The sequence below is a fragment of the Thorsellia kenyensis genome (genome assembly GCF_042432445.1).
Taxonomy (GTDB): domain Bacteria; phylum Pseudomonadota; class Gammaproteobacteria; order Enterobacterales; family Thorselliaceae; genus Thorsellia; species Thorsellia kenyensis.
In genome coordinates this window covers 1-57,671 of record NZ_JBHLXE010000038.1, presented here as the reverse complement: position 1 = coordinate 57,671, position 57,671 = coordinate 1, and the positions used below count along the sequence as shown (strand labels likewise).

The following is a 57,671-nucleotide window of genomic DNA, read 5'->3' as shown; positions in this document are numbered from 1 at the left end:
ACAGCATTTAAAGCTTTTGCAATTCTAAGATAAGCAACCAGTTCTTCAAGGCCTGCTCGAATGGGGTTTTCAATAATTAATTGACCAATTGATGTAGGCCCTTTGTTTTTTAGGTTCGTCTTAATACGCTCAGCAATTTTTCTAATTTGTACTGTTTCTAAAGTCTCTAATACAAATTCACTTGGGGTTCTGCTATTAATATTCTCTTCAATACTATTTAATGCCAATTTATCATCAAGTGTTCTTAATCTAAAACTTTCTGGCGAATTGATTTCTAATGGGCCTACTGATAATGTTAAATTGAGTTCTGTCTTTAAATCTATACCTTGATCTCTTAATTTCAGTCCATTACGCTCAAGGGCATGAAGTAATCTGTCAACAGTTTTATTTTCAAGCGCAGCACCACTTTCGATATAAGATCGTAATCCTTCCTCGGTGCGACGTCTGACATTAAATACCCTGTCACTCTCACGGGTTAATTCACGCATAAGCTGCGCTAAAAATTGGGTATTACTAGGCGGAAGTGTTTTCGCAATCGGATGAGATAAGATCATTTTTAATTGCTCACGGAATTCAAGCTCTCTATTTTGATCGCATAACAATTGATAGAAACCTTCAAAAGCACTGCCCGCCTCACTATTGGCAAGAATTGCCTCCTTCTCCATCATATTAAGAATGACTTCTCCACGGGAAGAGTTACCTTCAACAATTTGCACACGAAGAGATTTATCTAATTGGCGTATTTCATCTTCAACTCGTCTAAAATCCCCAGTTAAAACAGAGGCTAATTGATAAATTTCACGAATGCTCTCTTTTTGTTCTCTATCAGTAAGGGGTATATAATTCCCAGATTTAATCTTATGGATTTCTTGTTCTATCGATTTCTTTTTACGTTCTAATAATTCAATCTTGTCATCGATATTCGGACTCATCGCTGCGGCAAGATCTCTTACCGCCTCTTGGACAATACGTAAATGTGAAGCTGACGTTCCTGTTCCTCTATCATCAAGATTTTTACAAAACCTTAGGGCAAGTTCACTCGAATCAGTTTTAGTCAGAGTATCATCCATTTCTCTAAGCCAGCCACTTCGAATCCATTGATTAAGGTAACTCCCAGCGCTTGTATCTGTGGTCCATATTCCTAATTCACGACTCTGCTTAAGCTCTTCTTCTAAAAGAATCTTAGCTTGCCCATAGGTCACTTCAGTATTTTCTTTAAAAAGAACAGAGATAAAAGCCAATACATATGGCGCATTGTCTGTCCTTAGCAAACGCCAAGCAGCATGCTCATGATGCAACCTTTTGTATTTAGCTTGAAATCCGTGAAAACTCACTTTTACCTCTCTTCAAGTATGTATTTGTGCTTAATTTTTGCATTTCAACTTGTTCTGCTAATGCCATTACCATGTATTACGATACATTATAGTAATTTATAGATTTTTCTGAACCATATCAATGGTAAAAAACAATAAACACTGTTCACCTGAGTTTATCCTATTATACACTTTTTCATTAACTTGATTTTATTAAAAGAGAATTTAACTAAAAATAAAAATGAATCTCCTTATAGCCATGAGGGAGAGGAAGTACCCAGTAAGCCCGTTGAAACTGATTGAAATAAGTCCATTTGTCAGTTTAAAAAAATCAACAGTATTTATTTTTTGTTTAAGTGATTTATTGCCTGGTTTAAATATTATAAATCATGCATTCAACAACGAAGGAATTTTGTACTTTTTCTAATTTTACAGAGAGTAAACCACAAAAAATCATTAGTAAAGTATTTTGATGCTCGCCTATTCGAATTAAAGCTATATCCTTGATCGACAAAGATGCTTGACAAGTTACGTGATAGCATTAACTCACTATCTACTCTTTTTTATTTATTTATTGAGTTTTTCTTAGCATAATCAGTGTAAATTGAAACTATTTTTTAAGAATAAAGATGGCAGCTGACCTTGTGACTTGAATTTATTTGAATTTGTTTGGGTTCTACAGATAAACATTTAGGCGTTGCGTGCGGACATCGACTTGCAAATAGGCATCCTTTTGAAACATTAGTTTTTGCATCCTGATTATTATTTGAAATATCAAGAGCTTTAGGCTCAGCTATCTTTATTCCTTCTTCAAATACTGGTGGATTTTTGATATCCTCGTTGAAATTGGGTACTTTAGGAGTAGAGTTTAATAGCATTTGAGTGTAGGGATGCAATGGACTAGTATATAATTCCTCGCACGTTCCCGTTTCCACTAGCGCGCCTAAAAACATTACGCCTATATGGTGTGAAATATGCCTGATCATATCAAGATCGTGTGCTATAAATAGATAAGTTATTCCAAACTCTTTTTGTAAATCTTGCAGCAGATTCACCACTTGCGCCTGAACTGAAACATCCAGAGCAGAAAGTGGTTCATCACAAACAATAAATTTAGGTTTTACCGCTAAAGCTCTAGCAATTGAAATTCGTTGTCTCTGTCCTCCACTAAATTCATGCGGGTATCGACTGAGGTGCATACTTTGTAGCCCCACTTTTTCTAGCAAAGAGACTATATACTCTTTTCGTTCTATTTTACTATTAATCCCTTGATACATATCATGAATTTGTAATGATTCTCCAACTAACTGCTCTACAGTCATATTAGGATTAAGGGATGAAAGAGGATCTTGAAATATACTCTGCATCTCTTTTCTAAAAGGCTTTAACTCTTTTTCACTCAACTTTGCAATATCTTTTCCTTGAAACAGAATTTGGCCACTAGTAGGCTTATAAAGTCTAAGTAAAGTTCTTCCTAAAGTAGACTTTCCACACCCAGATTCACCAACTAAGCCAAATGTTTCCCCTTCATTGATTGAGAATTGCATATTTTTCACGGCATGGAGCACAGTTTTACCTTTAAAGAAGCCGGTTGAGTTTACGAAATGTGTATTTAACTGTTTGATTTCTACAAGAGGCTTAGCTCTATTTTGCATCGACTTTTTCCCTATTTTTTTATCAATTTTTGCCTTTCATTAAAAAAACACCAATCTTAGCCGCAAAACTTAAACTAAAAATGCCAACAATGCACTTGGTGCGTTTCACTAAGTGTTGTCAACAATGGCATTTGCGTACAAACTGAAGTGGCTTTTGGGCATCTTGCCATAAACGGGCAACCTGGCGGAGGATTAATTAAACTAGGTGGCGTACCTTCTATGCTGAATAACCTTTTTTTCTCACTCTCTATCTTAGATGATTCAGATGAAGAAATATTACTTATAGTTGGCATAGATTGCAATAAACCTAGTGTGTATGGGTGTTTAGCATTTGTGAAAATTTCCTTTGCCGTACCTGTTTCCATCACTAATCCGCCATACATCACCATAATTCTATCGCAAAGTGAAGAAACAAGAGCCAAATCGTGGGTGATGAATAAAATTGCCGTTCCCGTTTCTGAACGTAATTGTCTAAGTAAATCCACTATTTGGGCCTGAATGGTGACGTCAAGAGCAGTAGTCGGTTCATCTGCAATCAATAAAGCAGGTTCACAACTTAATGCCATGGCAATCATTACTCTTTGTCTCATCCCACCACTCAGTTGATGAGGATAATAATTAATTTTTTCTTCCGCCCCTCTTATTCCGACTTTCTCGAGAAGGCTTATAGCCTTTTCCCTTGCCTCATGCTTTGATAATTTTTGATGTCTCTTAATAATTTCAACCATCTGCTGACCAATTTTATACACTGGATTTAAAGAACTCATAGGATCTTGAAAAATCATCGCAATTTGATTTCCTCGAATTTTCCTAAGTGCGTATTCATCTAAATCCATTAAATTAAAGTCTTGAAAATGTATTTCACCTTTTTTAATCTTACCAGGGGAAGAAATCAATCTTAATAGGGATTTTGCTGTAACAGATTTACCTGAACCAGACTCGCCAACTATCCCTAATATTTCCCTAGAGTCTAGTGTAAAACTAATTCCTCTTAGCCCCTCTAGTTCACCGGCTTTAGTGTAAAAAGACGTAGTGAGTTCCTTAACAGATAAAAGAGGTTTTACTAGGGTATTTGACGCGTTTAAAGAAACATTTTCACCCTTCTCATTTCTAATCACTGTGGTATTTAAAGTCATTAAGTTGTCCATTTTCTTATATTGCTTAATTCGCTTACTCACTTAGATATATCAAGTGGGTAAGTTTACTTCAGGCACTCTGCTGTAGAGTATGTCTAAAACAAGATAATCAGGATCGCGTTTTAGGATCGAATGCTTGGCGTAAAAGATCACCAAGCATATTAAAAGACAAAACAGTCAATAAAATTAACATGCCGGGGAAAAGTCCAAGATAAGGCGCACGATTTATATCGCTTCTCGCATCATTTAACATGCTCCCCCAAGAAGCATTAGGCGCTTGGACGCCAAGACCTAAAAAACTTAACGCAGACTCCATCATAATGGCACCGGCAATTGAAATCGTAGCAGCTACTATCATCGTTGGAAAAACATTAGGTATAATATGTTTGAGGATAATCATCATTGCACTTTGCCCTGAGGCTTTAGCATATAAAACATACTCCCGCTCTTTCAAAGTGAGCGTTTCAGCTCTTATTAAACGTGCAATATTCATCCAACTTAATGCACCTATAATGATAATAACTGTCATGATGCTGGGTTTAAGATAAGCATTTAAAAGCAACATCAAGAAAAAAGAGGGAATCGAAAGTAAAGCATCCACTAAACGCATTAGTATACTGTCTATTATTCCAGAAAAGTAGCCGGCTAATGTACCTATCAAGGTCCCTAAAGAAACCGAAATGAGCATAGACAAGAATCCAACTAACAAAGAAATCCTGCCACCATAAAGCGCTCTTGTGAAATAGTCTCGTCCATATTTATCTGTACCAAACCAATGAGTGGTATTTGGTGAAATATAACGTTCTTTTACAATTCCTAGATTAGGATCAAATGGACTTAAAAAAGCCAATGCGCAAGCTATAAAAAATACAATCAATACTATAAGAGACCATTTTGCGGCACTTTGCAGCTTTAAGTGTTCTATAATATTTTTAAAGGCTATACTTCCCATGATTTATCCTTAACTTGACTTTCATCTGACATAACCAAATACATAAGGTTCACTTTAATTTAATACGTGGATCTACATAGGCATAAAGAATATCTGCCAATAAATTTCCTAAAATAAGTGCCATCGAAGAAAATAATGTAATGGCCATTATTAATGGAAAATCTAAAGAAAACACTGCCTCTATCCCTAAACTTCCCATACCAGGCCAAGAAAAGATTGTCTCCGTAATAAACGCACCTGCTATCAGTTCTGGTAATGACATACCTGCCAAAGTAATAAGAGGTAACAGCGTGTTTTTTAGTACATGCCGCCAAAGAATACTTCTAGGAGAAGCACCATAGGCTAATTGAACTTGAACATATTCCGAATTTAATTGAGATAATGCATGAGATCGAATATAACGACTAAAAACAGAAACATGCAAGAAAACTAATCCGATGCAAGGCAAAATCATATGCTTAATCACATCCCAGGTTGAATCGACTCCCATACTGCGCATGCCTAAACTCGGTAACCAATTAAGATAGGAGGAAAAGAAATAACTAAGCATAATCGCAAACCAAAAAAGGGGGATTGATAACCCCACATATGAAAAAAGACTTAAACTTCTATCTAGCCAACTGTTTGGATTAGCAGCACTTATCAATGCCAAAGGTATCGCTATTAGAATAGAAATAACAAAGGAGGTTCCCATGAGCAATAATGTAGCAGGCAAGCGTTCTGTAATGAGTGTCAACACAGGTCTATGCTTAGTCAATGAGTATCCCCATTCACCTTGTAACATATTGGTCAACCAGCGCCAATACTGTATATGCAGTGGTTGATCTAATCCTAAGTCAATACGAATTCTCTCTAGTGTTTGTGCATCCATACCCGGTAAGGCATAGGCTAAGATAGGATCACCTGGCGCGAGTTTAATCATAAAAAAAGAGACGAAACTTATAAAAAATAGTAAAGGTATCGCCTGATAAATTCTATTTAATAAAAAAACAATCAATTTTTCTCCCTAATCATTCCTCAATGAACAAATATCTATTCAAAATTCATTATAATTTTATTACGTTAACTGTTATTTATTAAAAATGCCAGTATGTGTCTTTTATGCACTTTTATGCTGTATAAAATTGTTTTAATTGTGCTTATTAAAACAAAATACTAAAGTAAAAATTCAAGAATAAATATTCAATGTACAAAATTTGATGCGAAATAATCTCTATTAATCATTTCAATCGTGATGCTTTATATTCGCCTAAAAAAAAGCAAAAGAAGACTTACTAACCCACAAATAAATTAAGATATGAGTAAAACAGGGAAAAGAGTCAACCCTCTATTTTACTCATCGACTCTTTTAAATAGTCGCTCCATAAACCTTTTTAGCGCTAATTATCTGTATTTAAAAATTAATGGCTATGGAATAGTGACCGTAATTAACTACGACTTACTATCTTTAATAAGATAAATTTTACTCAAATCTCTAAATAAGAATACAGGTTTAGGCATTGCTTCTTCAAGCCCACCAAACTTTTTATCAACCGCAATAATTGCTTTATCATATGTAATAGGATAAACAGTCATTTCTTCCATGATGTGCGCTTGAATTTTTTGATAAATTTCTTGTCTTTTAGCAGGTTCTAATGTCGATGCCCCTGCTTTCCATAACTCATCTAATTCTTTACTTTTATAATGTGAATAGTTATAAGGTGCATCACTTAGATAAAGAGTTTTATATGCATCGGGCTCTTGTCCCATGATATATCCACCAAAACTTATATCATAGGCTGTGTTATTAGGATCTAAGGACATTTGTCCATATGCAGCTAAATCCAGCGGCTGTAACTTGATATCAATTCCAATATTCTTTAATTGCTGCTGTAAATAAATAGCTTGTGATTCTTGATAGGGAATGGTGTTGACATAAGCCATCTTAAATGAAGGAGCATTAATACCTGAGTTTTGTACTAACTCTTTTGCTTTATCAATATTAAAGTCATATTGGTCTGTGGGAATAGACTTATATAGTGTATCAGGCGTAAAAATTGAGGTACCAGGCAGTGCAAAATCCAAAGAATCATATGCGACGGTTAACATATCTTCTTTATTAATCGCATAAGCGATTGCTTGACGAATGGCTTTATTTTGTAAATCTGGAGTATTTAAATTAAAAACCATATAATTTAAACGCCCTTCTGGATAAATAACCATATTAAATTGATTCAGTTCATTCAATTTACTGTATTCAACAGCATCAATTTTACGCATATTTAGCTCACCATTTTGAAGCGCTATATTGGCATTATTTGGATCTTTCGCGATACGATAAATAACTGAATCTAGATATGCAGGCCCAAGGAGATAATCGTCAAAACGAACCAATTTTACATACTCACCAGGCTTATAAGAATCAAACTTAAAAGGACCTGATCCAATGGGCTTTTGATTGTGTTCACTCAATTGAATATCAACTTCGTTTTGATAAACATGTGATGGGATAGGAAAAGCTAAAGAAAGCATTGCTTCAAATGCTGCAGATGTTTCAGGCAGAGTGTATTGAACGGTTAAATTATCAATTTTCTTAACTGTCAATGGTTTATCATTAAAGACAAAATAAAATCTTTTAGAACTTTTTTGCTTTTCATCTAATATTGCGTTCATGGTAAAAACAAGATCATCAGCAACAATCGGTTTACCATCATGCCATTTAAGGCCCTCTTTTAAACGTACAGTATACGTTAAATTATCGTCTGAATGTTCTATACTTTCAGCAAGTACGTATGTTTTACTTCCATCAGGCTCTATATAAAATAATGGTGAATTAAGTGATTGATTTATTGTTAAAGTCACCCTGTCATTTGCATATAATGCATTCATAACCCGAGGATCATCTTGCACCGCTATGATAAGATTACCTCCAGGAGTTGGATTAGCATCCCCAGCCACATTTTTTGCAGCCTGCTCTTCGGTAGGTGCCGCGGGCTTTGAATTTTCATTTTGTGCAGCACTAGATTGACCATCACACCCAACCATAAAAAATGGCACCAAAAGCCAAAGACTCAAATTAGACCATTTACTCTTAAATTGTTGCTTCATTCTCCGCCCCTAATCTCTTTAATTTTAAATAAATAGTTTTATTACATACTCACTACAATCAGCCAAACTCTAAGAGTAAAAAATAAAAAAAACTTTTACCAATAACTAAAATGAATGACCTATAGCAATAGGTTATATATTTGAAAAAATATGCTATTCCTAGAAAAAGGGATGACATCACAAAGCCCATTCATTATATTTTAACTCCATTTTTTCATTAAAAAACTGAATGTTACATCTAACTAATAAAAATTTGGAATGATAAAACCTCGACTAAAGAAAACCATACATAGACACAGGAGAGGTATCTTATAAAAAAATCTATTTTCGCGCTCACTCAATTATTTTTAATCTGTTTCAAATGAATTTCATAGTCGAATTTAGAGGATAAAGCCTCTCTAATGCACATAATATGCCTATTTAATTCATTCCAATAAGTAAGATCATTATTTGCACCTATAATATGCTTAAGCCACATAAGTAAGGACTTCTAAATTAATGCTACCATTACTCAATAATCTAACAGATTATTGAATTGGATGTTTGCTATCGAGACCTTTTGCTTGTGCAAGTCCTTTTCCAATTAAGTGAACAGCAAGATAACCATTTTTAATCACTTCTGTTACTGCATTTGATAATGATGAAATTCGTTTAGCATGTAAATCACTAGAAAATATTTCTGCAGTAAAATTGAAAATGGTTTCATTATTCATATTAGCCTCTAAAAAATGTTTTTAATATGCCATAACGAACCGTAATATATTGACTTCGAAAGAATTAAATGAGAGAGTTTTTGAAGGGTAGAATAGTACACTAGCGTCTTGTGATAACTATCCTAATCTATAGGGCTAACATCTAACGATTTAAATCGCCTTTTAACCCTAGTATTACCAAAACATTACTTAAATATTACTGCTAGGGCTGATTTAATAGCTGCTCTTCTCTACCTATACTTTGGGGACTTCCACAATCTTAAGTACAGCATGCCAACCTCCTCATAATTGACTTCAAAACATTCCACCATGTATTTACATCCCCTCAAATGTATTTCTCTTTGTATGACTCATCTGCATAAAAAAATACAATCACTGGTCAAGGCGTGTACTCCAAGGCATTAAAATAACTTTTAAATGTTGTTTTATTGTTCTTCTCACTAAAAAAAAATTTATCTGATGTTGAAGCGGATCCTATCATGATAGTGAGCTCATGAGCATTTTTCCATATATAACTAAGTGAGTATTCATTCAGTTCATCCTTAATATTAAAAATTTTATTTTCATTTAGCTTAATGTCTTCAGGAAACTTGATAAGTTGTTTTTCGGCTGCAAAATCTCTGTATGACTCCAATAAAGGCTTATCAATTTTACAACTAGATGCAAATGATAAATCCATCTTTAAATCATTTATGTAATAACGACAAAATCTTTTCTGAACATCATCAAATTCAAATTTGACCCCATAAAGATTTTCAGATAACTTAGGGTCGTTCCAAGGCCATTGTTTAGATATCGAAGTACCATCCTGATAAATGGTCACATTATCAATTATCCATGTGTCTAATAATTGTTCACCATGACTCAAACTTACGATTAAATTCGCTCCATCTAAAGTAAAGTCAATGTTATTCTCACCAGGTATAAATTGCATAACTGGTTTAGGAGATTCATACTGTGTGGTAGCAAATACAACATAAATTGAATCTTGCGCCTCTTTTTCAATTAATAAGACTGTATATTCTGTTTTTTTCTCAGGGTGATAAAAAGTCTGATAAAGTTTGTGCGAGGGATAGCGTTCATAGCATTCGTCCGTCTCTATTTCATAGTAATGACATAAATATGGGTAGCTACTAGGTAAAATATTGATTTTCTGTGATATTGCGGGTAAATTCAATAAAGGCGCCAACTTATATTTAACAGTCAACAAACCATAATTAAATAGTAAGTTTTCATTATATATGTATATATTCCCTGCCGTAAACGGGGTAATCTGACATTCTGTAGCATCTTTTAGGAAAAGATACTCTATTGGGCTATCATTATTAACATCAACAGAAGCTGATTTAAAAAAATCTTTCCTTTCTGCTATGCTTTTTTCATCTATTAATTGAATTTGACCATTAATTAATTCTTGATCTAATCTATTAGACATTAATTTATATTGCTTCTTACACTTATCGCTGAGTAACGCATTTTTTTCTGTTAACGTAATCGGTCGTTGGGCAAAATAATTAGACACTCCTTCAATATCAACGCCACCCCAGGCAGATAAAAGTTCTTTATCTTCTGGTTTTACCCTTATGCTATCAAATACCCAATAACGGTCATCAGCCACAACTACAGATGGGATCGCATATAAAAATAACAACAGTAGCATACTGATTTTAATATTATTCATAAAAACTCCAATGATTTTAAGAAATACCATGTAGAAACATGTTATTTTTTTCTTTACGGCGATTAACTAAACCACTTGTATTGCCATTTATTATATCTAAAAACTCATAAGCAGCAGCTTCATAGTTGCTATTTTTTAGATTTTTAAGCAGCTTAGGAGCCTTATTGTTACTTAAAAAATAAAGCTCAGTGTTAAATAATAAGCTAGCTAATGGATAAAATTCATGTTGGAATAACTTAACATCTAATGCTCTAACAGCCTTTAAGGTTGTAAGGATATCGTCATCAAAAAAGAATAAGCCTGTAAGGTGGTTATTTGTCCATCATTATTTAATGATACTTATTCTATCACCTCTTAATGAGTGTCCAAAATAAGTATACCAGTACAGCTCTCTGGCCGCATGAGCTCTAGCCGCTTCATTTCTCCTGTTTCCAAATGCGAGATAATGCCCCTGTATATTATTAGTACCTGGCTAGTGATATTCAGGCAATTCTAATGACCAATAAAATTTATGATTATAATCATCATACTGGAGTTTAATATTTAAAGAAAATATAATATCGGATAACCTATCAGATGTTTAAAATTGCTCTAAAAATTGAATTGGATATAAATACCATAAATCCTTCAGTGTGTTTAATGCTGGGGCTTGCTTTATCCAAATCAATTGTTTGATTAACGATCCCTTACCCTCAGCAAAAGATTTATCTGTTTGTTTAATCCATTTATCTGTTTTTTCCCAAATAGGTTCATTATACTGATAATACTATTCGCTGGGAAGCTATCAAGCATTAGTCAAGATGTCCAATATTAGTTAAAAAAATATACCGACCAGCTTGATGTTTTTGGTTTTTTTATACTAAACACTGATGGATTTCAATCAATATTTATTTGTAGAATAACGTGATCTTAAACACAGCTAAGAGTGACAATCCAACGCATAAAAAAACACATGTATAAGATAAAAAGGGAAAGTCGCTTGTCATTGCCAGCCATCGGTCAGTTCGTAATCAAAACAATTTATTTTTCATGCACATAATATTTTTTAAGAAGACTTCAATAGTATCCATATTTTAAGAATATCGTTGAGAATAGATAGCTAACAATTAACAATTAACAATTAACAATTAACAATTGTTGTTTTCCCTATTATCTTTAACTTTTGTTTTATCTATTCTTTATTCTGTCTCAATGTGACTGATCAAATTATTTAAAGAGATAAAAGTAATTTCAATTTATCCTTCCTAGCTTATATATGGTATTATAGCTTATTGTTTATAATTAATTTGAATACAGGCTAATGTCATTTAGTAATACCTTTATTCGTTGTTCATACATCAAATCTGATAAATCATGCAATGCTATTAAATAAAAAAAATCTTCGTCGTTATTATGCGGCTATCTTCATTGGATTTAACTTGTTACCCAATACTGGCATGTCTTATGAAAAAGATAAAACATATAATATAACCATACTTCATACCAATGACCATCACGGTGCATTTTGGGAAGATTATAATGAGGGAACAGGAATCTCAGCAAGGATGACATTGATTGAGTCAATTAGAAAAGAGGTGCTGAATAATGGTGGAGAAGTACTATTATTAGATGCAGGTGACATTAATACAGGTGATGCTCGTTCTGAAGTTTTATTTGCTGAACCTGATATCAAAGGCATGAATCTAATTGGATATGACGCTATGGTCATTGGTGATCATGAATTTGATAACCCTCTGCCTATATTAAAACAGCAAGCAAGTTGGGCTAAATTTCCATTTATCTCTGCAAATATTTATGAAAAAAATACTGATAATCGCCTTTTTAAACCTTTCACATTACTAAAAAAATCCGATTTAAACATAGCCGTTATTGGATTAAGTACAGAGAACATTACCCGATTTAACCATATAGAACATATTGACAATATAGATGTCAGACCACCTGAAAAGGAAACATTGAAAGTCATCAATCAACTAGAGCAATTGCAAATACCTGACATTACAATAGGGCTTAGTCATTTAGGATATGACCAATCAGTAAAAAGCACCTCAAAAGCTTCAGATGATGTCTCGTTAGCAAATAAATTACCAAAGGGTACTTTTGATTTAATCATTGGAGGACATTCACATCATACTATTTGTATACCCTCAATTTATCAATATAGAAAAATCAATAAAAACACTCTAGCAAATTGCCTTCCCCATTATCAAAATGGCACATGGATTATGCAAGCTGGAGACTCAGGTAAGTATGTTGGTCGAGCAGATTTTGAATATTTAAACGGAGAAATCAAATTGGTTCACTATGAATTAATCCCTGTTAATATTAGATATCAATACAGAGGACCAACTGATGAGGTCTATATAGAAAACATAGGTGCACAGATTTCCCCTTCTAAAACCATGCTAGAATTGTTAAAACCCTATAATGAAATTGCTAATAATAAAATTGTAAATGATAGGGTCGGTTTTGTTGATAAAAGGCTATCAACCACTGTTGTAAATTATGATGAAAATTATGAAAGTAAAAAAACACGTCTATATGAATTATTAATGGCGGCTATAATTGAAAAAACAGCAGCTGATTTGGCAATTATAGGCCCAGAAAGCACATCAGAGTCTATTCCTTCAGGTAAAATTACATATTTACAAATTCTAAAATCATTAAGATATTATCCTTTCATAGAGTATGATCTGAGCAATAAAGACGCAAATAAAGTTGTTTTTATTGATTTAAAGGGATATGAATTAAAAAAATATATTCAAAAAATGTATAACAAATCATTCCAGACCAACGTAACATTTGATATCAATAATGATTCAAGTCTTAGCAATATAAAAATTAAAAATATTCCTTTAGATGAAAACAAAACTTATCGTTTAGCCACATTAAAGCTATATTCGCTAGGTTTGTTCGGTTACCCTAGAATATACGATCATGAAAATTTCATGGAAACTCAATTTTTAAGTAGCTTCGTCTTTAATGAGTATATAAAAAAGCATACACCAATTAAAGCAGATGATTATCGACCTTCAATTAATACTAATTTAAATAATAAAAAGAGTTAGTTATTATCCAAGCAAATTGGGAATTTTTTAACTCCTTAAAGTGGATTATAGAAAATCTTATCTTCAATTTGCCTATTGGAAACATATTCAAGTGCCTTTGTTCATTATCTTAGTGCTAGTAATAATTTGTTCAAAATCGATACCCAAACTCTTAATGCAGGTCAGCTGAATTACAGGACTGAAGATTCAATCCCACATTAATGAAACAGGCTATCTTCATAACTGTTGGGTAAAAACAAGCACATATGTAATTTAATGTTTTCTATATTATGGACACCGAAAAACAATCCTTCCGAAATGAATGCTTTGATAGACGCAGGAAGGCTGACAGAATTGGTCGCCTATGAAGCCGTTTGTTTTATTGCGATTTCAGTTTACAACATCAAACCCAAATATGGCTGCTTTCAAGAGCTATTTAATTGCGTTGTACAGTTCTACTTCCCTGTTGGGATAAAAGACTTCGTAGCCCATAGTCTAGGCACGATTGAGTTCCTGATTCTCATCATAAAAGAACTCCCTGACCTGCTCCCAAAGCTTCCATAAAACTGAAACGTTCAATACCATCATCAAGTAAAAATCAATGACTCTAATACTAGTAAATTAAATCAAAGTAAATTGTATTAATCATAGTAAAGTACTACAAAACAAGAAGATACAGCCCATAAGGAAAATGATATATTAATAAAATGTAACTAGTGCTTGACTCGTAGCCAATTTTTAGTTGCTGCGATTAATAAGAATTAAATCATGAAAAATGCCCTTACCGAATTTAAGTATTTAGCAGGGCAAATACTTAAATCTCTGAATAATCCGATGCCTATTCATCATCAAAATATTTAACGATTAATCAAATGACTTGAACGAAGCTTGGATAACTAAGTATGCATAATAATTACTTAAATTAGTTCTGCGAAAAAAATAAAGTGATCAGACTAATTAGGTAGACTTTAAGCTGTTTTATCAACTAACATATAAATAAAAAAAACCACAATGGTGGATGTGTTTTAAGGCAGTATTTCCTATCTAAATGCTGCCTTACTTTTATCTAAGAAACCTTATTTCAAATGCGCTTGTTGTTCTCTAACCGGCACTGATATATTGCATAAATCGATATGTCCTGCAGGTCTCGCATAAAAATCATCTACGCGATTTCTTTTCGCTTCGACAATCTCTTTGAAAATTTCACTGTTTGTATGTAATATTTCTACATTCACTTGTTGCTCGGCCTTAAGATCTGTTCCCAGTCTTATCCATTCTATAGGAGTATACTCCTCGGGTGTTTTATAAATACCAACCACCCCGGTACCTCGCTTTAATCCACTTAGGAATTCAGCACCTTGAATCACTCGACCTACAGAGGTGATATTTAAATCAATTTGGCGAGGAGACTGTCCTATCACCATATACAGCTCTGCGCCTGTGCTGCTGTCTTTCGCTGAAAATCTACCTGCTCCTAGCATCCCATAGCAATGCGTTAACCACATGGTATTATTTTTAGGATCTTTACCCACGGCAAACCCTTTAGAAAATCCAACTTGAGGTGCCCATCCATCTACGTCAGGCAGTTTCGAAAATTCAACATCTATTGATGAACGCTCAAATTCTGCAGGCAATTTTTCTCGTGCACTACCCAATGGTTTTACATTTGGTCCTTCTCTTGATTCCATAGCCATAGGATCACCAAATTGAGCAACAAAGTTATCATGTACTCGATAAACACTGAGTTTATCCCAATACTTTTCTTTGGCTAATAACTTAATATTACTTACATGCTCTGGTGCAAATTCTGGCGCTAATTCAAAAATAACCATCCCCTGGGGCAACTTCATATAAAGTAAATTATCCTGATCTGGAATTCGCCAATCCTTTGGAGTTGATTTTGCTAAAATTTCCTCTGCAGAGGGAGTTACTGCGTGCAATGCAAGACTTGTTAATAAATGACTTGCAGCAAAGGTAAGAAAAAAGATTTTTTTTAGTTTACTTGGCATAGGTTTATTCCTTATTAAATAGTCGCTTAAATAAAATGATTTTGTCATCTTGTTCATCATAAAAATCAGGGATCTGCCCAGTAATTTGGTAACCTAATTTTTGGTAGAAACTCCTCGCATGTTCAAATTCTGGCATACTCGATGTTTCTATAATGAGCAATCGTGCGTTATTCGCTTGAAGATATTGTTCAATAAATGTAATCAATTGACTGCCTATTGATTTATTTTGCCAAGATTTTAGTACCGCTATTAATAATAAATTCCAAGTTTGGTTTGTCATCATTTCTGGAATGGCATAGGCTACAGCGATAATTTCGTTGAATTCATTACAAACAACGAACCATTTGTCATTAGATGTCTTTTCAAAATAATTAGCAGTCATCTCAACTAAAGCTTCAGATGGAAACAATTGATTATCATCGACAATCAAAGCTACAGAGACTAAATCTTCTCTTTCTAGACTTCTTATTCTTACCTGCATTAAATTTCCTTTTTTTAAATTGAAGATATTAGTTAATGAAATTTGAAATAAAGTCCATCACTAATATTTAGAATGTACCATGCAAAATTTCTTGGTGATAGCATCTGCACAAACTCACATAAGAAAACAAACTACTATTCTATGATTGAGCTACAAAATGGTTATCCGCCATTTGTATTAATGGATAATATACTGGCTTATAATCAATAGGATAAAGTCTACTTGGGATATCTTCGGTCGATAAATTTCGCTCTATCCTTTTTCTAGGATCTGCAACAGGAACTGCCGACAATAATTTTTTAGTATAGGGATGAACTGGATTTTCAAAAATGGCTTGCCGCGTTCCTAATTCTACGATTTGACCTAGATATAACACTGCCACTCGATGGCTTATTTGCTCTACAACCGCCATGTCATGGCTAATAAACAAATAAGATATGCCTTCTTCGATTTGTAGTTTCATAAATAACTCAATAATTTGAGCTTGAATAGAAACATCTAATGCTGAAAGTGCTTCGTCCGCTATGATCACTTTGGGTTCTGATGCTAACGCCCTAGCAATGCAAATTCTTTGTCGTTGGCCCCCCGAAAATTGATGAGGATATCTTTTGGCTGTGTCTGGACTTAATCCGACTTTTTCCAGCAGTGTTGCAACTTTGTCATCTATGGCTTTTTTATTGGTTAATAGCTTGTGAGTTATTATGGGCTCTGCGATGCTAAACCCAATGGTTTTTCTTGGATCGAGTGACGAGAATGGGTCCTGGAAAATATATTGAACCCTCTGTCTTAATTGATGCTTTTGGGCTGGTGTCATCCCAGAAATTGGCTGGCCTTCGTAAAATATATCTCCTTTAGTCGGCATCAACAGTTGTTGAATGGTTCTGCCGATGCAGGTTTTTCCAGATCCTGATTCACCAACTAGCGATAGAGTCTCTCCTGGGTAAATATCAAAACTGACATTTTCCACAGCATGAACACGATGCGTCGTTTTTCCATACCAATTATGTTTGACATCAAAATGTGATACCAAGTTTTTTACTGAGATAAGTGGTTGTTGTGTATAATCGACTGCTGGACAGATCAAAAGAGAAGCGGGTGAACTTGAGCTAAGCCCAGAGACAACAGTGTCTACCTTTGCAATTGAATAATCATCTTGCGCTTTAGAAAGTCTTTGAGAAAGTTGCATCTCATCATAAAAAACCTGTTGAATAACTTTTTGTGGTAATTCTATACCTGTCATATTCCCAAGCTTAGGAACAGCACTCAGTAAATGCTGAGTATATTCAGCTTTAGGGGCATCAAACAAAGTCGCAACATCAGCTGTTTCAATATGTTTACCTTGACGCATAACGACTACATCATCTGCGATTTCAGCCACAACCCCCATATCGTGTGTGATAAAGATCATTCCCATACCTAACTCATTTTGTAGGTTTTTCATGATACTTAATATCTGCGCCTGTATGGTTACATCAAGTGCAGTGGTTGGTTCATCGGCTATCATCAATTTTGGACTGCACGCTAACGACATGGCTATCATAACTCTTTGGCGCATTCCACCTGATAATTGATGTGGATAACGTTTAATCAACTGTGCAACATCTGGTAAACGAACTAACGTCAACAACTCTATCGCACGCTTAAAAGCTTGGCTATAGGTCATATTCTCATGTAAAATAAGTGTTTCTGCTAACTGATCACCTATTGTGAAAACTGGATTCAACGACGTCATAGGCTCTTGGAAAATCATTGAGATCTCTTTACCTCGAATTTTACGCATTTGAGATTCTGTTGCTTGAATTAAATCAATCTCTCCTTGCGCACTATGATATATCATTTTACCTTGGGTAATTTTCCCATGCAGATGCCCTATAAGGCGCATGATACTCAATGAAGTCATCGATTTGCCTGAACCCGATTCCCCCACAATTGCCGTTGTTTTTCCTGAATTCACCACAAAACTTAACCCATCAACTACTGTATTTTGTCCAAAACTGACAGACAAATCACTGACTGATAAAACTGGCTGAATCAGAGAGTGGGACTTATCACTCTTGCTAGTTACTGATTGATATGAAGTTGTCATGTCTACGCCTTTTATATCTTCACGAATATATTATGGTCAAGTACAAGAAAATTTATCTTTACTTCAAAGCTTAGATTTTCTACTTGAAAATTGTTTGCCAATGCTTATATGCAGCTATCACTGTTTGCATTTGTGCTGTATGTCCAGCAATAAAGGCTTCATCATAAATGGTCTCATCTGGATATTCAGTGATAAGAGTTACTGGAATATCGTGACGTTGATCTTCAGAAATCAAACAACTAAATCCATTTATGATTCTAAAAGGTAGTTCCCCTGCGTACATTTCATATCTTGCAATTTGTCTTTGATTATATGCCTTTAGCTCAGAATTATTATTTAAATCAGCAGTAACAGCTTGGATTAATTCCTCAGCAAGTGATTTAAATTCCTTATGATGGCGAATAATCAAAAAAAATCCTTTAGGGATAGTCCATAATTCAAAGCCCTTAGGGATATAACCTGTTAATGGTCTTGTCCATTCATGTGAAGGATAACCATGTAAGTTGATATGTAATTTAAAAGGGTGGGATTGCTGTGTAGCTCCACTGGCTTTGAGTGCCTGATAGCGAATAGCCTTTTCGTAAAAGGGAGCGCTATCTCTATATTCCAAATCATCTCCTAACGCGGTATACCTCGCTGCATGATGTATGTGCCATGGAAAGTCTTGGATAAGTTCTTGATGCAAATTATAGCCATCCGGATTTTCAATAGGAGTAATCGCTAAATGACAAGTAGGTTCTAAAAGTAACTGCTCTACAGCACGAATCGCCCCCACTGGACCCGTTGTTTCATTAGCATGCTGAGCACCACTGATTAATACAGCAGAATCCTCACCTGAGACATAATAACCTTGAATCGTTCGACCTAGTACACTTTTGGCCACATAAGGAATTACTGCCTTTGATGTATTAAAGTGCAATATGGCAGCCAATAAACTATCAATTTTTGTTTGAGGCATAGGTCCAGATAACATGCTCAACTTCATTGCCGAGATATCTAATGAGTTATGCTCCTCAGCAGGGCTATTATTGAAAATATTCCGTTTGAAATTACTCTCAAGATCATTCTCAAGGATATGATTATCCACAGATTGACCGATTGATAAGTCTGATATCTTGATCTCGTTATCGACACAAGGAAGTGATTCAATACGTAAAGTGATAAATTCAGCACTTGCTTTAGCTTTTTTGATAAATGGTATAATTTGTCCAACTTGTAAAGTCCTATCAGCACTATCGCCAATATAAGGCTTCGCTTCATATTGTAATAATTCAAGAAGCGAAAAATAGACTTCTTCGTGAAGAGCCTCTTGCAAACTTATCACTTCTTCATCAACATTCAACTTAAGCTCCTGATAAGGTAACTCAATCGTAATGGCCAATTGTTGAAAAAAAAGCGGCCTTTTTGCTAATTGCCCTTTTTGCTGAAGACGTTGAAGAGTTTGTTTTGCCTCTGATCTTATGGTTTTTATAATCTCATCAAATACTAACTCAAACTCTGTATCTATTGGTGCATTTTTTTCTATCTTACCTGTTTTCTTATCGGTGATTTTTATCCAACCACATTGCGATAGACATAACTCACCCGTATGTTCTCTTTTAATGCGATTTGGTGCAAAAATAGACCATTGCTTATGGGTATTATCTAAAAAATGCGCCTCAATTAAATAGTTGAGTTCGTAAGTAGACAACTCGAATTCGGCCTTCTCGATATTTTCTTCTTGAGCCGCTACAATTTGATCTGATAGTACATTCTTTTGGGGGATAAAAGTAAATGTAATATCAGGATAACAACTTGCAATTGGGTAGCATTCCAATAAAAAGCGCTTTTCAGAAACCAACTCATGCCTAGGGTAATATATATTTATAGCACGAATAGCTTTATTCTCAGCTTGGCGCAGAACATTCATCAATTGATGAACCAAAGGTTTATAGGCACTCATAAAGCTGATATCTATACCGATATCGCGCCATTTTTTTTCCATTTCTCTTTGAGTATCAATATCATCAAAAACCCAAACTTCTATTTTCTTATTCTCGACCTCTTGGGTAGCAAGAGAAAAATGCTTAAGAAGCCTTGCATATTTTTTTTCCAATAAAATCGTTTTTAAAGGGGGGGACATCTGACTCATAATTACTGCCTCCCTGTAGGGTCGAATTTATCTCTTAACCAATCACCAATGAGATTTAAACCTAACACTGTAAATAAAATTGCAAGACCAGGAAACACACTCAACCACCATTCTTCTTGGATATAAGTTCTACCCTCAGAGAGCATCCCACCCCAACTAGGAACCAAAGGATCTCCGCCAACACCCACATAGGTTAAGCTACTTTCCAATAAAATATTATTAGCAATATTAAGTGTCATTAAAACAATCACTGGTGCCATAAGATTAGGGAGAATATGCCTAAAGATAATTTTAAAGTCATTCACACCAATTGCTTTAGCTGCTTGAATAAATTCTCTTTCTCTTAAAGAAAGAACAGAACTTCTGACTAACCTTGCGTACTGTACCCATTGAGATATGATCATAAGCAAGATCATATTTTGTAAACTGCTACCTAATATGGCAGCAAAAGTAATGGCCAGTAAGATAAAAGGTAATGCCAATTGAACATCCGCAAATCTCATCACAAACATATCAACAACACCACGGTAGTATCCTGCAATCAATCCCACTAAAATACCAATAACTGACGCTCCAATCACTGAGTAAAACCCAACCATAAGTGATTGTTTGCCTCCGATAATGACCCGAGCTAAAATGTCTTGCCCCAGTTGATCTGTTCCTAAAGGATGAGCCCATTCAACAAAAGGGGGTAAAAGCATGGCATTGAGATCCATATCATCCGCCCCAGCAGGAAATAAAAATCCGGAAAATAATGTACCTAAAACAATTAGGCTGACTAAGGAAATACCTAATGTTAATTCAAGATGCCTTAAGAGTATTTTAATTGATTTCATCATGTGCTTCTCTTCGAGTACTTTTCAATCACTATTTATTGCGTATTCTTGGATCAACCAAACCGTAAGCAATATCTACCAATAAGTTAACCGTTACAATCATTAAAGCCAAAACGACTATAACACCCTGCAAAACAGGATAATTTCGCTCAGAAATAGCATCCATGGCTAAACTGCCCAAACCTGGCCAATTAAACACTTTTTCAATAATCACTACACCACCGAGCAATCCGCCAAATTGAAGACCAAAAAAGGTAATGAGAGGAATGGAGCAATTACGCAATGTATGTTTATAAAGTACAACACGCTCAGATAAGCCTTTGGCTCTTGCAACCATCACGTACTGAGTGCGTAATGTCTCTAGCATCGAAGTTCTCACCAACCTGACATTGGTCGCAGTCAAAATAATTCCCATTGTGACTGAAGGTAAAATAATGCTGTTCAATCCTTCTTTTCCGCTCGCAGGTAACCACTGTAAATAACTTGAAAAAAATAACACAAGCACTATCGCCAGCCCAAAATTAGGAAAAGATAAACCAATCAGTGAAATAACTCTAATAAATTGATCAATAAATCTACCCTGATGAACAGCAGAGGTGATCCCAAGAGGGATAGAAATCAGAATTGAAACCAACATGGAACAAAATGCCAATATCAGTGTCGCAGGAAGCGTTTGTTGGATTAACTGGCTAACAGGTACTGAACCGATAAAACTTTTTCCAAAATCGCCTTGGCTGATTCCAATAATAAATTCGGCATATTGTGTTAAAAAGGGTTTATTTAAGCCAAGAGACTCTCTTATCATCTCTAAATCAGCTTCATTGACACTCCCAGCCCCTTGAGACAACATGACAGCAGGGTCACCAGTGAGTCGAATTGCATAAGAAACAATCAATGTCACAGCGATAATAACGAATAGAGACTGAATAAGTCTCTTGAATAAAAATACTAACACAATATTCTAACCTATCTTTTAACCAAGGATTGGATTCCTATCACACTCATCAAGACAATTTATTAAGAGTCTGATAGGAAATTCTAAATTTTACACACAAAAGGCTTTGTGAAATCAAAGAACTATTATTTAAATGTAACGTTATTTAATCGAATCCTTTGATCTGGGGCTGGTTCGAAATTTTGAACGCGTTTGTTTATTCCATAGAGCGTATTGATATTATAGAGGGGCATTTCTAAAGCTTCATTCGCTACATAAGCACTAATTTCTTTTAAAATTCTTTCTCGTTCTTTTTGATCGGTAATAGGTCTTTGTGATTCAAGTAATTTATCTAATTGAGGATCACTGTCATAAGGATTCCATTTCTCACCAGTGTGATACATCAGATAGGCCGTATTATCATAATCGAATGTCCATCCACCCCACCCTTGTGAAAACATTTCGCCGGTTTTACCCGCAGGAACAATATCATTTAAATAAACACTGCTTTCATACGGTTTTAAAGCCACGTTAATACCAACTCGTTTTAAATATCCCGCTAAAGCTTGAACTACTTGACCAAGTACCTGATCGTTAGCACGATAATCAATCTGGATTTTCTCACCAGGTTTTACACCCGCAGCAGCTAACATTTGCTTGGCTTTTTCAGGATCAAAAGGTAATCCTTCTAAAGTTTCATCATAACCGAATGAAAGTGCTGATTGAAAACCGACAATCGATTGAGCTTGCCCTGCTAAAATGGTATCAATTATTTTTTGACGATCGACAGCCATAATAAGTGCCTTTCTAACGTCTTTATTTTGCGTAATACCTGATTTAGTATTGAAGCGAAATGCCATGACTGTTGGTCCTGTCACGGATATTACATCCAGAAAATCTTTCGATTTAATTGTTTTAATTGTATTTAGTGGGATTTGGTCGACCACAATATCAATTGTTCCAGCCTGTAACTCAGCAACAGCTGTCGCGGGTTCAGCGATGAATTTAAATTGAATGTCTTGGATTTTTGCTTTTTCCCCCCAATAGTTATCATAAGCTTTGAGTTTTACATCCACTTTAGGCTCATAGTTCACAATTTGATAAGGACCTGTACCTATAGGATGACTTGCAAAATGGGCTTCACCTTTTTCGGTAATATATTTAGGGGGAACAATCATTGCGCCATAACCAGCTAATTTAGTCAATAGCACTGGATCGGGAGAATTTAGATGCATAGTTATAGAATAATCATCAATTACTTCGATTCTTTCAATTGCTGTATAATTAGAACGTTGTGGTCCCTTCGCTCCACTTGCGCCTAATAATCTTTCAAAAGTAAATTTTACTGCTTCTGCATTGAAAGGTTCCCCGTTTTGAAATGTAACTCCTTCACGTAATTTAAAACCAATCGATAATCCATCCTCAGCAACAATCCATTCAGTCGCAAGGCCTGGAACTAATTTTAAATCAGGACCACGGTAAGTAAGCCCTTCAAAAACATTTGTTGCAACAGTAGACCAAGGCACAGTAAAAGTAGCAATAGGATCCCAACTGCTCGGATCTAATTTAGTTGAGACGACCAGAGTATCACCAGCAGCTAGCGAAACATTGGTAAATGTACCGAGTAAAACTAACGAGGTCAGCGTTGCGATTTTGCCTAATTTCATGTGGAAGATCCTTAAAGTTTAGTTCAACAAATACATTCAGCAAGATAAATGATTAGTTAACACAATGCATTCAAATTTAAATAATTTTATATAACACAATCTTAACAATAGTTACAATAAAGCCACAAAAGGGCAATATTTCATTGTCGTTTTTATAGATAAATTTGTTTTTTTGCGAGTTAAATCACACTTTCGAATAACTTTAAGTAAGGTAAAATAATTACGTTGGTTTAAATTATGTCGGGCTGTTAACCCTATCAATTAGGATAGTTGTTAATAATTTGCTCCCAATCAATGAGTGCATTTATCGTATCAAACTCTTCAAAAGCTTTATGTTGTTTAATACTATTATTAGTGAATTGAAAGCTATGTTGAATATTTTTCCACATGATTTTTTTACCTTAAGCAATTGATTTTGTTTATCATATCAGCATTAGTATAAAAAAAATCAAAAATAGATTAAATATCACACAGAAATTCAAAGCTCTCTATTAGATGAAATTTTCTCATTTATTTCGAAAAATTGTAGGAGATCTAATACGAAGCGAGATAAAGAAACTGAGATGTTTACATCAGATCTGATCCCTTACTGCCAAATCAAATACTTAGAATCAGATCTACACAAAAAACGAGCTTAAGAACTATCGTATTTACTGTCTATAGCTCAGTAAATAACTGAGCGATTTACCTACTTAACAGATGACAAAGTTAACTAGGCAAACACTCAACACAATTTTGGTTTATTTTCTAATGAGTTATTCAGAACATTTTTGCAATGCAATATGCCAATCAGCCCCTGAAGCAATTTGATGTTTTTGTGCAAAACTGTCTACATTAAGCGCAATAGAAACTTGTAAAAGGCTATTTAAGTAAACCAGTGGTTCACCCTCCTTAACTTCACCAAAACTCGTCACATAAGGAGCCTTTCCATCATATTTCACGTTGCCATTTTGCTGGATAGTGAAACAGACATCATCTCCATAAGAAATGTTTAAATTCTCAAGAAAGGATTCATCGATATTAGTCCAAATATTACCATATTGTATATCTAAAATAGGTATGGTACCTTTGGCGATGTTACCTTCAATTGAAGGTTTTTGGTACTCAATTGAAACTATTTTGTTCTCCAGTAACGGTCCTACTTCTTCAAAAGAAATTTCACCAGAAGCTAAGCGTGCTCCTGTGTATGCATAAACATCTCTACCATGGAAAGTATAAGACTTCTCTGAACCAGAAAGCCTATTTTTAGTCTCATCAATTTTTCTAATCGCTTCAATACCAAATCTTTCAGCAATCAATGTAAATGTTCCATTGTCGGGCGAGACAATATAATGGCCAGATTTAGTCTTCAAGACAGCTGAAGTTCTATCAGTGCCAACACCCGGATCGACAACGCTCACGAAAACGGTGCCTTTAGGCCAATATTCAATAGTCTGATAAAGGCGATAAGCGCCTTCCCAAATATTATAAGCCGGTACTTCATGCGTTAAATCATAAATAGGTAAGGTAGGAGAAACACCAAACGCAACCCCTTTCATAGCGGATACCGCACCATCTTTTAAGCCAAAATCGGTTTGTAGGACTAATGCATTATTTGCAAAAGTAAAACTACTCGTTATTAATGTACTTAAAAGTATTGCCTTCCCAAACTTTTTAAAAATTTTGCTAGTCAACATATAGTCTCCTTCGTTGTAATTAGCCTCAAAATTAATATTCTCGGTTTAATAAAATATTGATAAGCTTAACATATAGATAATTTGATCATCATATATTATGTATAATCAGCCGTACTTTTGTACGCCATAATTGATTTTTTATTTTGTTTTCATGCTAGCTTTGGATCAGATGACACGCAATACTTCTCTCTTTTAATTCTAAAAGGGGGGGCGCTTCTACAAAACATTTATCAATAGCATGCATACAACGCGCGCTAAATGCACACCCTTTCGGTGGATTTAAAGGGCTTGGCAATTCCCCTTGTAAACGTATACGTTCTTGCTTGTTTTTTTCTCTTAAACTAGGTGTCGCAGATAATAGTGCTTGAGTATAAGGATGTTTAGGATTACTAAAAATTACCTCTGTACTTGCCTTTTCAACACAACGGCCCAGATACATGACCATTATTTCATCTGCAATATGCTTTACAACAGTTAAGTCATGAGAAATAAATACATACGCAAGATTTAGATTAGTTTGTAATTCCATCATCAAATTAAGCACTTGTGCCCTGACAGAAACGTCTAAAGCAGAAACAGGCTCATCTGCCACAACAACACTTGGCTTGAGCATTAATCCCCGAGCAATTGCAATGCGCTGTCTTTGTCCGCCAGAAAACATATGTGGGTATCGGTCATAGAACTCAGCTTTTAGTCCAACTTTTGCCATTACACCTAGAACTTCTTCTTTTATTTCTTTTGAGGTCAATTGCGTATTAACAATAAGAGGTTCAGAGAGAATATCCCCGATTTTTTTTCTTGGATTGAGAGAACTATAGGGATTTTGAAATATCATTTGAATCTTTCTAAGCTGTTCACCTGATTGAGTAAAAGCTAAGGGTGCTCCTTGATAAAAGAGATTACCTTCTGTTGGCGTTTCTATCATAGTAAGCAATTTGCCTAGCGTAGATTTTCCACACCCTGACTCACCAACCACCGCTAATGTCGATCCTATACGCAATTCAAAACTTACACCATCTAGTGCCTTGACTAATTTAGGTTTTTTGAATAAACCGGCTTTTACCTCATAATGTTTTTTTAGATTATCTGCTTTTAAAATAACAGTTTTATGGAGCCCACTATTATTTTTTAAACTTTCTGAAGCATTTTCATCATCTGTTTTATTTTTAGTCTGTTGTTCAATTTCATTTTTCATAGTAAGCCTAGTATTAATTAAAGCACTGTTATTTAAACTGATCCTATTATTTGAATAGCTCTGTATATTTCCTAAACGCAGTATGCATTTAATATATCAAAGCTTAAGTCAATATACTAAAAACAATCAACGTTCTATTAGTATTTTTATTCAAATGTAACGGTTAACGGAAAATGACATTTCACTAAATGTGAACCGACTTCTTGCAACTCTGGTTCTTCCTGTGTACATTTCTCTTTAGCGTGGGGGCATCTTGGATTAAGTAGACAACCCGTAGGTCTATCATATTTTCCAGGAACCACACCCGGTAAAGCCTCTAAGGTATCCTTACCCTCAGAAAATTCAGGCAAAGCTTTCAGTAAAGACTCTGTATAAGGATGCTTAGGATATTTAAACAAAGTGGTGGTATCAGCTACTTCAACAATTTGCCCTGCATACATGACAATAATTCTTTTAGCCGCCTCAGCCACTAACGCTAAATCATGAGTAATCAAAATGAGTGCCATGTTCTCTTTTTTTTGTAACTCTATTAAAAGCTCCATGATTTGTGCTTGAATGGTGACATCAAGAGCGGTTGTCGGTTCATCAGCAATTAACAACTTAGGTTTACAGGCAATTGCCATGGCTATCATCACTCGTTGGCTCATCCCACCTGATAGTTGATGTGGATAGGCTTTTAATCGAGAAATGGGGTCGGGTATACCCACTTGCTCAAGTAGTTCTATACAGCGTGTCATTCTCTCTGTTTTTGTACCACCTTGATGGACTTTTAAGGCTTCCATTATCTGAAACCCAACAGTATAGGCTGGATTTAAGCTAGTCATGGCATCTTGAAATATCATAGATATTTGTGCTCCGACTATTTTTTGCTTCTCTTTTTCACTCAATGCGAGTAAATCCATTCCATCAAACTCCATACGTTCAGCTTTGACAGTTCCTGGGTAATCTATCAATCCCATCAAGGCGAGAGAACTGACAGACTTTCCTGATCCTGACTCTCCAACAACGCCTAATACTTCCCCTTGAGCTATAGAGTAAGATATTTTATCAACGGCTTTAAAAGCCGGTTTATCACCAAAATGAACGCTTAAATTTTCTAACGTTAATAGACTCATACTTATTTCCTAAGTTCATTTATCATGCCATTGCTTTGACTTATTTTTATCTGCTTCAGGTAAACATATTTTTACCTAACTATTTTTATCTTAGCGTTTAAATCTTTATCAATTGAATTTTGAGTGTTATGAATATTAAATATTTTGAATATTGAATACATTCAATATGGTATCCATTAACTGTTGGTGCGCTTGAACTTGTAAGCTAGAAACCAAAGAGTAAATAGCTTTCTGGTAACTACACCAAAGCCTCAAATCCTTTTTTTCTGACGACCACTTGAGGCTAAGAATAATTTATTGCTTGAGTTTTGGATCAAACGCATCTCGCAAGCCATCACCAACGAGATTAAAAGCCAAAACGGTAAATAGTATGGTCATTCCAGGAAAAACAACAATCCACCAAGCACTTTGTAAAAATTTTAACCCATCAGAAAGTAGCGTGCCCCATTCTGGTGCAGGGGGTTGAATCCCCATACCTAAAAAACCCAACGCAGCCATGTCTAAAATTGCATTTGAAAAGCCTAATGAACCTTGGACAATGAGCGGTGCCAAACAGTTAGGTAAAATATTTTTAAACATTTGTCTAAAGTGGCCTGCACCAACGATTTTTGAGGCCACAACGTAATCTTTTTGTATCTCAGCAATCACTTGGGCGCGTGTTAAACGGATATAATGGGGTAATCCAACAAATGTTAAAGCCAAAGAAGCGGTATATAATGATTGACCTAAAATAGCAACAAGAACCAATGCAAGCAAAAGACTTGGCAATGCCATCATTATATCAGCTACTCGCATAATGCACTGATCAACATACCCCCCTACATAGCCTGCAATGATTCCTATAGCAACACCCAGTAGCAAAGAGAGCGTCACGACCACGAAAGCAATCAATAACGAAAGACGCGCACCATGAATGATGCGGGATAATAAATCTCTACCAATATCATCCGTGCCAAGTAAAAATTTTGCACTCCCGCCCTCAAGCCAAGCTGGAGGTAAAGGAAAACTCATGTTCTCCGGGGCTTTGAATAATTCAAAAGCGGAATGAGGGGCGATTAAAGGAGCAAATATGGCCACAAGAAGCATGACAACAACATAAATTAGGCCTATAACGGCACCTCTATTTTTAGAAAAATAAAACCAAAACTCCTGTAAAGGAGTCATTGGTTGAAAATTCTTTTTTTCATTATCTATACTGACTGAATTTGACATGAAAACCTCAAAATTAATGATTTCTCACTTTAGGATTAATATAACCATAAAGTATATCAACAACTAAATTAACTAAAATAATAAGTGTCGCCACGATAAGTACACCCCCTTGAATCACAGGGTAATCTCTTCTTTCTAATGAATCGATTAGCCACGTACCTACCCCAGGCCAAGAAAATACGTACTCGGTCAGTACTGCGCCTGAAAGTAATACACCGAGCTGCAAGCCTATAACGGTTATCACCGGCATTAACGCATTTCTAAGTGCATGGATAACAATTACTCGCCACTTAGACAGTCCTTTGGCCCTTGCTGTTCTGATGTAATCTTCATTGAGTACTTCTAACATGCTTGAACGAGTCATTCTGACAATGACTGCTAAGGGAATAGTTGATAATACAATCGTCGGTAAAATTAAATGCGACACTGCATTTTTAAAATAGCCCTCTTTGCCATAGAGCCATGTATCAATAAGCATAAATCCTGTGAGATCATTTCTTATGCTTCTTGGGAATCTGACAAGAGCAGGATCTATTCTGCCACTTACTGGAGTGAGATTTAGATGAATAGACATCACTAAAATAAGCATCATGCCCCACCAAAAGATTGGCATGGAATAACCTGTTAAAGAGAGTGTAATGGTGGCGTGATCTAAAAATGACCCTCTCTTCACCGCTGCAATCACACCTAGGGGTATACCGACAGCAATCGCGAGTAATAAGGCACATAAAGCCAATTCTAATGTGGCTTTAAACTTAGGAACAAATTCGTCCCACACAGGTTTTTTGGTTTTAATTGATTGACCTAGATCGCCTTGCAAAAGAGATTGAATATAAGAGATGTATTGCTGATGCAGTGGCTTATCTAGACCATATTCAGCAAGTAGTTGGGCATGTCGTTCTTCAGAGAGCCCTCTTTCACCTGACATTAGCAAAACAGGATCGCCGGGTATCAAATGAACAAGTAAAAATGTGATGAGTGTGATCCCTATAAAAGTGGGGAACAACGTGATTATTTTTTTGAAAATCAATTTCAGCATGAATTTCTCTCAGAAATATCTTCGATGACAATGAATTACTTTATAAAACAAAAAATCATCATATTCTTTGTTAGCAAAAAATATGATGATTGTCATTTGTATACGTTAACTACATAAAGTGTTTAAAACTATTTACTTTCTTTGATGTTAACTTGATCAAAAGCATTTTTACCTACTTTGCTTATCACAAAATTTTCCACACGCTTACTTACTGGTTGGAAAGTTGTTGAGTGTGCAATCATTACCGCAGGCATTTGCTCATGCATTATTTCTTGCGCTTTTTTATATAAAGCAACACGCTCTTCTTGGTTGCTACTTACTCTAGCGGGTTGAATGACGTCTTCAAAAGATTGATCACACCATCTTGCGTAGTTAGAACCATTATTCGCCGCATCACAGCTAAATAGTGTAGCAAAAAAGTTATCAGGATCACCATTGTCGCCATTCCAGCCCATTAAAGCAACATCATGTTCACCATCTCTAGCCCTTTTTAAATATTCACCCCATTCATAGGTAACAATATTGGCTTTAACCCCTATTTTAGCCCAATCCGCTTGAATAATTTCAGCCATTCGTTTCGCATTTGGATTATAAGGTCTTTGCACTGGCATCGCCCACAAGTCGATGGTTATTTCTCCTTCTATTCCCGCCTCTTTTAAAAGTGCTTTTGCTGCTTCTAAATCATATTTATAATCTTCGATACTGTCATTATAGCCCCACATGGTTGGTGGGATGAGGTTTTTAGCTACTTGGCCTGTACCTTGGAATACATTTTCAATGATACTAGGTTTATTGACAGCCATCGCGAGTGCTTGCCTTACTTTGACATTATCTAACGGCGGCTTAGTCACATTAAAGGCCATGTAGCCTATATTGAGCCCTGCATCTTCATATAAATTAATGGACTCATCTTGTTTCATTCTCGCTATATCAGAAGGATTAGGATAAGGCATTACTTGACACTCATCTTTTTGCATTTTTGCATAACGAATTGCTGCATCAGGTGTTATAGAAAAAATTAGTGTTTCAACATTACCTCTTTCTCCCCAGTAATCTTCAAACGCTGAGTAGATAATTGTTGAGTCTTGTTGGTAATCATCAATTTGAAATGGACCTGTACCTACTGGATATAAATCCACATTTTCGGGTGTTCCTGCTGCTAGCATGTTATCAGCATATTCAGCAGATAAAATTGAGGCAAAATCCATGGCTAAATTTGCCAAGAATGGCGCTTCTGCTCTAGTTAATTTAAAGACAACAGTATGATCATCGATTTTTTCAACCGATTGAATCATATCACGCATTCCCATCCCAGAATAATATTCATAGGTTCCCCCTGAAACATTATAATACGGATGTTTTTCATCGTGCTGCCTTAAAAAACTATAAACAACGTCGTCCGCATTAAAATTTCTTGTTGGGGTAAAATCATCCGTTGTATGGAACTTAACATCTTTTCTTAATTTGAATGTATACGTTTTACCATCTTCACTGATAGTCCAGCTTTCAGCGAGCGCAGGTTGCGTTTCCGTAGTCCCTCTTTTGAAATCAATAAGACGGTTATAAAGGGGCACCGAACTTGCATCATAGGTAGTGCCTGAAGTATAAAGTTGTGGATTGAATCCTTCAGGTGAAGCTTCAGAACAGTAAACTAGAGTATTAGCTTGAGCGAACCCGGATAAACCAAGCCCCATGAAGCCAATAATCGTTGCTAATTTTGAAATTTTTTTCTTCATATTTTCCTCATTAATAAGAACAGATCTTATGTTATAAAATTTAATTCATGAAAGCTTAACTCTTTAAAATGAATCCGAGATCTAATATTTCTTCAGATTAATCTCGCTGTGAGCATCATTAAAATTCACAACAAATAACATACTAACATTAAATTGTTTTTTGTTGAATTTAATTTTCATTCGGTAATCTATTGTAATTGATTATTATTTATATCAAGTCATAAATTTATAGGTAATGCACACTACATTTCTTGGACATTGACATTGTTATTTATATTCAGTGAAATTAACACTTTCTTGCCTAATTTAAATAATCCAGCCACCTTGCGTTTAAAATACTCGTATGCAAGTTTAAAAGCCTTGTAACAAAAAAACGATAACATTATTAATTTATCTTATTTCTATTTATACCTTATCAAAAGGTAAATTTCTCTATAAAATATGAGTAATGTGATTAAAGACACACTATTTCACATAGACAGTAAAACTTTTGTTTTATTGATGCAAATGCACGGTTAAAATGTATGCTTTTAAACAATACTCTTTGCATAAGCATATATCACTTATATTGGCTAACATTCTGAAACGATAAAATAAAAGAAAAAGAAATATAGTGATATACCGCAAAAGAAAATTAATTTGAGATATATGTTAAACATAATCAAACACATGACATTTTTAGTACGGATTCATTGAAATTTATTCGACAGTTTAATACATAAGTAAACGGCGTCTTCGCGGATTTTTATTTAAGCAATAGGAAACACAAAAAGCAGTAAATGCACCTAAAAGAGAGGGAGTTAATGCTAAAGCAATTCGAATAAGGTCTATAGATTCATTTGACATTGCATAGTTGTTATTTATATTAGAATTTAGCATGAGTAACATAAATATGCTTATTGGTGATGTAAACAAAAAACCAAATAGAGTACACCGGCAATTTTGTTTTTTGATCGACATTTCAACCGTATTAACATAAATAATTCCAACTAATGTCGCTGGAATAAAGCCTATCATAAAAGAACCCAGGCTGAAGCCCGCAATCACAGACAATGCATCAAAAATCAATGTCATAAAGTTTGAATTTTTAATGGTAAGAGCGCCATTTTCAACTAATAAAAAACATAAAATAATGAGTAATAGGAATAACCCTGTTAATATTGGGCTAAAAGTAAAAAACAATACAGCTTTAATTTTTTGTTTCATATACTCACTTTTTTTACTTCAACAGAAGCTTAGAACATCCGAATTGTTACTATTGCTCAATATAAATAGCAATGAGTCTCAATTGAACGCTTAAAATGCCTAATCTGATTGATGTCATGAAAGTCTGTTTTAAAGAGCCAGTGTATATTAATAATACTCCTGACTCTTAAATAAATCATGAAAACCATTGAGTTAAGGTACCGACTATTAACAGCAGTAATCCAATAATTGGTAATAACTTTTTAATGATGCTACCCTCAGCACCTACAATTCCCGCAGTAGTCACGCCAAGAAGTAAATTCGACGGCGATATCATAGTCCCTAAGGCACCACCACTGGTTTGGGCTGCAAGAAATATAGCCGGATTTTGTCCTGTAATATTTGCCATAGATGATTGAAACTGAGCTAGGAGTATGTTAGAGCTGACATTACTTGAAGACATAAAGGTGCCTATTGTACCGACTACTGGTGCAAAAAATGCATAATAAGCTCCAGTAACTGACGCAGTACCTGCCGCTAGTACTCCAATTTGATTACTACCTGTCATCAATTTACTCATTACCAATAACAACATAATAGACAAAGCAGGAGGTACTGATTTATCCAATGTGATCAAAAGCATACTAGGTATTTGACTAAGAGATAATACCCTTTTATGAGCATAGTAAAGTGTTGTCAATAACGCACTTAAGAGCAGAAAGAATCCTGAATGCGTAAGCCAACTTATCTGACCGTAATTTGCATTAGCCGTATTAATATGTCCATAAGCGGTTTGAGTCTCAGGAAAAGCAAAACTCATCTTATATTGAGTCAAAAAATCTTTAACGCTCGGAATAAGAAGTACGATGACTGAAATAATCACTAAAACTAGATAGGGAAGTAGTGCTTGGATAAAAGTTAATGGTAGAGTTTTATCCATGCCAACCTTTTTTTGTTCACTTAGTCTATTATCTGGCCTATTTTCTTTAGATGGCAAATTTGAAACTTCAGGCGCGATATTCGAGTCATTTTTCTCATTGGATGCATGTAGTTCTTTGCCACTTACACTCTCTAAATGGATAAACGAAGTTATCTGTTTTGTTTGATACCTAGGTAATTTAGCAATTAAAAACACAGCGCCTAATGCTAATGTCGTCGGCAGCACAGCACTTAATGCACTAAAATGTTGTGACGTCAAATATTGACCTATACTAATAATGGCACCTAAAAGTAAAATAGCAGGCAACCCATGATATATTGCTTTGAATCCTCCATAAAAATAGCTTATGACAAATCCTGCCAAAACTGCCATTAAACCTGTAAATACAGTTGTCCAGCTCGCCGCTTCTAAATAGGCATTAGCATCGTTAGCCAAAAATGTCTGTTGCACCAAAGCTTGCCACCCTAATGCCAAGGTACCGTATGTACCAGCCCAAGCATGCCCAACTAGGGGAATTAAGACGGCATAAAAAGGTTTAATACCAATACCAATCAAGATAGGTGCAGTCACAGCTATAGGTACCCCAAATCCAGAAGGACCTTGTAAAAAACTGGCAAAACACCATCCTATGGCCAACACTTGGATATACTTATCTGGAATTAACCGAGTTAAAGCCGCTTGAATACTGTCATAGGCACGTGTTCGCAAACTGAGTTCATATAAAAAAATGGCAGGTAAAATAACAGCAATTATCGATAAGCTATTCCATACCCCTTTAGTTATCTCGTAACTCATGGTAGTTAACGGAGCTTTAAAAATAAAAAAAGCGGTAATGGAAGTAATGCTTACCCCCAATATGGCGGCATCTACCACAGCCCATTTTTTTATAATGAGCAGATAGAGTAACACCATAATGGGAAGAGCCGCTGCCAACCAAGTGATTAGGTTAACAGGTGTTGTCATTTAAGTACCTTTGCTGCAAACGCTTTTAGCGCTTCAACCATCACATCCATTGGCGGAGTTACAATTCCTGCACCGACTTGCCCTACTCCAGCTTCTTTATGCGCAACGCCTGTATTGATGACGGGTAGTATGCCCGTTGAAACGACTTTGCGGATATCAATACCTAAAGAAACGCCTGCAAAGTCCATGGTAGGAATGGGTAAGTCATTATTCATACCTACCGTAATTTCACGCATTCTTTCTGTATATCTAAAAGCTTCATGCACACTCTCTGCACCAACAAAACGGACCACAGCAGGTGCCGCTCCCATCGCCATACCGCCAATGCCATAGCACTCAACAATCGCAGAGTCGCCCATGTCCGGATTGGCGTCCTCTTCACTATATCCTGGGAAGTATAATGCATTCGGTTTTAAGCAAGGCGCTTCAAACCAAGTATAACCTAAGCTACTTACATTTATACCAAAATTAACCCCATTACGACTCATGGCAGAAACTACTGTGCAATAAGGAATATCTCTGATGGTATCTGCAATAGACTTTGTGGCAGCCATAGCTAAATTTAAGAAAAATTGATCATTTTTCTTAGCAACAAACTCAACAATCGCTTGTGCATCTTTATTGCCTTGAGTTACAGAAGCTAGCGGACCACTGATTTGTCTATAAAAAAGCAGGCTTGCAGCAACGTTACGTTGATGCATTTCATCACCCATAGTTAAAGCCTGTGACATGATATTTTTTAAATTCACGCCACCCGCTTCAATGATTGCTTTATTTAATGCAGGGGCAAGTACTTTTTCAAGCCAATGCAAACGTTCAATCACATCTGGGCCATTTGCCCCAAATCGCATGACCTTACCGATGCCCTCATTGATAGTACAGTAAGCTTTATTACCAAACGTTTCATTTTCCACTTCAAATAAGGGCATTGAGTAAGAAATCATTCCTGTCATAGGCCCTACGCATTGATTATAATGATTAGGCCCATAAGTAATTTCACCACTTTGCATTAAGGCTCTGGCTTCGTCGTCTGTGGAAGCTAATCCTTCATATTTTAACGCACCAATGAATGCACCTTGCATTGGACCACACATGTCATTCCAATCAATCGGAGGTCCTGCATGGAAAATGGTTTTTTTAGTCATGTTTGGAATAATTTCATGCGCAAAACAGATGCGTTTTAAAACAGGTTGTCCTTGACGCATTTTATCAAACGCAGTTTGATTGGCCTTATCAATAAGTGAATCACCTTTTTCATCTACAAGCTCAGTAGCTAGTCTAAAAAGAATATCAATAAGTTCCGTGTTACCTTGAGCAGGTGGCTTCCAATCTAAATGCGTATGTGGAATGTCATTTTGTACAAACGCGGGTAAGAAACTATCAACTCCGAGATTAATTACATTGTGCTTACTCATGGTTATCTCCCTATTTATTTTTTGCTATTACTTGGCAAGCAAAGTTTGCTGCTAAAGCGTTACTTTCAAAAACATGTACGCCATTTGCTTCAAGCACTGCTTTAACTTCTTTACGTGCTGGTGTATCTTTTTCAGTACCACACACAGAGAGAACAACCAATTTCTCTAGACTTTTACCAGACGAAAGCGATTGAGCTTTTTTTAATGCGTTGACAAAGGTTTCAGCTTGTCCATCCGCAGCACCAAATCCAATAACCATATCAGCCAATACAACGCCTACTTCTTCATCTAATAGCGATTCAACTAAATGTTCCATTCTCAGTTCTGGTGCCATCATAGGATGGGGTCTACCCACAGTAAATTCATCTTCACCAAAATCCCAAAAACAGTTTCCTATACTTTTGGTTCCAGCTTTGATTGCAGTAAATCCATCTACTGAAAGATTAGAATATAACTCTTTACCAATCAATTTACCTGCAATTTCAGCTGACTCTTGGCATAATGTACCACCACTGAATAATCCTCTGATGTATTTTCCTTTTACATCAACAGGTTTAGTTTCAGTTTGAAACTCGCTAGGTGTTTGTAATTGCGTATTCGCTAACTTACCTAATAAGAGAGAGAACTCTGTTAAATTAGTTGCATAAGGGATGTTGGCTTTTTCTTCCAAATCATACTCTTTTGCTCCAAGAAAATGTACAGCGACTGGTTTTGATGAATCTTTAGCTAATGCAATTAATTTTGCTCTCGTTTTATCGCCTGGTGGTTTACCTAAAATACCAATAATTTTGGTTTCTTCATCTTTTAATAATCGTTCAAAAGCACTGATTGCTGTTATGCCGCCGATGTCATCTTTAAGATCTCGACCACCCGTACCAAAGGCTTGGCTTATACCCACACCTAAACGATCGAGCAAACAAGTAACCTCTTGTAAACCAGTACCAGAGGCTCCAATGACCCCAACACTTCCCTTTCCAACGGTATTTGCAAAAGCAAAAGGAATTGAATCGATGATAGCAGTACCACAGTCAGGCCCCATGACTAAAAGCCCTTTACTCCTAGCGAGCTCTTTTAAAGCACGTTCCTTTTCAAGTGATATATTATCACTATAAAGAACCACATCACAGCCTGCGCTAACTGCTTGAGCCGCTTCATAGGCTGCATAATCACCTGCGCAACTGATAAGTACAGTTGTTTTATCTAACCTGTCTTGCATAGCTTGCGCTATTGTTTTAGCTATAACAGCCCCTTCTTGCGCCTGTTTTTTCGGTGCGGCATTAAGGAGTTCTTTAACTTTAGCTAATGCCGATTCAATCAGCGCCTCTGGTGCTTTAACCGCGATAGCTAAATCATCAGGTTTTGCTTGACTGATTTCATCAGTTAACAATCCAGAATTTTGGTATAACTCTTTATTCCTTTGCGTTGCCATCATGGCAGAAATTTGTTCAGCGCCACTCTCTTCTTTGGCTTGTACTGACAATTTCATTAAAAAAACAGAGTCTCTGTAAGTATCGGGTAGGACAATCGATTTGACGACAGACATATAAATCCCTCTTAGTCTATAAACGAGAACATGGATCAGCAATTGCTGATACAAACCTTAATATTTTTAATTACAACATACTGTTTCATAACTTAGTACTATTTACTATTTAACCTTCGTTAAAATTCATTAATGAGGAGAACAAATAATTTTGACAAAAGACTGTCAAAACATACCTTTGCAAGTTACTATGGTCGTACTCGCATCATTAATTTAATTTTTACAGTCCCAACCAACAAGCGCGGTTGAAGACTTAGGCTACCGTATTGACAAGTTTAACTCTTTTAAAAAATATGAATAGGCCTATTTCTTTTCATAGATCTATGCAAATAACCTGTAGGCGTTTTTACTAAATGAGTTAAACGGTCATTAGTTTTTACATCTCATGTTTTAGAATAAAGCGTCCATTCGTACTTTCAATGACGCCTTGATCCATATCATAAATAAGTTCGCCTCTACGGAGTGTTTTAGTAATTTTTGCATTGATGGTACGCCCAACATAAGGACTGACTTTATGACGATATTCTAAGTCCTCATTTTTTAGTATGTAAGAAGTATTTGGCTTGATAATAGCAATATCTGCATCTTTCCCAATAGCGATGCGCCCTTTGTGTTTTAAGCCAAAGCGATCTGCTGCATTAGTCGCCATGATTTTCGCGAAATGCGCTAGAGACATTCCTCTTTTTTGAACCGCTTCATCAAACATCATATCAAGACAATTTTGTAGGCCCGCAATACCACCCCAAGCTTGCATGATATTCCCCTCTTTCATACTCGGGACACAAGGAGAGTGATCAGATCCTAAAAAATCGATCTCACCAGATAACAGTTTTTCCCATAGTCTCTCTTGATTATCTTTATCTCTTAAGGGAGGGGAGCATTTAGCCAATGTACCAATTTTGGCAAATTCATCAGTCGTGATGGTAAAATAGTGAGGGCAAGATTCGCATGTCGCATCTTGTCCTTCTTGCCTTGCACGAGTGACTTCTGCTACACCTTCGGGACTACTCACATGACAAATATGGATACTACAGTTAGCTTGTTTGGCTAGATATAAAACACGTCTAATCGCCTCAACTTCTGTAAAGACAGGTCTTGAGGCAACGTAATCGTGCGCAGTAACGCGCCCTTCTTTGATCGCTTCTTCTCCTAATCCATCACAAATTTGAGCATTTTCAGCATGTACTGCGATAAAACTGCCGAATTTAGCGATTTGAGATATACCTTTAAAAAACTCATAATCATTAACATCCCTAAAATCGTTACTAATTGATTTATCACCGCAAGTAGCCACAAAACATTTGTAGGCGACCACACCACCTTCCTCTAACTCATGTAATCTGTCAAGATTATAATTTACTAAGCCGCCAAAAAGTGCGATATCTACTGTAAGCTTATTTTTTGCTGCATCAAATTTTGCTGCCATTGACGCTTTATCGACAGTTGCAGGGAGCTGATTTAGGGGCATTTCAATTAATGTGGTCACACCACCTTTTGCCGCTGCACGACCAGAAGTTTTGTACCCTTCCCACTCAGTTCTGCCAGGCTCTGAGATATGCATATGTGGATCTATCATCCCTGGCATTACAATATGACCGGTGGCATCGATAATATCCTTTGCATTGCCAAGCGCTTTACCTAGCGCAACAATTTTCCCATCGCTTATAGCGACATCAAGCTCACAAGCTTCGTTTTCTAAAACTACGAGGCCATTTTTAATAAGAGTGTCATAAGTATTTTGCATTATTTTTAGTCCATTAAATCATTGATTCGTTCAAGTTGATTTATTGTGCTTATGTATATAGGTAGATTAAATCATTTTGCTTTTTGAATCATTTAGCTAAGAGAATCGGTTAGGTGATTTTTGATGAAAATTTTGCAAACATGCAAAAGTGAGTAAATAGCGGTTTACTACATGCTGATTTCATTTGATATCAACTTAATCATTCTTAGATTCAATCAGCTGCATAATTAAGTCATTTTGTTCAATTATGCAGCACACTTAATCAATACATAAGCGAGATAAGGAATTAACCCGCAAATGGGCTTTTGTTATCATAGCGATTAAAATGAATAGTATCTGAGATTAAATATTCATAGATATCATCAACAATTTCAATACCATCACGTTCATAAGCTGCCGCACGTTTAGCACTTGATTGGCCTGGAACCATGACTTGATCAAATCCATCAGCAGGTTTCATTTCATTGATTTCACGGATAGTATCTGCTATGCCTTGAGTAAAGTCCTCAAACGCACCAAACCTGGCTGGGTCAAAAACAATATGAAGCTGACCGAGTTCACGGCCCTTGGTTAAATCATGATACATAGAACTTACATGTTTTCCATGAGGGCGACCGACTAAGATCCCTGATAAGATATCAATGACCATACCTAAGCCATAACCTTTCGCTCCTGCAATAGCTAAAAGAGCGTTCACTTTATGTGGGTCGGTTGTTTCATTGCCATCAACATCCACAGCCCACCCCTCAGGAATTGGAGTATTTTTAGAACGCGCATGTAAAATTCGCCCCCAAACCCCTACTGTAGTCCCCATATCAAAAACAATATGATCACCATTTTTACCTGGAATACCAAAACCTATTGGGTTTGTACCATAGTAACGCTCACTACCACCATAAGGCACAACCATAGGATCGGATTGACACATACTTATCCCAATTAAACCCGCTTCAGCGGCTTTGCGGACATAATAAGAAAGATCTCCACTATGGCCAAGACGTTTAATTCCAATGATAGCTGCACCATTTTTCTTGGCCATTGTAATAGCTTCATCCATCGCCAATTTAGCAACAACATGCCCTGCAGCATTGTCGCCATCGAAAACTCCAGTACACGGACCTGTTTCTTCGAATTTAAAAGTAGGGTTGCAATTAGTACCACCTTTGTTTATTCGCTCAGCATAATATTCGACACGCATAGCGCCATGAGAATGTAGGCCTCTTGCATCAGAATAAGCAAGAACATCAGCAACCATATCGGCATGCTCTTGTGTAAGTCCGGCCTTGTGTAATTTTTTAGCCATCAATTGTTTAAGTTCAGTTTTTGATAAACGCATAGTATCTCCCTATATTTTAAACTTGTTAGATGCGACTTAATTAACTTATGAATTAGAAATCATTAATATCAATAAAATTGATATAAGATGGTATGTCTCGATTGACGTCTGTGAAAAAAGTGAATCGAGACTTTCCCTTAAAACCGATGAATGCAACAAGTACAGATCTAAGGGTACGGAAAATAACCGTAAATACAGTCCTTCTATTGGATAAAACGACTATTTTAATGCAATTGGACAAATTAACTTCATCATCAGTATGATTATAATCACCGAAAACTGAGTTTAGGATGTCTATTAACATCTTTATAGAGGAGATAGCGAAAATCTCCAGGTCCTCCGGCATAACATGCTTGAGGACAGAACGCACGAAGCCACATATAATCGCCGGCTTCAACTTCAATCCAATCTTTATTCAATAAGTAATTTCCTTTACCCTCAATTACATATAACCCATGCTCCATGACATGAGTCTCTGGAAAAGGAATAGTACAACCAGGTTTTAAAGTCACAATAGTGATATGCATATCATGGCTTAAGTCATTTGGATCCATAAAGCGCGTTGTCGCCCAGCGACCATCTGTTCCTGGCATCTGTGCAGGGATGACATCAGCATCATTTTTGATAAAAGGTGTAGGATACGGCAAACCTTCAACTGCTTCATAAGCTTTACGCCACCAATGAAAATTAGCAGTCGTATCACCCGCATTTTTTATCGTCCAAGGCATATTCGCGGGAATATAAACAAAATCCCCTTTTTTTGCGACATGATCCTTACCGTTAAAATGAAGGGTAATTTCTCCATCAATAACAAATAACGCCGCTTGTGCGCCTTTATCAGGTTCTGGAAATTGACTTCCTCCACCAGGTTGAACTTCCATAATATAGTGCGCAAAGGTTTCAGCGAACCCTGAAAGGGGTCTTGCTAAAATCCAACAGCGTGTTTTTTCAAAATGAGGTAAAAAGCTGGCCACTATGTCCATCATAGTACCCTTCGGTAACACCGCATAAGCCTCAGTAAAAACTGCTCTTGTCGTTGTTATCTGAGTTTCAGGAGGATGACCTCCCTTAAGTAAAAAATAGTTTTTTCCATTAGACATAAAATACTCCTTAGACATCAATTAATAGAAATTCATAACCCAATATCATAACCTAATAGATACTAAAGTAATAGATAGTGTAATTAAACTTAACGCAAAATATCAAAATGAGCAATCACTATTCAGCATAATTCTGTTTAAGGGGATGTTTACTGAACACTTTTCATGACAACCGTAAAAAATTGTCCCTGCATCTATAAAACTCTTTCAACCAATTTATACCAGACCACTTATACCAGACCACTCTGTGCAACAAACCATAGCTTGCTATTTTTGTTATTAAAAATAATATGCACGTATTCATTAAAAAGAGTAATCAAATTTGCTAATAAACAGCTGTTGATCCCCATTTCAAATAGTTGATGAATAAAAATGTGAACTATAACTATTACAATTACAGGTATATAAATACCAGCGCACTGATATTTAAAAACACTTAAAATGAAACTCATCGACTGAAAATATACCCAAGTACAAACCATGTATGATCCTTACAGTAAATGTAAGAATTACTTGGTAATGCATCGTTAGTCTGAATCAATCCTGCTTATCCTGCTTATCCTGCTTATCCTGTTATTAAAATCAACCTTTTGGGATTATATGCAATTAACGAAAACTAATTGTTAAAATTAATTGTTTTAGTTATCTAGTAACTTATGTCAGACTATACAAGAAACAGAGCGAAATTTTAAATAGAAAATGAATTCAACGTTAAAAAAATGGTTTATTGATAACTACATCATATTTTTAATAAAATAATTTGCAATTTAGTCTAATTTTCTTTAGCTTAAGTAGGTGCTTCGCCTAACTAAAGGAAGTAAACATAAAGCAAATTTCTTTTTACAATTAACCAAGGTGTTACTTTTAGAACCGACACTGTGTTTATTTGAAGCCGTTGTAGACTAACTACTTATTTAATACTTAGATTTTAAGTTATTGATGAGAAAACTCGAATATTCATGCTATTCGATTAAGGATAAAGATAATGAAAAATAACCAATCAACAGAAAATAATGCCTCTTTGTCAACAGATGTTGATCAATCACTACTCCCCAAAACTGACAGAACAGTTTCAGGCATGGATTACATCTGTATGTGGTTAGGAGATGGAGTTAATCTAGGAAATATGACCTTAGGTGCTGGTCTAGTCGTGGCTGGTGTTGCTGTCATGAATGCATATCAAACCTTTGTCGCAGCGCTTGTTGCTATCGGTATTATATCGACGCTTTTTGCATTAAACGATAGATTTGGTTACAAAACTGGTGTGCCTTATGTTATTCAATTAAGGCTCTCTTTCGGGATAAAAGGTGCTGTAGTATCCTCACTCCTAAGGGGAATACCTGCCATCGTTTGGTATGGTTTTCAAAGTTGGATAGGAGCCAGTGCTCTTAATGAAATATTAAAAGTACTAAGTGGCCATACCTTTGATAACGCATTTATTTGTTTTTTCATTTTGCAGGCCATCCAAATCGGTTTATCGATGTATGGTTTCCATGCAGTCAAATGGGTTGAAATGATTGTTTCAATCGTGATTCTCTCTGCACTCATCTATGTTTTTTATATTCTAATGGCGGAACATAGTACGGTAATTAAAGAGCGCTGGATAGATACTAAAGGCACTTGGGGTATTGAATTTTTTGCTTTTATTATGATGTTTATGGGTAACTATGCTGCCATATTCTTAAGTGCTGCTGATTATTCAAGAGAGCTTAAAAAAGGGATCAGTGATACTAAACGTGCCTTACTTTATTTCGTTCCTATTGTAATTGCTTATGGGTTTGTATTAGCAATCGGTGCAATGCTTGCTTCAGTAACGGGTATTTCCAATCCTGTTGTTGCCTTCCCTAAAATAGTTAACAATGATTATATCACTGTAGCTGTTTCTTTATTTATAGTACTTGGTGCAATTGCAGTTAATATGGTCGCGAATATCATTCCCCCTACCTATGTAATAACCCTCTTAACTAAATTGAAATATCGTTATGCTGTTATAATCACAGGGATATTAGCAGGTTGTACCTTCCCATGGATATTAGTTAATGAAGAATCTGCCAAAGGACTAGGATATTTCATCTTAATTTATTCCGCGTTTTTAGGTCCTATAGTTTCTATTCTTTTAGTTGACTACTTCATCCTGAGAAATCAACAGGTAAACATCCAAGAGCTCTACAATTCAGAAGGTGTTTTCAAAGGGATTAATCCTGGTGCTATCATAGCTATGTTAATTGGCGCTATTCCTGCACTGATCTTTGTGAAACTTGCTTGGATAATCGGTTTTGTGTTAGGCGGAATTTCCTACTACATACTAATGAAAACCGCATTTAAAGATTCACAATTCTACAAGCATAATTCAAAATAAATTATAGCTGGACTTACCACTTAATTACTTTACTTTTGCTGAGTTTAAGTGGTAAGTTAAAAAGATTGTATACATTTTTTAGCCTCTTTTTTAGCCTCTTTTTTATACTATTTGTCACATATTTCATTTCACTTGTTGTTCCCTACAGTTCTCCTCTCATTTAAATTTCCTATCTACTCTTAAGATTTTTTAAAAATAAGATACCTTACCTTTTTATATCATTAGTAAGGTACTTCTCAGCAGTTTGACCTTTAAATACTCAGTTTATTTATTTGAATAAAAACTTAGGTGTGATTTGTGAAGTAATAAAATTTCATGTAACCATTAACTCACTTAAACTAATTTAATCAATTCTATCCTCCTTTATTTAACTGAATGTCGCTATGTTAAAAGCTAAAGCCCTAAATTGTTTCTATCCAATTTTAACTTACATAAAACTATCATCAAATTGTAATAAAAATTACATCTTATATTTCGATAATTGAAGTGTTAAAACACCTATTAGAATAAAAACATTTAAAAGGAGATCAATATGGATTCTATTTTATCAATTAATTCACTCAAAAAAGTTGGCCTTTATTCTCTCATCGTGGCTTCACTCACGTCAGCGTCTTTTGTCGAAGCAAAAACAGATATTACCTTTTGGCATGCGATGTCAGGTCAATTAGGTGAAGAAGTTAATGGGTTAGTTCAACAATTCAATGCATCGCAAAATGATTTTGAAGTCAGTGCAGTTTATAAAGGAAATTATGATGAAACTATTACTGCCGGTATTGCTGCGATCAGAACTGGCGAATCACCAGAAATCTTACAAGTTTATGAAGTAGGAACAGCAACTATGATATCTAGTAATGCGATTGTTCCGGTATATGAAGTTTTCGAAAAGGCCAATTTGCCATTTGATGAATCACTCTATGTAGATACGGTGCGATCTTATTATACTGACAGCCAAAGCGGCAGAATGCTTTCCATGCCATTTAACAGCTCTACGCCCGTTCTATACTACAATAAAGATGCCTATAAAAAAGCAGGATTAGATCCAAAAACGCCCCCTAAAACCTGGCAAGAAGTTGAAACACATGCAAAAAAACTCTTAGAATCAGGAATGAGCTGCGGATATACGTTCAGTAATGCTCCTTGGGTACATCTTGAAAATTTTAGTGCTTGGCACGGTTTACCTTTTGCGACTTTAAATAATGGTTATGACGGTCTTTCGGCTGAGTTACAAGTTAATACAGCAAACCATATTAATTTTCTAAATTTTTTAAACCAAATGAATAAAGATAAAACCTTACAATATTTTGGCCGTAGGGATGAAGGGATGGAAAAGTTCTATAACGGCGATTGTGGAATATTTACAGGTTCATCTGGCTCCCGCGGTAGTATTGAAGCTAACGCCAAATTCGAATTAGGTATGGGATTCTTACCTTATTTAGAAGGGATAAGCAGTGCCCCTCAAAATACAATGATAGGAGGCGCAAGCCTCTGGGTCATGAAAGATAAATCAGAAGATACCTATAAGGGCATTGCTGCTTTTTTAAGTTATCTTGCTTTACCTGAAAATGCAGCGCGCTGGCATCAAAACACGGGATATGTCCCTGTCACACTGGCCGGATATGAATTAACAAAACAACAAGGATTTTATGATAAAAATCCAGGTGCAAATGTCGCTATAGAGCAATTATTATTCAAAGAACCCCTCCCTCATACACGCGGGTTACGTTTAGGTAATATGACTCAAATTCGCCAAATCGCAGATGAAGAATTTGAAGCAGTTTTAACTGGGCAAAAATCACCAGAGAGCGCACTTAATGACATCAATACGAGAGCTAATCAACAGCTAAGAAGATTTGAAAAATCTAATCAATAACGCATTTTTCTGGTAAATACTCTATTCTGCTTTTAGTTTTAAGTTAAAAGTTATAAGTTTTAATCGCTAATTGTTAATTGTTAATTGTTAATTGTTAATTGTTAACTTTTAGTTATTAGCTAAGCTCAAAGCAGATAGAGTTAATAGGCTTCTTTGCTTATACCACGCAAAAATGATTAACCTCTTTAATTTTTTTAACTTTTCAAAAATGGTTAACTATGAACACCCGCCCTTTTTTTAAAAATAAGTGTTTGCCTTATTTATTGTTGGCACCACAAATATTAATCACAGTTATTTTTTTTATTTGGCCAGCGGCTAAAACCATGATTTTTTCGGTTCAAGCCGTAGATCCATTTGGCCAATCAAGCACATTCGTTGGATTAGATAACTTTTCTGAATTATTTAATGATAGATATTATTTACAATCTTTTAAAACCACTGCAATTTTTACACTCTTAGTCGCAGGTATAGGTTTAGCTACTTCTCTTTTTTTTGCTGCATTGGTCGATTATGTCATCAAAGGAAAAATGCTCTATAGAACACTCTTTATATTACCCTACGCTGTAGCACCCGCTATAGCAGGTGTATTGTGGAGTTTTATGTTTAATCCTGGCTTTGGGGTAATAATGCGTTTTTTAGAGTCAAATGGAATCGTATGGAGTCATGCACAGGACAACACTCAAGCCATGACATTAGTTGTATTAGCGTCCGTTTGGAAACAAATCAGTTATAACTTCCTCTTTTTCTTAGCTGCACTTCAATCCGTACCTAAATCCTTAATAGAAGCTGCTGCTGTAGAGGGTGCTGGCCCTGTACGACGATTTTTTACCGTATCTATCCCTTTAATTGCTCCGATGAGTTTTTTTCTTCTTATTATCAATATTGTCTATGCTTTTTTTGAAACATTTGCTGTTATAGATGCAGCAACTCAAGGTGGACCAGTTCAGGCTACCACGACTTTAATTTATAAAATTTACCGTGATGGGATGACTGGATTGGATTTATCAATCTCTGCAGCTCAATCAATAATTTTAATGATATTTGTAGGCATTTTAACGCTAATTCAATTTAAATATGTTGAAAAGAGAGTAAGTTACCAATGATAGAAAAACGTCCACTATTTGATATTTTTGCTCATATAATGATAGGCTTAGCTATTTTGATAATATGTTTTCCACTGTATGTTGCTTTTGTTATGAGCACTTTAAATGATTCTCAGGTATTTACTGAAATCGCTCCTCTCATACCTCGTGGCCATTTTATTGAAAATTTAAAAAACATATTACTAAATGGTGTCGGAGGTGATAGCACAAGGCCATTTTGGTTAATGTTAGTGAATAGTTTTTTAATGGCGTTTATTATTACGATTGGTAAAATTGTTGTCTCAATGCTCTCAGCCTTTGCTGTCGTTTTCTTCCGCTTTCCTTTTAGAAATTTTTGTTTTTTCCTTATATTCATTACATTAATGCTACCGGTTGAAGTAAGAATATTTCCAACCATTGAAGTCATTGCCGATCTTAACATGCTAAATAGTTATACAGGATTAACTTTACCCTTAATAGCTTCTGCGACAGCGACGTTTTTATTCAGGCAATTTTTTCTAACCTTGCCGAATGAACTGATAGAGGCTGCTAAAATTGATGGCGCTTCAGCGATGCGATTTTTTATTGATATTGTGATACCACTGTCTAAAACAAATATTGCTGCTTTATTTGTAATTACATTTATCTATGGATGGAATCAATACCTTTGGCCACTATTAGTGATCACAAAAGCCGATTTAGGTACTGCTGTGGCAGGTATAAAAAACATGATTACTCATGATGGTGTTCCTACTCAGTGGAATCAAGTCATGGCAGCCATGTTATTAACATTATTGCCGCCAATCAGCATAGTGCTTGTCATGCAGCGATGGTTTGTAAAAGGACTGGTAGACGCTGAAAAATAGATAACCATGAGCACTTGTTTGCTTTATAGATAACAGCATACATCCTCATATGCTTTTAGTACTGATACGCTTTTAGTTCTGATATGTTTTTAGGATCAAAGCCAACATAAAATGTTAGCAACTAACTAATCACTGATATAAAAAATCACTCGTTATAGGGATTAATATATAAATTTTTATATCTTATTTATATAAGGAAAAGATATGTCATTTCTGTCATTAAAAAAAATCACAAAAAGTTATGATGGTACCAAACAGATTATTCAGCCTCTTGATGTTGAAATTGAGGATGGGGAATTTATTGTTATTGTAGGCCCTTCTGGCTGCGGAAAATCAACCTTGCTTAGAATGGTTGCAGGATTAGAACAAACGACTTCAGGAGAAATATGGATTGATGGCAAAAATGTGACGCAAGATGAACCTAAAGATAGACAAATTGCCATGGTTTTCCAAAACTATGCGCTTTATCCCCACATGAGTGTATTCGATAATATAGCTTATGGACTAAAAATCAGAGGCGAACTAAAAAGTGAAATAGAAAAAAAAGTTAAAGAAGTTGCTGGTATATTATCTCTTGAAGAATTGTTAACCCGTAAACCTAAAGAACTCTCTGGAGGGCAAAGACAAAGAGTTGCTATGGGCCGCGCTATTGTGCGTAAACCCTCTGTTTTTTTGTTTGATGAACCACTTTCAAACCTAGATGCAAAATTGCGTGTACAAATGAGACTTGAGTTAAAAGCACTTCAGGGCAGATTAGGTGTAACAAGCCTTTATGTAACACATGATCAAGTAGAGGCAATGACTTTAGCTGATAGAGTCATCATTATGAATGCAGGGATAGCCGAACAGATAGGAACCCCAGAAGATTTATACCACAATCCTCAATCCACTTTTGTTGCAAGTTTTATTGGTTCACCAGCCATGAATTTGTTAAATATCCAGCTTTACCCAGATATCAACAAAATATTCTTAATAAATGAATGCGATGACTCTGAGCAAGAGGATGCTGAGATTTTGGTAAAGAATTTACAAATTCAACGTAGGGAAAAAATATGTAAGCTAATTTTAGGTGTAAGACCTGAGCATTTTAAAATATTGAACCATGAGGGATTAACTCCCCCTACCGATGCTAAAAATATCAATAACGAAATTAAGGCTATTGATGAAAATTCATTTAGGCAGGATAAAGATTGCGTAAGTGATAAAAACAAAAAAGACATGATTATTTTTAAAGAATGTATTGTGGAATTAGTTGAACATTTAGGTGCTGACAATTTGATATATTCTAAAATTGCAGGCCAAACCATTTTGATAAGAGCCGCCCATGATATAAAACCTACAATAGGCGATAAGATTTCACTTTCAATTGCTAAAAATAATTGTTATTGCTTTGATCCTATATCAGGTAAAAGAATTGATACTATTTTTTAGTTAAGCGTCCAAAATATTGTTTGAACATCTGACAGTGTGATGATAAAAATAGGTGTAGCCATTTACCGCAGAGTAAAACTATATCATAACTCACGTTTTATTTAATATAATATACTTACAAATAAGGATTTTAATATGGAATTTAATGGTATTCACTGGCCCTTCCCAAAGGTTGTTGCGCACAGAGGTGCGGGTAAGCATGCTCCTGAAAATACTCTTGCTGCAATGGAGTTAGGCGCCAAACAAGGTCACAAAATGGTTGAATTTGATGTTACACTCTCAGCTGATGATGTAGCATTCTTGTTACATGATGATAGCCTAGAAAGAACGGCTAATTTAAAGGCATTAGCATCAGAGACGTCATGGCATACATTGAGCAAGTTAGATGCCGGTTTATGGCATAGTGAAGCCTTTAAAGGTGAACCTATACCCACTTTAGGCGATATCGCTAAGTGTACCAAAAAACTAGACTTAGCTGTCAATATCGAAATTAAACCTGCAAATGGGCTTGATGAGTACACAGGAAAAATAATTGCCGATCAAGTTGTCAATTTATTCAAAGATCATTCACTTCCTCCGTTAATTTCTTCATTTTCGATTGACACGCTAATTGCAGTTAAAAACGCTCAACCTAAGTTATGGTTAGGATATTTGATGCATGAATGGAAAAATGATTGGCAAACACTCATTGAACCACTTAGGACAAAAGAAGGAGGGATCATAGCCATTCATCTCAATCATACTCTCATTACTACTGAGCGTTTAGCTGAAATTAAAGCATTAGGGTTATTTGTTTTTGTATATACAGTTAATGACTTAGAACGAGCAAAATACTTACTTGAATTAGGCATTGATGCGATATGTACAGATGAAACGACCTTAATTAAACCCTAGTTAGGTATGCAATAATTTAGACAGAAATAGACGGCAGATAGCAGCAGGCAAGAAGTTAAATTATAGCCTCAAATTGCTGTCTTTTTCTTATAAACCAAGTATGAAATATAAGCGCCCCCCAAGAAGTTTTTATTTAACATTTCGTCTAAAAAATTTTGCGTTTGAAAGAAAATCATTGATTTTTCCATACTCTTATCCATTCCGTATGGGAAAATATTCAGTAACAACAATCAGATTTATTTTTTCATACAGTTATCATACACTCTAAAAACACTCTCATTATCTTTTGAGTATTATTTTCTCTACTGACTAAATCAACAATTAAGACCTAAACGGGTAAAAAATTGATATTACTCACATTTAAGGTGTTTTTTTGAAGCGAAGTCAATCATAGGGGGATCTGCTTCCCCAAGCCTGACGACGTAACGAGCATTTTGACCTGTCTTAATTCATACCATAGCTATAGTTTTTAGAAACCTTTACATCAATTTCTATCGCCACAAAATCTTTAGGCGTTTGATTTTATTGATTTTTAAGAGGTAATAAGAAGTTATGTTTCATTCGTTTTAATCCCTAAAAAAGGATAATCACTGCACGAATGAAACATAACTTAGCAATTGTACCTATTTAAATTAAAATTAAACGCTCATCACTACATTGGAAATACTATGCATAGATAGAAATATCCGTCTTGTTTACTCAATAAGCTTTGTGACTCTTTTTTTCTACTGATCCATACTTTCAATAGTTTGAGAATCAGGCAACAATATTTCCACAAAAGCCTTTTGTGTTCTTCCTTCATAGGTGAACTCAATTTCAGCAATCTTATTCTCACTCGCTGTTGGAGCAAGGGTTGCTATACCCTGGGCATTAATAAGTACATCGCTGTCTAAGGACTTCCATTGTCCTATTTTTGTTACATCTGTAAAGTAATCCCAATATTGAGCTACTACTCTGAAGCTAATAAATTTGCCTCCACCTATTTTCAAACTATCTGAAGGGGGAACCATATTAAGATAGAGAAGACTTTCAATATTTTGTTCAGATGAAACGGTTGTACCTGTCACTCCTAAACTGGTTTTAGGTAACATAGTAATGCGCATAAGTTTTCCCGCATCCGCTAGCTTAAGTTCCGGACCATTATCAATTCTGCCACTCTGGGTAACCGTCCATGACTGACTATATTCTAAATTGCCATTTCTTCCAAACATTTCCCATGTATAATCAGATGAGTCAATGCTGCCATCTGCACCAAAATAATTATAGTTATAAGTAGCAGAAGCTATATTATTTATTTTCAACGGCTCTATGTTTAAATTTCGGATGTACGGCAAATGCTTTACATTATTACCTTCAGCAACCGTAGATGTTGTGACAGCATTTCCTACAACAAATAGATCATTCTGGGTTTTCAATATAGGTAAGACAGTAACAAAAATGATTTTCCCCATCTCTTTATCTGTTATTATGTTAGAAAGTGGAGTCAAAGTATAATTGGTATTATCTAGAGTAATTTCCTCTTTTTGCTCATCTACCTCCCACCAAAATCGAGACATTTCCTCTGCTCCCAAAGTGTTATTTGATTTAAACTCATAGCTGGCTTTGAGTGTTTCTCCTGGCATAAATTTGCCTTCAATAAATAAATTATCAATAGATGGCTTATTTAATTTAGGGTAAACGATGCCACCACCGGCGTGGTAATCAATCTTTTTGATTTTGAATCCAACATTTGATTCATCTATAATACCAGCTTCCAAATTCATGTGCTGACCAAAGGAAAAGTTCAAATCCCATACTTTAATGTCAGGACCTGTATTAGGTGTTCCCACTTTAGATTTTGGGGTGTAAATAAATCCAATGCGTTTATTTAATGCACTTTCAGGGATGACAAGCCTTTGTGAATATTTAGAGAATGTTGTGCTCGAAGGTGGTAGTATACTGCCAGGAAAACGCTCATTATCAATGAGCGTTTTGCTTAAGTCATCCCAACTTGTTATTGATTCCCAAGCCTTGTTACCATTATCTAAGATATACCACTCTACCTCATGTGACTCATCAAAAGCGCAGATATCTCCGTCCCTGTCACCAAACACAAATTGAACTGTATTTATTTGGCTTAGATCAAAATTACCTGAACTTATATTATTTCCTAAATAGTCATTTTGCGAGAACTCCGCGATGGCTGAAGAGTTCTCTTGTATGCAAAATGAAGTTGGGACGTGAAGCATCGCATTAACATAAGTAATAGGATTCCACTGGCTATCAAAAGCATATGTATCCTCAATGTCTTGAATCCCTGTTACGGACTTCATGTAAGGTGGAGCTCCGATAATAGGAGCTGTTTTATCTGTTGATCCCTTATCTATGGATGCGATGCTCTGGCCTGATAAACAGAAAAAAGCCCAAAATATCCATAATCTATTCACCTTATACATTTAACCTATCCTCCTTTATAGTTTTTAAAAGCCATTTATTCCTTGGTAAGTATGTATAAATATCTTTAGATAACCCTTTCGGATAAACATTCATTATCAATAACTTATAATTCCTAGATGTTTATTAAAAGCTATTTATATTTAAAATGCATCATTCATTAAATAAACTTACATTTCCTATACAATTCAAAATATTTTACATAGTAAATAATGTTTAATTTCAATAAAAATATTTTTTGTACTCTACTTAATATTTCAATCTTTTTATTTGAAAAAATATAGGAAAATAAACAAATGCAGTATTTTCAAGGCATATGTAAAGATACTTTGGGAAAAATAAAAAAATGACCGGAGCTCAGCGGAAAAGGAAAAAGAGTGGAGAAGTACTAAAAAAATATAAATTTACTTATTACCTACAAATAAAAAAAGCCTAATAAATGTTTTTATCACTAGGCTTTTTGATAGGAAACAGCAAGAAAACTCATAGAAACTTACAAAACAAAAAAGTTTTTAAATTAAACTTAAGAATATTAGTTTATTCAGCAGCGACTCCACCTTTGCAATTAAAAGCATATCCACCAACAGGTTTACCATCCCAATGCGAAATATCTTCTTCTAAAGGAGTATTCGCTAATTTTTGGCGTTTAGCCTGCCAGAAAAAAAGAGCGATAATGACCGCACTTAGAATTGTTGAGGAAATTAATGATATGTCTCTAGGTAAGCCGAAGCCAATTTTTTCTTGCAAAATATAAGTAATAATAGCCATCAACATAAATGCGCCTGGCAGTAAGGCTATCCAATAATTTTTGCCACCAATATAAAGATACATAGCTCCGACAAAAAGCGCAATCACGGCAGTAGATTGATTTGCCCAAGAGAAGTATCTCCATAAAATATCAAAGTCAATTTGGAGCAAGATAACTGAAATAGCAAACAAAGGAATAGCAATATAAAGCCTTTTTGCGATGGCCACTTGTGAGATTTTTAGATAATCTGCGACTATCATTCTAGCGCTTCTAAAAGCAGTATCACCTGATGTAATTGGTAGGATGATAACGCCTAGTATTGCTAGCGTACCGCCAATGCCACCCAGCATAGTCACAGCAACTTTACTCACAACAAGTGATGGAGTTCCTTCATTGATTAAGTTTAATAATCCTTGACCAAATGGAGCATTAGGTTCATAAAACATTGCCATTGCTGCCGCAGCCCAAATCATCGCAATAATGCCTTCAGCAATCATCATGCCATAAAATATTTTACGACCTTGAAACTCATGTTGAGTTGTCCTTGAAATGATAGGCGATTGGGTTGCATGAAAACCAGACAAAGCTCCGCAGGAAATGGTCAAAAATAACAAAGGAAAAATAGCTAAGCCATTTGGATGCATATTCTCAACACTGAGTTCAGGAATATTTTTGGCTTCCCCTGTAATGATAAGCCCAATACCTATTCCAATTGCACTTATCACTAGTAAAGCACCAAAAAAAGGATAAAAACGACCAATGATCTTATCCACTGGCAATAGTGTAGCTAAAATATAATAGATAAAAATGACACTGACAATTAGGGCGTAAGGAATTTTATTATCCATTAAATCATAAAGCAGTTTACCTGGTGCAGTCACAAAAACTGTACCAACAAGTATTAGCAATAATAAAGCAAAGGCATTTACGATATGACGCATAGCTTTACCCAAAAACTTTTCAGCAAGTTCTGGTAAATGAGCTCCTCGATTACGAATGGAAATCATCCCTGTTAAATAATCATGGACACCGCCTGCTAAAATACACCCTAGAACAATCCATATAAATGCAACGGGCCCATATAAAGCACCAATTATTGGTCCAAAAATAGGTCCAACACCCGCAATATTTAACAGCTGTATAAGTGAATTTTTAGCTGTGTTCATAGGTACATAATCCACACCATCACTGTTTGTAAAAGCAGGAGTCGGTCTCTCTTTAGGCCCAAAAACTTTTTCTACAAACTTTCCATAGGTATAATATCCTATGATGAGCAAGAAGATACCACCAATAAATGTATACATAATAAATGCTCCGTAAAAAAATTCTTAGATTTTTAGGTTTTTCAAGTGTCATGACACTTAATATGAACAGACTTCTAAATTGAATACATTCTAGCACCTTTGTTATTTTGAGTTTATTTCAAAGGGAGCTTCAAATGCTTGGTTTTATACAACTGGGTTTTATACAATTATCGAAAAGTTAAAAAATCAGTTAAATAGCCATTTCATTATGGCATCATTTATCCAAATCTCGTATCCATTAGTGAAAATAAAATCTTATCATAATCGTAAATTTGTGAAGCACATCAAATTTTTAATGTATAAATTCCAGGTTTCAACGGTATACTGAATTGATTTTAAACTTTGGGGAAAAGGTATAAATAAATGGACGCAGCAATCATACTAAAGGCATTGTCATTTGGGCTTTTAAGTGCAAGTAGTTTAGTCATTGGCGCTTCTTTAGGATATTTTTTAAATTTTTCAAAAAAAATAATCGCAACAAGTTTGTCTTATGGTAGCGGGGTTTTAATTGCTGCCGTTTGCTTTTCACAAATACCTGAAGCTCGTCATCTAGCAAGCACTGCTATTGTTCTATTGGGTCTCTTCTTAGGTACAATTGTGTTCATTTTAGCTGGTAAATCCTTAAGTCTTATTCAAAAAAGAAACGCGAGCAAAAAATCAAATTCACCTAACTCAAACATTGCTCTTCTATTAGCCATAGGAGCTTTACTGGATGGTATACCAGAATCACTCAGCTTAGGCCTGGGATTTTTAGACGGGGGAGAACTCAGTCATGTACTGTTAATCGCTATTTTTTTATCTAACCTTCCAGAAGGACTCAGTAGTGCAAGTAGTATGAAACAGTCAGGAAAATCAGCAAGTCAAATATTTTGTTTGTGGGGGGGAATTGCTCTGGTGTGCTCTTTATCAGCAGCGGCAGCCCCTTTATTTTTACACGATGTGAATCCCATGATTTTAGGTTTTATTATAGCATTTTCTGCTGGAGCTATTCTTTGCATGGTTGTTGATAGTATGATAATTGAAGCCTTTGAGACAACACATGATTGGACTGGATTAGTTTTTGTCTTAGGATTTATAACTGCCTATGCAATACACTAATATACAGTGTAAGGATGTTAAGATAATGGTTCAAAAATTTAGAGTGGCTATTTGGGTTCTATTTTCATAGATTATTTTAATTAGAATTTGAGCGCAGTTAAAATTTTTGACCATTACTAATTAATACTAATCACTAATCACTAATCACTTATTACTTATTAATTATTACTTATTACTTAATAATTTTTTTGTCCAAACATTTCCCAATAGTTTATAATAATTTTATTAACTGATTCTGCTTACTGATGCTTATACAAAGTGAAAGCATACCTATTTATAAATTACCTATTCTTGTCAGGGATTTTTCTATGAAAAAAAACAAATTACTCCTCATCTCTAGCATTTGCTTTTTATTAAGTGCATGCGATTCAAATCCTCTGGATATAAAACAATTGAATGAATCATTTTCTAAAAGCTACCCCTCAGTTGAAATTGACTCATTAAGTGTTAAAAACAAATTTGAGGGTACTGATGGCATAATTTATGAAACCGAAGGTGAAATCAAACTCAAGCATGATGCCTATAGAATATTAAAAGTTATTAGTCCCCACTCTATTTATATAAAAAAAATTGCCAATGCAGGCGACAAAGCTGAGTTTTCCCTATTGATAACTGAGCCTAAAAATACTGATGACATTAAGAAGCAAGAACTTATCATTGGTACACCTGTATCATCCATGAATCTAATTAACTTTAGACTTGAAGACTTTGATCTCCATTTAGTAAAAAATTTATTTTTTGGTGTAGCTATTGATAATTTTAAGGAAGCGGGAGAAGATCACAATTTGAATGTAATTATTTTCAATCCAACTTCATTTGAAAATGATTTTAATGCATTTATGCAAAACGAAAAAAAGACATATGAAATTAGATCTAAAAGACTTTTAGCAGAAAAACCTGAAATTGAGAATAAAATACAAAAAATAGCTGATTTGAAAATTCAGCTGGAAAATTTCTGGAAGAATACCCCAGTTAATGGTAAAGAATTCACAGGGGAAGATGATTTTACCAATTACATAAGTCAATTAGAAAAAGAACAACTCGAAAACAGTGAAATTTATCGTGAAGGAATCGAATTTAATAAACAATTTGAAATCGATTTTAATGAAATAACCAAAAAGGATAACTATCATGATACTCCCGAGTTCAAAGCTTTATGGCAAAAAAAAGAAACTTTTGACGCGCAATATAGTCAACAAATTAACATAATAATAGACGAAATAAGTAAAAATGCAGCTGATTTAGAGGTAACAGCACTAAGATCTTATCGCAATTTAAAAGAGGAGATAGACGATTTAGAACAAGAAGTTAGAGCTTATAAAAATGATTCTGAAAATCAAAAAAACTTCGCAAAATACATTGAACAGGCTCCCTTTGGTATGAAACAAATCATGCTGATACAAGGTTTATTTTCAACATACCACAATCGTTTTAGTTGAAAGAAATTGACTTTCTGCAGAAGGCTATAATTTATTTTATAGCCTTCTAATTTTTATAACCCCTAATCTGAGGCCCACAATTTCATTTTCAAAAAAAAGACATCCTCTAAAAAATTGTATGATTTATCTTTTTACGAATTCGGTAATTAAAAATTGGTGAATTCAAGACATAAGTGCATACCCCACGATAATTTTTTCTCTGGTTATGCCTGTTAGTTCT

41 protein-coding genes (1 of these 41 running past the window's edge) are annotated in these 57,671 nt (G+C 35.3%); 9 read left to right on the top strand and 32 right to left on the bottom strand.

Annotated elements, in window-relative coordinates; all coding sequences use genetic code 11:
- The 9 genes from ACFFIT_RS03940 to ACFFIT_RS03900 form a co-directional block, all read right to left on the bottom strand.
- Positions 1-1,334: the 5' portion of a DUF3375 domain-containing protein gene (locus ACFFIT_RS03940; RefSeq protein WP_385876351.1), read on the bottom strand. Its footprint begins 127 nt before the window's first position; 1,334 of the gene's 1,461 nt are visible here — the first part of the coding sequence; its start codon is at positions 1,332-1,334; the stop codon falls past the left edge of the window.
- Between the two features lie 596 nt (positions 1,335-1,930).
- Entirely contained in the window at positions 1,931-2,968 is a 1,038-nt protein-coding gene (locus ACFFIT_RS03935; RefSeq protein ID WP_385876350.1) for an ABC transporter ATP-binding protein, read from the bottom strand.
- A gap of 74 nt (positions 2,969-3,042) precedes the next feature.
- Positions 3,043-4,104 carry an ABC transporter ATP-binding protein gene (locus tag ACFFIT_RS03930; RefSeq protein WP_385876349.1) on the bottom strand — a complete coding sequence of 354 codons (1,062 nt, stop codon included), beginning with the start codon at positions 4,102-4,104 and terminating at the stop codon, positions 3,043-3,045.
- Positions 4,105-4,213: 109 nt separating this feature from the next.
- Entirely contained in the window at positions 4,214-5,056 is an 843-nt protein-coding gene (locus ACFFIT_RS03925) for an ABC transporter permease (RefSeq protein ID WP_385876348.1), read from the bottom strand.
- A 49-nt stretch (positions 5,057-5,105) separates the two neighbouring features.
- Positions 5,106-6,053: an ABC transporter permease gene (locus ACFFIT_RS03920; RefSeq protein ID WP_385876347.1), complete on the bottom strand. Its 948-nt coding sequence runs from the start codon at positions 6,051-6,053 to the stop codon at positions 5,106-5,108.
- A gap of 434 nt (positions 6,054-6,487) precedes the next feature.
- Positions 6,488-8,143, bottom strand: a complete 1,656-nt coding sequence (locus tag ACFFIT_RS03915) for an ABC transporter substrate-binding protein (protein WP_385876346.1) — start codon at positions 8,141-8,143, stop codon at positions 6,488-6,490.
- A gap of 527 nt (positions 8,144-8,670) precedes the next feature.
- Positions 8,671-8,856 carry a hypothetical protein gene (locus ACFFIT_RS03910; RefSeq protein ID WP_385876345.1) on the bottom strand — a complete coding sequence of 62 codons (186 nt, stop codon included), beginning with the start codon at positions 8,854-8,856 and terminating at the stop codon, positions 8,671-8,673.
- A 379-nt stretch (positions 8,857-9,235) separates the two neighbouring features.
- The gene (locus ACFFIT_RS03905; protein WP_385876344.1) at positions 9,236-10,537 is read right to left on the bottom strand and encodes a hypothetical protein; all 1,302 of its coding nucleotides are present in this window, start codon (positions 10,535-10,537) and stop codon (positions 9,236-9,238) included.
- 16 nt (positions 10,538-10,553) lie between these two features.
- The gene (locus ACFFIT_RS03900; RefSeq protein ID WP_385876363.1) at positions 10,554-10,814 is read right to left on the bottom strand and encodes a glycoside hydrolase family protein; all 261 of its coding nucleotides are present in this window, start codon (positions 10,812-10,814) and stop codon (positions 10,554-10,556) included.
- Positions 10,815-11,895: 1,081 nt separating this feature from the next.
- Here ACFFIT_RS03900 and ACFFIT_RS03895 point away from each other — a divergent pair.
- A complete protein-coding gene (locus ACFFIT_RS03895) occupies positions 11,896-13,605 on the top strand; it encodes a 5'-nucleotidase C-terminal domain-containing protein (RefSeq protein WP_385876343.1) in 1,710 nt (569 codons plus the stop codon).
- A gap of 1,055 nt (positions 13,606-14,660) precedes the next feature.
- Here ACFFIT_RS03895 and ACFFIT_RS03890 read toward each other — a convergent pair.
- From ACFFIT_RS03890 to ACFFIT_RS03790, 21 genes are all read right to left on the bottom strand, one after another.
- Entirely contained in the window at positions 14,661-15,593 is a 933-nt protein-coding gene (locus tag ACFFIT_RS03890; protein WP_385876342.1) for a peptidylprolyl isomerase, read from the bottom strand.
- A gap of 4 nt (positions 15,594-15,597) precedes the next feature.
- Positions 15,598-16,074 (bottom strand): GNAT family N-acetyltransferase, encoded by a 477-nt coding sequence (locus ACFFIT_RS03885; RefSeq protein WP_385876341.1) that lies wholly within the window; start codon positions 16,072-16,074, stop codon positions 15,598-15,600.
- 139 nt (positions 16,075-16,213) lie between these two features.
- Positions 16,214-18,160 carry an ABC transporter ATP-binding protein gene (locus ACFFIT_RS03880; RefSeq protein WP_385876340.1) on the bottom strand — a complete coding sequence of 649 codons (1,947 nt, stop codon included), beginning with the start codon at positions 18,158-18,160 and terminating at the stop codon, positions 16,214-16,216.
- A 79-nt stretch (positions 18,161-18,239) separates the two neighbouring features.
- Positions 18,240-20,291 carry a M14 family zinc carboxypeptidase gene (locus ACFFIT_RS03875; protein ID WP_385876339.1) on the bottom strand — a complete coding sequence of 684 codons (2,052 nt, stop codon included), beginning with the start codon at positions 20,289-20,291 and terminating at the stop codon, positions 18,240-18,242.
- A gap of 2 nt (positions 20,292-20,293) precedes the next feature.
- Positions 20,294-21,130: an ABC transporter permease gene (locus ACFFIT_RS03870; RefSeq protein WP_385876338.1), complete on the bottom strand. Its 837-nt coding sequence runs from the start codon at positions 21,128-21,130 to the stop codon at positions 20,294-20,296.
- Positions 21,131-21,158: 28 nt separating this feature from the next.
- Positions 21,159-22,082, bottom strand: a complete 924-nt coding sequence (locus ACFFIT_RS03865) for an ABC transporter permease (RefSeq protein ID WP_385876337.1) — start codon at positions 22,080-22,082, stop codon at positions 21,159-21,161.
- A gap of 125 nt (positions 22,083-22,207) precedes the next feature.
- Positions 22,208-23,728, bottom strand: coding sequence for an ABC transporter substrate-binding protein (locus tag ACFFIT_RS03860; protein WP_385876336.1), 1,521 nt, complete (start codon positions 23,726-23,728; stop codon positions 22,208-22,210).
- Between the two features lie 257 nt (positions 23,729-23,985).
- A complete protein-coding gene (locus ACFFIT_RS03855) occupies positions 23,986-24,117 on the bottom strand; it encodes a hypothetical protein (RefSeq protein WP_385876335.1) in 132 nt (43 codons plus the stop codon).
- A gap of 366 nt (positions 24,118-24,483) precedes the next feature.
- Positions 24,484-25,404 (bottom strand): SAM hydrolase/SAM-dependent halogenase family protein, encoded by a 921-nt coding sequence (locus ACFFIT_RS03850; protein ID WP_385876334.1) that lies wholly within the window; start codon positions 25,402-25,404, stop codon positions 24,484-24,486.
- 154 nt (positions 25,405-25,558) lie between these two features.
- Positions 25,559-26,599 (bottom strand): dipeptide ABC transporter ATP-binding protein, encoded by a 1,041-nt coding sequence (locus tag ACFFIT_RS03845; protein WP_385876333.1) that lies wholly within the window; start codon positions 26,597-26,599, stop codon positions 25,559-25,561.
- A gap of 146 nt (positions 26,600-26,745) precedes the next feature.
- Entirely contained in the window at positions 26,746-27,714 is a 969-nt protein-coding gene (dppD, locus tag ACFFIT_RS03840; RefSeq protein WP_385876332.1) for a dipeptide ABC transporter ATP-binding protein, read from the bottom strand.
- A gap of 294 nt (positions 27,715-28,008) precedes the next feature.
- Positions 28,009-28,926 carry a dipeptide ABC transporter permease DppC gene (gene dppC, locus ACFFIT_RS03835; RefSeq protein ID WP_385876331.1) on the bottom strand — a complete coding sequence of 306 codons (918 nt, stop codon included), beginning with the start codon at positions 28,924-28,926 and terminating at the stop codon, positions 28,009-28,011.
- 13 nt (positions 28,927-28,939) lie between these two features.
- Positions 28,940-29,965 (bottom strand): ABC transporter permease subunit, encoded by a 1,026-nt coding sequence (locus ACFFIT_RS03830; protein ID WP_385876330.1) that lies wholly within the window; start codon positions 29,963-29,965, stop codon positions 28,940-28,942.
- Positions 29,966-30,093: 128 nt separating this feature from the next.
- Positions 30,094-31,701, bottom strand: coding sequence for an ABC transporter substrate-binding protein (locus ACFFIT_RS03825; protein WP_385876329.1), 1,608 nt, complete (start codon positions 31,699-31,701; stop codon positions 30,094-30,096).
- 711 nt (positions 31,702-32,412) lie between these two features.
- Entirely contained in the window at positions 32,413-32,907 is a 495-nt protein-coding gene (locus ACFFIT_RS03820) for a hypothetical protein (RefSeq protein WP_385876328.1), read from the bottom strand.
- Positions 32,908-33,082: 175 nt separating this feature from the next.
- The gene (locus tag ACFFIT_RS03815) at positions 33,083-34,789 is read right to left on the bottom strand and encodes an L-lactate permease (protein WP_385876327.1); all 1,707 of its coding nucleotides are present in this window, start codon (positions 34,787-34,789) and stop codon (positions 33,083-33,085) included.
- Complete coding sequence (locus tag ACFFIT_RS03810) at positions 34,786-36,204, bottom strand: YlbE family protein (protein WP_385876326.1); 1,419 nt, start codon at positions 36,202-36,204, stop codon at positions 34,786-34,788. Before ACFFIT_RS03810 ends, ACFFIT_RS03815 begins: the two co-directional genes overlap by 4 nt.
- A gap of 10 nt (positions 36,205-36,214) precedes the next feature.
- Positions 36,215-37,747 (bottom strand): acyl-CoA synthetase FdrA, encoded by a 1,533-nt coding sequence (fdrA, locus tag ACFFIT_RS03805; RefSeq protein WP_385876325.1) that lies wholly within the window; start codon positions 37,745-37,747, stop codon positions 36,215-36,217.
- A gap of 376 nt (positions 37,748-38,123) precedes the next feature.
- Positions 38,124-39,491, bottom strand: a complete 1,368-nt coding sequence (gene allB / locus ACFFIT_RS03800; protein WP_385876324.1) for an allantoinase AllB — start codon at positions 39,489-39,491, stop codon at positions 38,124-38,126.
- Positions 39,492-39,777: 286 nt separating this feature from the next.
- Positions 39,778-40,827, bottom strand: a complete 1,050-nt coding sequence (gene allD, locus ACFFIT_RS03795) for an ureidoglycolate dehydrogenase (protein WP_385876323.1) — start codon at positions 40,825-40,827, stop codon at positions 39,778-39,780.
- A 269-nt stretch (positions 40,828-41,096) separates the two neighbouring features.
- Positions 41,097-41,927 carry a bifunctional allantoicase/(S)-ureidoglycine aminohydrolase gene (locus ACFFIT_RS03790; protein ID WP_385876322.1) on the bottom strand — a complete coding sequence of 277 codons (831 nt, stop codon included), beginning with the start codon at positions 41,925-41,927 and terminating at the stop codon, positions 41,097-41,099.
- 985 nt (positions 41,928-42,912) lie between these two features.
- Here ACFFIT_RS03790 and ACFFIT_RS03785 point away from each other — a divergent pair.
- The 6 genes from ACFFIT_RS03785 to ugpQ all read left to right on the top strand — a co-directional run bounded on the left by ACFFIT_RS03785 (position 42,913) and on the right by ugpQ (position 50,429).
- Positions 42,913-44,286, top strand: coding sequence for an NCS1 family transporter (locus tag ACFFIT_RS03785; protein WP_385876321.1), 1,374 nt, complete (start codon positions 42,913-42,915; stop codon positions 44,284-44,286).
- Positions 44,287-44,818: 532 nt separating this feature from the next.
- Positions 44,819-46,156 (top strand): sn-glycerol-3-phosphate ABC transporter substrate-binding protein UgpB, encoded by a 1,338-nt coding sequence (ugpB, locus tag ACFFIT_RS03780; RefSeq protein WP_385876320.1) that lies wholly within the window; start codon positions 44,819-44,821, stop codon positions 46,154-46,156.
- A gap of 218 nt (positions 46,157-46,374) precedes the next feature.
- Positions 46,375-47,259, top strand: a complete 885-nt coding sequence (gene ugpA / locus ACFFIT_RS03775) for a sn-glycerol-3-phosphate ABC transporter permease UgpA (RefSeq protein WP_385876319.1) — start codon at positions 46,375-46,377, stop codon at positions 47,257-47,259.
- Entirely contained in the window at positions 47,256-48,104 is an 849-nt protein-coding gene (ugpE, locus tag ACFFIT_RS03770) for a sn-glycerol-3-phosphate ABC transporter permease UgpE (RefSeq protein ID WP_385876318.1), read from the top strand. The genes ugpA and ugpE overlap by 4 nt, the downstream gene beginning before the upstream one ends.
- 204 nt (positions 48,105-48,308) lie before the next feature.
- Positions 48,309-49,535 (top strand): sn-glycerol-3-phosphate ABC transporter ATP-binding protein UgpC, encoded by a 1,227-nt coding sequence (gene ugpC / locus ACFFIT_RS03765; RefSeq protein WP_446697445.1) that lies wholly within the window; start codon positions 48,309-48,311, stop codon positions 49,533-49,535.
- 135 nt (positions 49,536-49,670) lie between these two features.
- Positions 49,671-50,429 (top strand): glycerophosphodiester phosphodiesterase, encoded by a 759-nt coding sequence (gene ugpQ, locus ACFFIT_RS03760; protein WP_385876317.1) that lies wholly within the window; start codon positions 49,671-49,673, stop codon positions 50,427-50,429.
- A 725-nt stretch (positions 50,430-51,154) separates the two neighbouring features.
- Here the strand turns inward: ugpQ and ACFFIT_RS03755 are convergent.
- Both ACFFIT_RS03755 and ACFFIT_RS03750 read right to left on the bottom strand, forming a co-directional pair.
- Positions 51,155-52,864: a hypothetical protein gene (locus tag ACFFIT_RS03755; RefSeq protein ID WP_385876316.1), complete on the bottom strand. Its 1,710-nt coding sequence runs from the start codon at positions 52,862-52,864 to the stop codon at positions 51,155-51,157.
- Positions 52,865-53,399: 535 nt separating this feature from the next.
- Complete coding sequence (locus ACFFIT_RS03750; RefSeq protein ID WP_385876315.1) at positions 53,400-54,914, bottom strand: carbon starvation CstA family protein; 1,515 nt, start codon at positions 54,912-54,914, stop codon at positions 53,400-53,402.
- A 363-nt stretch (positions 54,915-55,277) separates the two neighbouring features.
- On the opposite strand from ACFFIT_RS03750, the gene ACFFIT_RS03745 reads away from it, so the two are divergent.
- The gene (locus ACFFIT_RS03745) at positions 55,278-56,012 is read left to right on the top strand and encodes a ZIP family metal transporter (RefSeq protein ID WP_385876314.1); all 735 of its coding nucleotides are present in this window, start codon (positions 55,278-55,280) and stop codon (positions 56,010-56,012) included.
- Positions 56,013-56,320: 308 nt separating this feature from the next.
- Positions 56,321-57,451: a hypothetical protein gene (locus ACFFIT_RS03740; RefSeq protein ID WP_385876313.1), complete on the top strand. Its 1,131-nt coding sequence runs from the start codon at positions 56,321-56,323 to the stop codon at positions 57,449-57,451.
- Positions 57,452-57,671 lie beyond the last annotated feature (220 nt).

Bases quoted from the DNA above. Each gene is read 5' to 3' on its own strand.
- ACFFIT_RS03860 (WP_385876336.1), bottom strand. From the start codon at position 23,728: ATGAAATTAGGCAAAATCGCAACGCTGACCTCGTTAGTTTTACTCGGT.
- ACFFIT_RS03875 (WP_385876339.1), bottom strand. From the start codon at position 20,291: ATGAGTCAGATGTCCCCCCCTTTAAAAACGATTTTATTGGAAAAAAAA.
- ACFFIT_RS03810 (WP_385876326.1), bottom strand. From the start codon at position 36,204: ATGAGTAAGCACAATGTAATTAATCTCGGAGTTGATAGTTTCTTACCC.
- dppC (WP_385876331.1), bottom strand. From the start codon at position 28,926: ATGTCAAATTCAGTCAGTATAGATAATGAAAAAAAGAATTTTCAACCA.
- ACFFIT_RS03915 (WP_385876346.1), bottom strand. From the start codon at position 8,143: ATGAAGCAACAATTTAAGAGTAAATGGTCTAATTTGAGTCTTTGGCTT.
- ACFFIT_RS03830 (WP_385876330.1), bottom strand. From the start codon at position 29,965: ATGCTGAAATTGATTTTCAAAAAAATAATCACGTTGTTCCCCACTTTT.
- ACFFIT_RS03850 (WP_385876334.1), bottom strand. From the start codon at position 25,404: ATGTTGACTAGCAAAATTTTTAAAAAGTTTGGGAAGGCAATACTTTTA.
- ACFFIT_RS03935 (WP_385876350.1), bottom strand. From the start codon at position 2,968: ATGCAAAATAGAGCTAAGCCTCTTGTAGAAATCAAACAGTTAAATACA.
- ACFFIT_RS03885 (WP_385876341.1), bottom strand. From the start codon at position 16,074: ATGCAGGTAAGAATAAGAAGTCTAGAAAGAGAAGATTTAGTCTCTGTA.
- ACFFIT_RS03880 (WP_385876340.1), bottom strand. From the start codon at position 18,160: ATGACAACTTCATATCAATCAGTAACTAGCAAGAGTGATAAGTCCCAC.
- ugpC (WP_446697445.1), top strand. From the start codon at position 48,309: ATGTCATTTCTGTCATTAAAAAAAATCACAAAAAGTTATGATGGTACC.
- ACFFIT_RS03855 (WP_385876335.1), bottom strand. From the start codon at position 24,117: ATGTGGAAAAATATTCAACATAGCTTTCAATTCACTAATAATAGTATT.
- ACFFIT_RS03905 (WP_385876344.1), bottom strand. From the start codon at position 10,537: ATGAATAATATTAAAATCAGTATGCTACTGTTGTTATTTTTATATGCG.
- ACFFIT_RS03930 (WP_385876349.1), bottom strand. From the start codon at position 4,104: ATGACTTTAAATACCACAGTGATTAGAAATGAGAAGGGTGAAAATGTT.
- ACFFIT_RS03825 (WP_385876329.1), bottom strand. From the start codon at position 31,701: ATGAAGAAAAAAATTTCAAAATTAGCAACGATTATTGGCTTCATGGGG.
- ACFFIT_RS03895 (WP_385876343.1), top strand. From the start codon at position 11,896: ATGCTATTAAATAAAAAAAATCTTCGTCGTTATTATGCGGCTATCTTC.
- ACFFIT_RS03790 (WP_385876322.1), bottom strand. From the start codon at position 41,927: ATGTCTAATGGAAAAAACTATTTTTTACTTAAGGGAGGTCATCCTCCT.
- ACFFIT_RS03820 (WP_385876328.1), bottom strand. From the start codon at position 32,907: ATGAAACAAAAAATTAAAGCTGTATTGTTTTTTACTTTTAGCCCAATA.
- ACFFIT_RS03750 (WP_385876315.1), bottom strand. From the start codon at position 54,914: ATGTATACATTTATTGGTGGTATCTTCTTGCTCATCATAGGATATTAT.
- ACFFIT_RS03890 (WP_385876342.1), bottom strand. From the start codon at position 15,593: ATGCCAAGTAAACTAAAAAAAATCTTTTTTCTTACCTTTGCTGCAAGT.
- ACFFIT_RS03815 (WP_385876327.1), bottom strand. From the start codon at position 34,789: ATGACAACACCTGTTAACCTAATCACTTGGTTGGCAGCGGCTCTTCCC.
- ACFFIT_RS03845 (WP_385876333.1), bottom strand. From the start codon at position 26,599: ATGAAAAATGAAATTGAACAACAGACTAAAAATAAAACAGATGATGAA.
- dppD (WP_385876332.1), bottom strand. From the start codon at position 27,714: ATGAGTCTATTAACGTTAGAAAATTTAAGCGTTCATTTTGGTGATAAA.
- ugpQ (WP_385876317.1), top strand. From the start codon at position 49,671: ATGGAATTTAATGGTATTCACTGGCCCTTCCCAAAGGTTGTTGCGCAC.
- allD (WP_385876323.1), bottom strand. From the start codon at position 40,827: ATGCGTTTATCAAAAACTGAACTTAAACAATTGATGGCTAAAAAATTA.
- ACFFIT_RS03910 (WP_385876345.1), bottom strand. From the start codon at position 8,856: ATGAATAATGAAACCATTTTCAATTTTACTGCAGAAATATTTTCTAGT.
- ACFFIT_RS03785 (WP_385876321.1), top strand. From the start codon at position 42,913: ATGAAAAATAACCAATCAACAGAAAATAATGCCTCTTTGTCAACAGAT.
- ugpB (WP_385876320.1), top strand. From the start codon at position 44,819: ATGGATTCTATTTTATCAATTAATTCACTCAAAAAAGTTGGCCTTTAT.
- ugpE (WP_385876318.1), top strand. From the start codon at position 47,256: ATGATAGAAAAACGTCCACTATTTGATATTTTTGCTCATATAATGATA.
- allB (WP_385876324.1), bottom strand. From the start codon at position 39,491: ATGCAAAATACTTATGACACTCTTATTAAAAATGGCCTCGTAGTTTTA.
- ugpA (WP_385876319.1), top strand. From the start codon at position 46,375: ATGAACACCCGCCCTTTTTTTAAAAATAAGTGTTTGCCTTATTTATTG.
- ACFFIT_RS03870 (WP_385876338.1), bottom strand. From the start codon at position 21,130: ATGATGAAATCAATTAAAATACTCTTAAGGCATCTTGAATTAACATTA.
- fdrA (WP_385876325.1), bottom strand. From the start codon at position 37,747: ATGTCTGTCGTCAAATCGATTGTCCTACCCGATACTTACAGAGACTCT.
- ACFFIT_RS03755 (WP_385876316.1), bottom strand. From the start codon at position 52,864: ATGTATAAGGTGAATAGATTATGGATATTTTGGGCTTTTTTCTGTTTA.
- ACFFIT_RS03745 (WP_385876314.1), top strand. From the start codon at position 55,278: ATGGACGCAGCAATCATACTAAAGGCATTGTCATTTGGGCTTTTAAGT.
- ACFFIT_RS03740 (WP_385876313.1), top strand. From the start codon at position 56,321: ATGAAAAAAAACAAATTACTCCTCATCTCTAGCATTTGCTTTTTATTA.
- ACFFIT_RS03925 (WP_385876348.1), bottom strand. From the start codon at position 5,056: ATGGGAAGTATAGCCTTTAAAAATATTATAGAACACTTAAAGCTGCAA.